Source organism: Cupriavidus sp. 10L45, from assembly GCF_056395225.1.
The window spans coordinates 54,380-112,050 of sequence record NZ_JBFTJC010000014.1 but is presented as its reverse complement, the minus strand read 5'-3'; the positions used below and the strand labels follow the sequence as shown (position 1 = coordinate 112,050).

Here is a 57,671-nt window from a genome sequence, read left to right as displayed (position 1 = left end):
CAACATGTCCGGCAGCCGTTGGGGCCTGCGTGGCGTGGAAGATCTGGGCGGCGGCCTGAAGGGCGTGTTCGTTCTGGAAAGCGGTTTCAACGTTGACACCGGTACGTCGGGCCAAGGTGGCCGTCTGTTCGGTCGTCAAGCGTTCGTTGGTCTGCAAAGCAACTACGGCACGCTGTCGCTGGGCCGTCACCAGACCCCGTTCTATGACTTCGGTCTGGCCTTCGACCCGATGGCCATCTCGACGAACTACTCGATCACGTCGCAAGACGCTGGTTTCAGCAGCCGCGCCGACAACTCGCTGAAGTACATCGGCAAGTTCGGTGGCCTGACCGCCTCGCTGCTGTACAGCACGGGCGCCAACACGGTTGGTACGGCTAACGCCTACACCGGCGTTGCTGGCGAAGTTCCGGGCTCGTACAAGACCGGCCGTGAGTACAGCGCAAGCCTGATCTACGCAGGCGGCCCGTTCTCGATCGGTGCTGTGTTCGACGAAACCAACCTGGGCAACCCGACGGGTGTGGGCATCGACACGACGCGCGCCAAGATCCAACGCGCTTCGCTGGCTGGTACGTACGCTTTCGGTCCGGCTAAGGTGTTCGCTGGCTACCGCTACGCGCACGCCCTGTCGAACGCTCGTCTGCCGGGCGGTACGCTGGCAAACGGTACGGTCGACGCCAACGTGTCGAACCTGTACTGGCTGGGCATGGGTTACCAGCTGACCCCGGCTCTGTCGCTGACGGGCGCCGCTTACTACCAAGACTTCCGTTCGTCGGGTGCTGATCCGTGGAGCTTCGTGGCTTCGGCTGACTACGCCTTCTCGAAGCGCACTGACGCTTACCTGAACGTGGCCTACACGAAGAACAAGGACGGCTCGACCCTCGGTCTGGGTAGCTCGGGCGCTGCTGGTTCGGGCTTCGGCACGACCAACGGCTCGGCTAACCAGTTCGGCGCTGTGGTTGGTGTGCGTCACAAGTTCTAATTTGACGCGGGTGTAAGCCCGCATCAGATTCGGCTTGATTCAAAACGCCGACATCCGAAAGGATGTCGGCGTTTTGTTTTGTGGTGTGGGATGGGGTGGTGGTTGATGGCATGCCAGGTGCCCTGGCTTGATCGGCATGCCCCGTAAGGCCCCCTACCTGGGAGCTGTGCGACGCGCGCTGCACGGCCTGCTCGTGGCTTGCAGCGGTCAGCCGGAGGTGCCCTCGGCGCCCGATCTCGACAATCGACCATCGACCCACACGCCCCAACAAAAAACCCCCGCCGGCTACCCGGCGGGGGTTTTTACATTCAGGCTACCTGGTCCTTCAGCTTCCGATCGACCTTCCAGCCAGTCCTACTCTTCCTCATCCAGCGGCATTGCGCGCCGTGGCGGGGGAGGGCGCTTGCCGATGGTCACCGTGACCTCGGCCGGCTTGCCACGCCGGATCACCTTCATCTTGGCCTCGGCGCCCGGTTTGAGCTGCGCAATCGCATTGAGCAGCGCGGTGGTATCGGAGATCACCTGGTTATCGACCGACACCAGCACATCGCCCGGCTTCACGCCAGCCTTGTCCGCCGGTCCGCCCTGGACTACGGCGGCAATCAGCGCGCCATCCTTGGCATCGAGCCCAAACGACTCGGCGATCTCGGGTGTCAGGTCCTGCGGCTCCACGCCGATCCAGCCGCGCGTGACCGTGCCGGAGGAGATGATCGATTCCATCACTTGCTTGGCCGTCGAGACAGGAATCGCGAAGCCAATCCCCAGCGAGCCACCCGAGCGCGAGTAGATCGCCGTGTTGATCCCGAGCAGGTTGCCCTGTGCGTCAACCAGCGCACCGCCCGAGTTGCCGGGGTTGATCGCCGCGTCGGTCTGGATGAAGTTCTCGAACGTGTTGATGCCCAGGTGGCTGCGGCCCAGCGCCGAGACGATACCCATCGTCACAGTCTGGCCGACCCCGAACGGATTGCCGATGGCCAGCACCACGTCGCCGACCTTCACATTCTCGATCCGGCCCAGCGTGATCGCCGGCAGGTCCTTGAGCGTGACCTTGAGCACGGCCAGGTCGGTTTCCGGGTCGGAACCCACGACCTTGGCGTTGGCCTTGCGCCCATCGGTCAGGGCGATCTCGATTTCGTCGGCGCCGTCCACCACGTGGTGGTTGGTTAGAATATAACCCTCGGCGCTGACGATTACGCCCGAGCCCAGGCTGGACACCGGTTCCTGGCGCTCCGGCAGCCGGTCGCCAAAGAAGAACCGGAACCAAGGATCCTCGGTTTGTGGATTGGGCGACCGCCGCGAGCCGTTCTTGCTCGTGAAGATATTCACCACCGCAGGCATGGCCTGGCGCGCCGCGTCACTATAAGAGCCCTCGGCCGCGGAACCCGTCACACTCGGCACCACTTCCTTCAGTGCCACGATTGGTGAGCCTGATTGCACGGCCACCCGCCCGCGCTGCAGCCACTCGGGTTTCAGCGTGGCCACGACGAACCACACGGCCAGCACCACGGTGACAGCCTGGGCGAAAAACAGCCAGAATCGGCGCAACATATTGGAGTTTTGAGCAGAAAATGAAAACAAAAGAGCTTGAATTGTACTTGAACGATCTACTGGAAGTTTCCCGTTTCAAGGACTATTGCCCGAACGGCCTCCAAGTGCAAGGTAGATCGGAGGTCACCCACGTCGTCACCGGCGTGACGGCCAGCCTGGCCCTCGTCGAAGCGGCGATCGAGGCCGGCGCCGACGCCATCCTGGTCCATCACGGCTATTTCTGGAAAAACGAGGATGCCCGGGTCATCGGCCAGAAGCATGCGCGCCTGAAACGGCTGCTTGGCGCCGACGTCAACCTGATGGCTTTCCACCTGCCGCTCGATAACCATCCCGAGCTGGGCAACAATGCGCAGCTTGGCCTGCAGCTCGGCTTCATGCCGAACGGCCGTTTCAGCGACGATCAACTGGGTTGGACCGGTACACTGCCGCAGCCGATGCCGCTGCACGCGTTGGCCGCGCATGTCGGTGCGGTGCTCCAGCGCGAGCCGCTGGCGATTGGCGACCCCGATCAGATGATTCGCAAGGTGGGCTGGTGCACGGGCGGTGCGCAGGGCTATTTCGACGCAGCCGTAGCGGCTGGCGTCGATGTGTACCTGAGCGGAGAGGTGTCGGAGCAGACCACCCACCTCGCGCGCGAGAGCGGCGTGGCCTACCTGGCCGCCGGTCATCACGCCACGGAACGCTACGGCATCCGCGCGGTGGGCGAGCATCTGGCGCAGCGTTTCGGGCTGCGCCATACCTTCATCGATATTCCGAACCCGGTCTGAGCCGGGCTCCGGGCGTGGCGCGCGGTCAGGCGCGCGGCGTCTTCAGGCTGTCGCGGATCTCGCGCAGCAGCACGATATCCTCGGGCGTGGCGGCCGGCGTGGCCGGCTCCTCGTGCTTCGCGGCCATCCGGTTGAAGGCGCGGACCATCAAGAAGATGATGAAGGCGAGGATGACGAAGTTCACCACGATGGTGAGAAAGTTGCCGTAAGCGAAGACCGGCACGCCGGCCTTCTTCAGTGCATCGAGGGTATGCGGCACGCCGGGAGGCGGGTCCGCAAGCACGACGAACATGTTCGAGAAGTCCAGTTTGCCGATGATGCGGCCGATCACTGGCATGATCAGGTCGTTGACGACGGAATCCACGATCTTGCCGAAAGCTGCGCCGATGATCACGCCGACGGCGAGATCAATCACGTTGCCGCGCATCGCAAAAGTACGGAATTCGCTGATCATGCTCATTGGTTATTCTCCGCTTTGTTGTTTCAGATTAACGTTTGCGTTTGACACAGACTGCATCATCGCACCCCTGAGCGCAAGCCCGCGGGCGGGATTCGCGCTGCCATGACCGATTATCGACCAGTCGGCTATCGGTAGTTCGCCTATCGTCGAGGGATGTGCCTCAGGTATAATTTTTGGTTGACGCAAGATCTAATTGATGACATCCCCTGGGGTTTGGAATGAGTGACCAGCAAAACGTGAAGAACGTGGACAAAGGTCGCCGCAATTGGTTGATCGCGACATCTGTCGCGGGCGGCGTAGGAGGCGTAGCAGTAGCAGTGCCCTTTGTCAGTACCTTTGCACCGTCGGAGAAGGCCAAAGCCGCCGGGGCACCTGTCGAGGCCGATGTCGGTGGCCTCAAGCCCGGCGAGATGATGACCGTGGAATGGCGTGGCAAGCCGGTCTGGATTCTTCGTCGCACCCCTGAAATGCTGGCCTCGCTCCAGAAAACCGATAGCGAGGTGGCTGATCCCAAGTCCGCTGTGCCATTCACGATGGAGACGCCGGAGTACGCCAAAAACGAAACCCGCTCCCGTGCCGAGCACAAGGACCTGCTGGTGGTCGTCGGCATTTGTTCCCACCTTGGCTGCTCGCCGTCCGGTCCGTTCGTGTCTGGCGCCAACCCCCAGCTCGGCGCCGATCCCGGCTTCCTCTGCCCTTGCCACGGCTCGACGTTCGACCTGGCGGGCCGCGTGTTCAAGAACAAGCCGGCCCCGCAGAACCTTGACGTCCCCCCGTACCAGTTCCTGTCCGACACCAAGATCGTGATCGGCAAGGACGAGAAAGGAGAAGCCTGATCATGGCGGCCGAAAAAGAAGTCAAGACCACCGGGCTGCTGGGCTGGATCGACGCCCGTTTCCCTGCCACCCAGCTCTGGGAAGATCATCTCTCCAAGTACTACGCGCCGAAGAACTTCAACTTCTGGTACTTCTTCGGCTCGCTGGCGCTGCTGGTCCTCGTGATCCAGATCGTCACCGGCATCTTCCTGGTGATGAACTACAAGCCGGACGGCACGCTCAACGCGGCTGGCATTCCGGTGGCCTTTGCCAGCGTGGAGTACATCATGCGCGAGGTGCCGTGGGGCTGGCTGGTGCGCTACATGCACTCCACCGGCGCCTCGGCGTTCTTCGTCGTGGTCTACCTGCACATGTTCCGCGGGCTGCTGTACGGTTCGTACCGCAAGCCGCGCGAGCTGGTCTGGATCTTCGGCTGCCTGATCTTCCTGTGCCTGATGGCCGAGGCGTTCATGGGCTACCTGCTGCCCTGGGGCCAGATGTCGTACTGGGGCGCGCAGGTGATCGTGAACCTGTTTTCGGCGATCCCGGTGATCGGCCAGGACCTGTCGCTGTTCATCCGCGGCGACTACGTGGTGAGCGATGCCACGCTGAACCGCTTCTTCTCGTTCCACGTGATCGCGGTGCCGCTGGTGCTGCTCGGCCTGGTCGTGGCGCACATCATCGCGCTGCACGAAGTGGGCTCGAACAACCCGGACGGCGTGGAGATCAAGGCGAAGAAGGACGAGAACGGCATCCCGCTGGATGGCATTCCGTTCCACCCGTACTACTCGGTGCATGACCTGCTGGGCGTGGGCGGCTTCCTGTTCTTCTTCTCGGCGGTGATCTTCTTCTTCCCGGAAGTGGGCGGCTATTTCCTCGAAGCCAACAACTTCTTCCCGGCCGATCCGCTGAAGACGCCGCCGCACATCGCGCCGGTCTGGTACTTCACCCCGTTCTATTCGATGCTGCGCGCTACGACGTCGAACTTCCTGCCGGTGCTGTGGCTGTTCTTCGCCATCGTGCTGGGCCTGGTGGTCCTGCGCAGCAAGGATGTGCGCGTGAAGATCGGCTCGGTGGCGATCCTCGTGATCCTGGCGGCAGGCTTCTACTTCATCGAAGCCAAGTTCTGGGGCGTGCTGGTGATGGGCGGCTCCGTGGTCGTGCTGTTCTTCATGCCCTGGCTCGACTGCTCGCCGGTCAAGTCCATCCGCTATCGTCCCGCCTTCCATAAGACAATTCTGATTGTCTTCGTGGTGGTGTTCCTGGTCCTCGGCTACCTGGGCGTGCAACCGCCGTCGCCGGTGGGTGAGAAGGTGTCGCAGCTCGGTACGCTGCTGTACTTCGCCTTCTTCCTGACCATGCCGCTGTGGAGCCGTTCCGGCGAGTTCAAGCCGGTGCCGGAGCGTGTCACGTTCCATCCGCACTAAGCGCCGCGCGACCCCCAAAAGAGGACAAGGACACAAGATGAAAAAGTTGCTTTCGATCTTCGCACTGGTCGGCGCGTGCTTCGCGGCCATGCCCGCGATGGCTTCCGAGGGGGGCTACCCCCTGGAGCCGGCGCCGCTCGACACCAGCGACGTGTCGTCGCTGCAGCGCGGTGCCAAGCTGTTCGTCAACTACTGCCTGAACTGCCATGGCGCGTCGATGATGCGCTACAACCGGCTCAGGGACTTGGCGCTGACGGATGACCAGATCCGTCAGAACCTGCTCTTCACGGCCGACAAGGTGGGCGAGACCATGACGATCGCGATGCCACCGAAGGACGCCAAGACGTTCTTCGGCGCCACGCCGCCGGACCTGTCGGTCATCGCCCGCGCCCGCGGCAACGACTGGCTGTACACCTACCTGCGTACCTTCTACCGCGACGACACGCGCGCCACGGGCTGGAACAACCTCGTCTTCCCGGCCGTCGGCATGCCGCACGTGCTGTGGGAGCTGCAGGGCCAGCGCACGGCCAAGTTCGCCGAAGTGGAAGAACACGGCCAGAAGGTGCACAAGTTCGCGGGCTTCGAGCAGGTCACGCCGGGCAAGCTGAGCACGCAGGAATATGACCAGGCCGCGGCCGATATCGTGAACTACCTGAACTGGATGGCCGAACCGGCGCAGAGCCACCGCAAGCGTCTGGGCGTCTGGGTGCTGCTGTTCCTCGGCGTGTTCACGGTCTTTGCCTGGCGCCTGAACGCGGCTTTCTGGAAGGACGTGAAGTAAGTTGTAACAGCCGTCAGCGGCTGCCGGCAGGGCCGGCGCGGAAGTTGCACTGTTGCAGCACCGCGCCGGCCCTTTTCCGTTGCGGATCGGCAGTCTAGGTGGCTCAAGCGTCTCTTTCTCTATTTGTAACTTATTTGCTTTTCGATGGGGCGTTCTGACAGAATGTTTGCCCTGTCCGATCTAGCGCTGCCAAGTTCGCCGTCATGCACTGCATCCGGCGACTTTACACCCAAGGAATTCAACCATGATGGTGTTGTATTCGGGTACGACTTGCCCGTTTTCCCAACGTTGCCGCCTTGTCCTGTTCGAAAAGGGCATGGATTTTGAAATTCGCGACGTTGATCTGTTCAACAAGCCGGAAGACATTTCGGTGATGAACCCGTACGGCCAGGTGCCGATTCTCGTCGAACGTGACCTGATCCTGTACGAATCGAACATCATCAACGAGTATATCGACGAGCGCTTCCCGCACCCGCAGCTGATGCCGGCCGACCCGGTGCAGCGTGCACGCGCCCGTCTGTTCCTCTTCAATTTCGAGAAGGAACTGTTCACCCACGTGTACGTGCTCGAGAACGAGAAGGGCAAGGCCGCCGAGAAGAATCACGAGCGCGCCCGCGCCGCGATTCGCGACCGCCTGACCCAGCTCGCACCGATCTTCGTGAAGAACAAGTACATGCTCGGTGAAGAATTTTCGATGCTCGACGTCGCCATCGCGCCGCTGCTGTGGCGCCTGGATCACTACGGGATCGAGCTCTCGAAGAACGCCGCGCCGCTACTCAAGTATGCGGAACGGATCTTCAGCCGCCCGGCGTACATCGAGGCGCTGACCCCGTCTGAAAAGGTCATGCGTCGTTAAGACGGTATCGACGCCACCGGAAGCGTAATGTCTGAAACATCCACCAAGCCTTACCTGATCCGCGCCATTTACGAGTGGTGCACGGATAACGGTTTTACGCCGTATATCGCCGTGTTTGTCGACGGGAATACGAACGTGCCGCGCGAATTCGTGAAGAACAACGAGATCGTGCTGAACGTGAGTTTCGACGCGACGAGCGGGCTGGACATGGGTAACGAGTGGATCGGATTCAGCGCGCGCTTTGGTGGTGTTTCCCGCAAGATCGACGTGCCCGTGGAAAACGTGCTGGCGATCTACGCGCGGGAAAATGGCCAGGGCATGGCGTTCCCGGTGGAGCGCAGCATCCCCGAGACGCAGGCCGCCACCGAGCGTGAAAACAATCCCCCGCCGAAGCTGGCACCGGTGGATGCAGACACGCCGGTCACGGCCGAACAGGGCGGCACGGACGACGATCCGACTCCGCCCCCGGTACCGCGAATCGGAGGCAAGAAGCCGTCGCTGAAGGTGGTGAAGTAGCCATCGTCAAAGTGGGTCGCATGCAGTAGAATCGCGGTCTGCAACAAAATGCCGGCTTAGCTCATCAGGTAGAGCAGTTGATTTGTAATCATCAGGTGGCGGGTTCGAGTCCTGCAGCCGGCACCAATTACCTATCCGAGGTTGTCCTCGGAAATCCAGAAACCCGTGATAGCATAAGGCTTCGCGGGTTTTTTTGTTCCGATGTTGTCCAACGGTGCCCGCCTGAATCCGGGGGCATGTGGGGGCACCTTCGGGGGAATTTCTTCAGTCTGGTAAATGCCCCCGGGAAAAGTGCCCCCTGGCGCTGTAAGGTAGGTGCCTTATGCCGTTGACCGACGTCGCGATCCGCAAAGCCGCTCCCCGTGAAAAACCCTACCGCCTTGCTGATGGAGGCGGTATGTATCTTGAGGTTTCACCATCTGGCGGGAAATACTGGCGGCTCAAATACCGCTTTTTGGGCAAGGAGAAGCGGCTGGCCTTGGGCGTGTATCCAGACGTGCCGTTGGCTGCTGCCCGGGAGAGGCGTGATGACGCCCGAAAGAAGCTCGCGGCTGGGGTCGATCCCGGTGAATCGAAGAAAGCCGAAAAGCGGGCCGTTCGTCTGGCAGCGACCAATTCCTTCGAGGCAGTTGCGCTTGGCTGGATGGATGAGCTCAAGCCGTACGTGACGGCTGGGTCGATGGTGAAGACCAAGGCTCGCTTTGAGAAGGATGTTTTTCCATGGATCGGCAAGCGACCAGTAGCGGAAATCGATGCGCCTGAAGTTCTGACGGTCCTTAAGCGGATCGACAGTCGAGGTGCCCGTTTCACGGCTCACAAGGTTCGTGGTGAGATCAGTCGCGCATTCCGCTACGGAATCAAGGAAGGCTACTGTAAGTTTGATCCGGCTCGTGATTTAGTCAATGCCATCCCACCGGCCCAGACGACGCACTTCGCTTCGATTACTGAGCCGGCGAAGGTCGGCGCCATGCTTCGGGCATTCGACGGGTTTTCCGGTACGTTTCCTGTCCTGTGCGCGCTCAAGCTTGCACCCATGTTGTTTACTCGACCCGGCGAGCTGCGCAAGGCCGAGTGGACTCAGTTCGATCTTGATAAGGGCGAGTGGCGATATCTTGTCACGAAGACCAACACTGACCATCTGGTTCCTCTCGCAACCCAAGCCGTTCAGATTCTGCGAGAGCTTCAGGCACTCACCGGCAACGGGCGTTATGTCTTTCCGGGGGCTCGCTCGGCTCAGCGCCCGATGAGCGATGCCGCGATCAATGCTGCTCTGCGGCGCTTGGGCTACGACACCCGAACCGAAATTACCGGCCATGGATTTCGGGCGATGGCGAGAACGATCCTGCACGAAGAATTGGAGCACAAGCCCGAAGTGATCGAGCATCAGCTTGCACATGCCGTGCCCGACACGCTCGGCAAGGCCTATAACCGTACGAAGTTCATCAAGGAGCGGCGGGCAATGATGCAGAAGTGGGCAGACTATCTCGACAAGCTAAAGGCCGGAGTTGATGTCGTGCAGCTTGTCGGCGAGGCGGCCTGAGGGGCCGTGGAGCAAGGTGGTGTGCAGTTGCTGCGCCGATCGCCATGACTTACGGACGGCCGACCGTTTTCACGAAATGACAAGCAGTATCGAGGAAATATGGACGATTTGGACTGGCAATACAACTTGCCGGATGATTCAAACATCGAACAGGAGCGCGATATCGCTGCGGAGATCGATAACGGATATCGGTTGCTGCGCGAGTATTTTGATTCTGATGTTGTCGGCCTTCAGGCGTATCTGGATCGGGTGGCCCAGGTTGAAGCGCTTCCTTGTCGCGGCGTACAGCAATGGGCGGAGGAAGACCTCGATGCGGAAGGCGGGACGTTTGCGGAACTGGTTGATACCTTCCCTCTTGAGCCTGAACTTCTCAAGGATAAGGACCGCGTGTTTCGACGCAGTATGGTGCTCTTTTGCAGGGAGTTGTTGAAGGCAACGGCAGCACTCAAGTCTGGCTTGACGGAAAAAGCATGGTGGCATTGGTCGCGCGCCAGCTCTTATGAGGGGCGGGCTCAAGGGTATTACCTGGGAGCAAAGCCAGCGGAGGAGAAGGGGCGGAGCGGGAAAAAGGGTGGAATCGCCAAGGAGGCAAACAAACAGCAGGCTGCTCGAGACGCTTGTATTGATCGTCTAAAAAATGATCGCCCCCCGGGTGGTTGGACGTCTACCAAGGCCGCCATTGATGCTGTGGTTCCAAAGGTCAAAGACATGATTAGAATGCGAGGCGAAGAGATCGATGTCCACGCGCTGCTTTACGTCTGGTTGAACGGTGACCCTGAAGTCCAGCAAGCAGGCGGTTTCAAAATGCAGTCCTCAGGGAAATGATTGCAGCATAGTCGAGTTGTACATGACGTGATCCTCCCTGGGCAGCCATGCGGCTTGACATGATCGCGAGCCCAGCACGGTCGTCACAACAAGCGCAGCTGCGCTGCGTCTGCCTTGCAGCCCCCATAGCACTGCGGGCTCTTCCTCCGGCGTTCCGTAAGAACCAGACCTCCCACCACCTCTTACCACCCGTTTTTTTGGGCCAATCATGCGCCCGGATGGTCTTTGGCCGTAGCGCTGGGTGCGTCCGTACTCGTTCAGCGGGCGCCGGCCGAACTCTCACGTTATTCCTACCACTAGCCGCTCCCCAGCATCGCCTCCGTCAATTGCATAACGCCGGACTTGCGTCGTTGCCAGTCACCATCGATCGTCTGCACGACGCCAGCATTTTTTTACAGGCGCTAGGCATCGTGGATTTTTGCTCGCTCCTCAATGATGCGGGGACTGCAAATTCGCAGTGTTCAACGAGGAGTAACCATGCACAACAAAACCCAGATGGACGCCGCTTCTCCGCTAGCGTCGAAGATCGGCCAACCTAGAGTGGGGCCAGCGAGCCAGGCGCAAGATGAGGCAGCTTCCGATGGCAGCAGCATTCTGCGCGGCGCTCGCGTACTGCGCATCAAAGATGTGATCGACCGCACCGGGCTTTCGCGTTCGACCCTGTACGCACTGATGAAGAGCGACCCGACGTTTCCGAAAAAGGTGTCGCTGTCAGTCCGTACTACCGGGGTGATCGAGCAACAACTCGACGCGTGGATTGCCATGCGCGCTAGTTCGCACGCAGTGGCGTAAGTGGGAGGGAAAGATGAACATTTCCCCATCGATGTTGGACCGCACGCCCACATACCCGATTGCGCGAGCAATCGGCGGCGCATTTCCACAGGCCGAGTTGCCCGAGCATGCCCCTCAGCTCTTCCGTCTCAATGCGCGTATGCACGAGATGATCCACTTGCTCTGCGCACTGCGCGTGCTTGCCGTGCTGGGGGCGACGGCCGCGACGGCAGTCTCGCTCGGCATCGCGATCTACGCCGGCTGGCTGCGCGGTGGCCTGCCTGTCGAACGCGCGATGAACATCGCGCTCGGTGCGGTGGCCGTACTCTACGTGCACCTGCTGCCCTTCGGCTGGCGCAGCCTGCGGATACCTGCGCGCGTCTGCGCGTGTGTACTCTGGGGCACCGCACTGGTTGTTGTGCTCTACGCCCAGCTCACGTTCTTCATGGTGTCGCAGCGGCACGCGGGCGAGAAGCGCGCGGAGGTGCTGGTTCCGGTCGTCGTCACGCCAGCAAGTCCGGTGCGCCTGCCTGGCCGCACGCTCACTGACATTGCGCGAGACGTCGCGCAGGTCAGCGCTGACCTGGCGCGTGCCGATGCGCGTCGTTGCATGGGCGACTGTCCGAGCCTCAAGGCCCGTCAGACGATCCTCGCGGCCCAGCTGGTCGCACTCAGGACCGAGGCCGACGAGGCAAAGCGTCGCGAAGCCAAGGAAGACCGACTGGAAGATCAAGCCGATCACAACGACGCATTGCGTGCGAAGCTGCGCGCTGATCCGGTCGCCTCGCAGGTCGCGTCTTGGCTGGGGACGACCGAAGGTAGCCTTGAACTGCTTGTGGCGTTCGCGTGCGCAGTCGTGCTCGAAGGCGCGGCCATCATTGGCTGGCTGATGGCGTCGGTCGCATTGCGTCGTGTCGAGACTCGTGCAACGGTCGTATCCGACCAGGAAACGGTTGCGCGGGAGCCGGAAGCAGTCGCGCCGATCGACGGCATCACTGTTTCCGACAACCAAGAGCGGATCAGCTTATACCCGCCTGTCGCGTTGACGGTTGGCCCCGTGAGTGAAGCGTCTGGCGAGAGCAACCTTGTCGTGTCTGAAGACAATCTCCTGCTCGACAAGATCCGCGACGCGGTCGTGGCCGGACATTTGAAGCCCACACAGGAGGCAATCCGCAAGTTTCTGCGTTGTGGACAGCCGAAAGCGGGCAACCTAAACCGCCTGTATTTCGCCCGCTTCGGTACGGCGCAGGACCAGGTGCAAGCATGAAGACAGTCATTCAACGGGAGGGCGCGGCGTGCCGATAGTCAAACATGAGAATGGTCAGTACGGCTACGAGCGGTCTGCCTCGCAGGGCGTCTACCCGGCGCATGTGCTGCCGTCGCTGATCGGCGACGCGGTGGTGGAGGTGAGCACGAATCTCAACGTTCCGGTGCAACTCGCCGCTCACGCTGCACTGGCGACCGTTTCCCTCGTCGGTCAGCACTTCGTCAATGTACAGTGCCCGAACTTTCCTCCGGCGCCGTGTGCGCTCTTCCTGCTTGCCGTCAGCAATTCAAGCGGCGGTAAATCGCTGGTCGAGCAGCGATTTCTACGCGCCGTCACCGCGCTCGAACTCAAGCTGAAGGAAACGGCGGCGGACAGCGTGCCGGACTTCCAAGCAAGAGCGAAGATCTGGCGTGACGATGAGCGTCGGCTGTCAAAGGCATATCTTGACGCGAGCCCGGGCACGGAGGCCTCACGCGTCATTCAGGAGCAGCGCCTTCTGCATGAAAAGAGCAAGCCGGTGCCGCCTTCGCAGCGTGAGTTGCGCTTTGCTGACTTGTCGCCGCAGGGGCTGCGAGACATGCTGGTCGCTCATAGTGCCGTCGGCATCCTGTCGCCGGAAGCCGGCCCTGTGATGAACGGGCCGACGTTCAGCATGCCTTCCTTGCTGAGTGGCTACTGGAGCGGCGAGGACCGACCAGTGGCGCTGGTCAGTGGCAACCGCCGGCCTACGAGTCCACGGTTGACCGTCTCCGTCGTGCTCCAGGAGGACCGTTTCCTGGCGTATATGAAGAATCGTGGCGACGAAGCGTTCGGCACGGGGCTGCTGGCGCGCTTTCTGCCGGCTTTTCCAGTGAGCTTCGACAGTCCGGGGCGGAAAACCCTTGTTGAAGATGCACCGGAACCGAAGCTCGACCAGTTCAACACACGTGTCGCTGACATCTTGGCTCAAGCCGTTCCAGCACCGCAGGAGCGCCAGAACCTGCAATTATCAGAAGGCGCCCGCTACTACTGGAAGCTGTTCACGGAGGCGGTCAACAACCATCTGATCTGTGGCCCGGATTCCGACAACATCAAGTCGTTTTTCCGGAAGCTCGGCGAGCACGCCGCGCGTCTGGCTGCACTGTTTCACTACTTCAACGGGCAGCCGGGCGATGTGTCGCCGGAAGCGATGGCGCGCGCGATCGTGCTGTGTGAGTGGTATGTGGACGAGTTCATCCGGATGTTTACGCGCTTTGCGCCGTCGCAGCAACAAAAGCAAAGTGAGGCCACGCAAAAGCTGCTGGAGTGGCTTCAGGACGCGTACGCGAATCCATGGAAATACTCGAAGCTCACGCCTGGGCGATATTCGGAACGCGATCTCAATAACTATTCGCCTATTCGGAGCAACCCTCAACTATTGAGTGCCGCTATTAGTCGGCTTTTGTTTCGAGGGGAGATCGCAAGGCGAAACGGGAAAAGAGGAGGGCGTATTATTTTTTATCCGGCGCATATGGCCAATCATTTTCATCAGCCGCATTTCCATTCGCAACCGATCTTGCAGGGCGTAAATCTTGGCTATATTGCTCCGTCGTGCATGCAGCGGGGGTGGTCGGGGGCGCAGTTTAATGGGCAGAATCACATGGCACCCGGGGCGAGTTCAATCTTTGACATGACACGAACGCCCATTGCATCTCAGTTCGATGTTCCCCAGAACTGCACGTCGGAAGCTTTTAATAATAATTTTTCGTCGCCAGTGGCAGAAGAGCCTGCCGAGTTTGTGCCACAGGTGCCGCGCAATGTGATGGAACTTGATACGCCAGAAATTCGCGCAATCAAGCAGCATTTTCAGGAAAGTGCAGAAGAGGCGGGTTTGGGTTCCGTGGATATGTCAATTCAATTAAGACGGGGCTGAATTTCGGCGTTATCAAAATCAACGGCGCGTTCCGAGATGATCGGACGCGCTTTTTTCCGTCATCCCATCCTCAGCTGTACATCACCGCTCGATCGTCCCACCTCACCTTCCTCCAACCCTCAGCGCCCCCCTGGATTGCTTAACAAGGGAAGATAAATCTTGCCTGCTACGTTCGCTACCGTTGCTACGGTAGCAGTTGTAGCCATGTAGTGGGGATAACCATATCCACTTGCTGATGGCGTTCGCACAATCTAGGCGTGCTTCTGCGGGCGTTCCGTGAAGTCATGACGGCCCGACTCTGATTGGCGGTTTTTTATTTTTGCGATGTGGCCGACGGTCCACGGTCGCATCCGGACGTAAAGTCTAACCATCAAGTTCAACCGCAAGAATGGGTAGGTAATCGCGCAGGTTGAGCAATGGAACTCGGGGATATTTCAATGTGTAGTTCGTCAATTACTTTGGCCGGTGCATCACCTCAACTGCGTACGTAAATATGTTCCGGTCATGCGTCATCCGGACAACTCGGTAATCTGGTATTTCCCTCGAACTCAAAAATTCCATGCCTGAACTCTGGGAATTAATAATGATGCATGTGGAAAATGCATTGAGTGCTATGTGTGTCCGTGCGATTACGTGCACCATCTAAAATTCTCTCTATATTAAGATAGTCTTTATTGACAAATATATTTTTCTCGTGTGGTAGTCTTTGTTGATTAAAGGCATTTCTATCTCATGCATGCTGCCATCAAAATACCTCATTGGTCTGATAAATAATCTACTGATACGGGTTGTTTATTACATTGATGATGAATCACCTGAAGACGTAAAGCTACTTCAAAGGTGGATTCATGAGATCGAAAGAGCTGGTTACCGTAGATGGCAAGGTGGCGGGGGCTGCTAGCCCCCGATTTTGGGAGATTGGTGACCATAGAGTGGTTGCCGATGAACTTCTTCAGTTCTTGAGGATAACTCTCTCTACAGAGCAATTGCCATTTCATATTCACCATACAGGTGCGGTCAAATACGCCGTGCCTGCAATGGTCGTTTTTCGTGATTCTTATTCGCTGGATTATTATTTTTATGTAATGCGAGATTTGATGAGCGTTGTGATGCCGGGTTATGCTTACAGTCCGCTCTTGAATCTCTTTCCTGTCTGTTTGCAGCAGCATTCGTGGCTGCGCTATTGCGCATTTACTGATCCAAACGCTTCTCTTCCTGCAGTTCCGATGCTTGAAGCCGAGGTGTTCAACGACTTCGTGCAGATGCTCCGTACCCGGGCACGAGAGCAGAACACGGTGCAGCGAATGCGCAAGTGGAAGGGCGAGACGGAAAGTAGCCATGCTGCGGCGATTGGCGAGTACGTACCGGAACTGCTCGGCGGTGGTGAAGGGGTGGAGCCGATCCGGTTAGATTTTCAATTCTACGAGAGCGTCTTCTCGCTAGGCGATGCCATGCCGTACTATCAATGGATCGTCGACGATAGTGGTCAGTGGGCGCACGTGCCAGCGCAAGCCGCCTATGCGTCCGCACACCCAGAGTCACGCGCGAGGATTGACCCTGGTGTCGCGATGCAGGATCGGAAGCGGTTCCTTGCCAATTTCTACCGAGGTCGAGACAGGCAGGTTCTTCAGTACATACGCGGCTACATTATCAAGATGGAGCGCGGGCCGGATGGCGCGTATCACTTTCATTGCTGCTTCTTCGTCAACGCGAAGCGGCCAGCAAGCCTCACGACGAATGCGGTGATCAATGTTCTCTCCCAGCGTTGGATACGCGTGACCGACGGACGGGGCTTCGTCTTCAACTGTCACGACCCGGTGTACCGTCAAAAGCTGGAGCGTCAGGGGCGATGGGTGCTGGGTCTATTGACCGGCGCTGACGAGCATCGGGTGAAGCGGCTCACGCACTATCTCGTCAACTATTTCGCTCGCGAGAAAGAGCAGTCCATTCACATCAAACCTACGGCGAACTCGCGGGTGCTGACGATGGCCGTCGGCCGGGAGACGGGGCAGGAGAGTTGACAGTTTAGGTACGGAATGCCGCTTCCGTAGATTCTCGGCCAGCAGGTGATATTCACAGGTTCGCGAATCCTGTGGTTTCAATGGCGGCTATTCGCTTTTCCCCGCGTTGGCGAGCTATCGAGACGCAAAAGAAATTTTAGTGGCTGGCACAGTCATCGCAGTGCATAGCTCACCTCGAGAGGTGTAAAGGTTGACTTCGGAACCACAGTTGAAGACGAGCGAACGAAAACAAGGGAGGTCGGCAGTCTCCCTTGTGTCGGTTGGTTCGCTGACGCTCATCGCCATCAGAGCCTCAGTCGCGCCGAGTGTCAGTCGTCGACATCGTCGCCTAAACGCGCAATGACATCAGCTTCTTTCGCCTCGAGTTGCGCCTGCATCGGCGCAAGGTGCGTTCTCATGCTTTTGTTAGCGGCGATCTGCTGATCTGTCCGAGCGTGCGTGTACGCCTTTGCGCCCATGCTATCGAGCACCCCAGGCCGTGCTGCGGCCTCGAGCAGCGGCGGAGGAGCGTCGATGCCTTCCTTGGCGAGAGCCAAAGACGCGACGTCCGGGTGCATACCTTCCCGTACCATGCGCACGCCGACGCGAAGATTGTGCAACAGGTTGTTGTTGTGGAACTGGGACATGGGATCTCCAACATGCCGTAGCAAGAAAAGTGTCCGGGCCGGGAGGTCCGAATCAGAGTGTTGACCTGCGGCTACAGATTTACTGCCGAAACGGGACTTACTTCTGAATGCTCCTCATCTGGTTGATTGTTTGATGTCTAAACTAGGAATGGTGCTGTAAGATGACATCGTGACATCAATTCAACAAATTTTCAAGAATATGAATTCAGAAGCGAGGCCGAAGCCAATCCAGATCCGATTGCCTCAAGACTTGGAGGACTCTCTCAGGTATGTGGCCTATAAGACGCGGAGTACGCTGAATTCCGTTGTGATCGAGTCCCTGCAAGAGCACCTGCCAGCGGTCAGCCCAATGGAGTTCGCCCTCAACGATAGTGTGACTAGCCTTTTCGTGAGATCAGCGGATGACCTTGCGAAGGACGCGCATGAGCGCCTTGGGCGCTATCAAGAAGCTGTCCAGCGGCAACTCGACTTGGTGCTCCAACTCGCGAGCCTGCTGAACGCCCAGGTGAGCCACGCAAGGCGCATGCAGGACGGGCTCCTGAAGGGGGGTGTCAGGCCCAAGGTGCCGGAGGACAAGGACGGGGCGATGCCTGACACCAGCACGGAACGAGGCATCGGTCCCGAGTTCTTCAGCTACCTCGCAGCTTCGAATCTGCTCAAGAGCGAAACGGCTGCCCGCAAGTGCCGCAAAGAAATTGCTCGACAGCAATACGACGCAGTCGGGCAATGGGAGAACGTCAAGGAATTGCTTCGCCAGCTGGACCAACTGGGCTAAGTCCTTTTCCGTCCGTTTGATGCGCGACTGCGCCCAATCTCGTGTCGGGCAGTGATCGGCTGGCAAGCTACGCTCGAAAATTGCCACAGTTCGCCGATTCCTCGTGCTGGCAGCAACTGATCCATTCGCGAGATATCCTAACTGTCGTCGACGCGAAATTGCGCGCGATACGCCTCAATGGACATCATGCGATAGTCATTGCCCGGCTGTCGGGCCGCCATTGTCCTGTATTGGCGTTCGCATGCAAAAAAATACGAGCGGCATTATGAGGAGAGCGGGCGTAACGCCCGCTCTCCTCGACGCGCGATGGCTTACATCGGTGCGATGTTGTACTTCGCCATCACCTTTTCAATCTCGTTGTTACGAGCACTACTCATGTCGTAGTGGCACTCGTTGTCCGAGCACTTGTTCTCGAACTGGTTGACCCACTTCGCGTGAGACTTGCTGATGCTCTCCTTTTCTGATTCGGGGACGCGGCTTGAATCCAGTAGTCGCTGAGTATTGCCTTTCACCCGCATGAGGCTGCCTCTGAGGCCGTACTCGGGGCACTGATCCCGCTCGAACTGGCTGCGTTTCATTTTGCACACATCGCTCGCACGGAACTGAGCGTGCGCAAGGGTTGCGAACGTGGAGATTGCGAGGATGGCTATGGCTGCAAGGATCTTGCGCATGATCGATTCCTGAAGATGGAGGTCTGCCGGACTTCTGTTTAGTCCAGGCGCATGTCAGGCACGCCAAACTTCGACGTTTCCTTGTAGGCGAAATCCTTGAACTTCTCGATCACACCGATGTAGCAGTTGTTTTCCGGGTAACCCAGCTCGTCCTTGCGGCATTGCTTCTCAGCATCTTTCGAGATGGCCTGGCGCTTGAATTGCACGCTGCGCTTCACATCTGCCGGCACTTTCTTTGAATCCTGAACCGCGTTGTTGTACTCGTCGGCCTCCGCCTGGTAGTTGCCGATCAATGTCGACCAGCAGGATTCCCGCTGAGTCTTGGAGGGCATGGTGTCGCAGGTGTTGACTGCGAAAGCGCCGGAGCTCGCGAGAGCAAGAATGGCGGCGAGAAAATAAGCACGCATGAATCGTGTCCTGTGTAGAGATGTTTCAGAAGGAAATTTGAGAGGGACCCGAGAGTCCCGGCGGCCAGCGCCAACTGGTCCGGACCAGCCCGAACCTGAGCGCCGGCCTGCTGCGATCAGGGGTTTTGTCGTTGACCGATCCGGATAGCAGCTTCACGCATCGACGCCGCGACGACATCCGTTGCATCTGCTCGGAATTGCATGTACGTCGTTGGCTGACTTGCCGGTTGCAGATAACCCGTCATGAGCTTGCCATCCATCAGACCGACAACCAGCGAGCCACCGGAAAGCACGGCATTCTTGATGCGATCGTTGATGGGCACGTTTGCGGCGCCGACCGACTTCGGCAGGCTGATCGTCAGTACCTGCGGATTACGCGGGTATGTGCTCCAGCTGCCTGTCACGGGGAAGGAGAGGGGGTTATTGGCGTAGTTGCAACCCGGCTTGTTGCTCTTGTCCAGCTCGACCAGGCCATTGGCTTTGATGTTGAGCAGTACGCAGCCACCGCCAATATCCGTCTGCGTGCCAACCGCTTCCTGGACCGAGGTGTACGTCTGGGCCGGATCGCCCAGGGTGTACAGAGCAGATCCGTTGACGAACACCGGCGAGTTGACGATGTCGCCGTTGATCCATGGCAAGCCGATCCCCTGGCTCGCCAGCATCAGCCGGTCGTTTGCGTATTTCATGCTGGCAAGGTAGGCGGTGGTGCCAGCGGCGAACGTACCGGCCATGGAGCCACGCACCGGATTCCGGTAATCGATGTGCAGGCTGCTCGAGAGCGGATTGCCTCCTACGTCGATCGTGCGGTATGACACGGTTACCGGGTTTTCCGTGTTGGGATCCGTGCCTGCGAGCTTGGCGCCGACCGAGGTCAGGGCGTAGGACGGGTGCATCGAGGCCGCCGGCAGCCATGCCGTCCAGGAGCCATCCGCCTTCATCTCGTACGCACCCGCGCCACCGTTCTGGGAAATCCACGACCCGCTGAAGAAGCTGTCGTAGCTGCCAACGGCCGATACCGGCGACCAGAGCCCATTGCTTTGCGATTCCTGTACGACCGAAAGCAGGGAACCGTTGAGCGCAAACTTCTCCCGCACCGGCGAGAGCGTTCCATCCGGGGTGGTGCCGAGGATGAATTGCATGAGATCGCCATTGACCGTGTAGAGCGGGCTGGAGAGGGCGATCGTCGCATCCACTTCGGTGCTGAGAGCGGAGCTCGCGAGCTGCGCGTTCACATCGGTCTGCTGGACGCCCCCGATATTCCCCTTCGCGGCGTACGCATTCATCGTGGCCTGGACCTGTGCCCAGGAAATCGCGCCCTGGCCGCCGAGAGCCGTCAGCCGGCTGACCATGCTTGCCGCGGTCGCGGCCGTGCCCTTGTCACCCGAGGCGATGAAGTCAGCCGCGGGATCGATGGATGCGGAACCCGTCAGGCTGCGCACCGACTGCAATGCCTCGTCGCTGGTCTTGCCGGCTTTGATCTGCGAGACCATCAGCGTTGTGAGGGGGGTGATGTTCTGCGCGTTGCCCGAGACGATCGCCGAGAGCGTAAAGGTTGAGCTGAATGGCACGCCGGGATTGGACAGATCCTTCGTCTCCGGCGTCACGATGACATTGATCTGCCTGCCCACGACATTGTCTGGTGCGCTGAGACTGTAGCTGCCATCGGCGGCGGTCGTCGTCACCGGTAGCGACGGATCGCATCCACCCTTACCGTCATCAAAGCAGACCTTGGCATTGACGAGATATCCATCAATTGCCTTGCCAGTAATGCTAGCCGCGGTGGGTTGCTGGGGAGGCGAGGGGGGATTGCCATTCGAAGCTGTCGAACCGTCACCACCCCCGCCGCAGCCGCTCAAGACCAGAAGTGCGGCACTGAAGATGCCTGCTTTCAAGGCAGGGCTCTTCGAAGTCGAGTTTCGGGCCACACGGTTTGCGCCGTTGCGCCGCTCCGTTTCTTTGCAAGTATTTGAATCCATTGTGATTTTCTTCGTTTTAAGGAATTGATCAAGGAAGCCGGATGGTTCCCTGCCGGCAAGCCATCAGCAAGATTAACGACCTTTTGGGTTGAAATTCAACCCTAAAAGCACTTCATGTCAGAAAGACGATGCCCAACCATTCAGGTGGATCTGGAGAGGGCATGCGCAAAACGGACATGGACCAGCTTGCAGGCGTGGTAGGACGGGCGATCGCCAGGCAGCGCGACGCCGTCAAGCTCACGCAGGAGCAGGTTGCGGAACAGTTGGGGATTGGCAACGAGGCGGTATCCCGCATGGAGCGGGGCGTTGTGATGCCGACGATCGGCCGACTTGCCGAGCTGGCCGACATCTTTCAGTGCGAAATGGCAGATTTCCTGACGGAAGCAAGCAATCGCGCCAGCGACCAGGCCCACCATCTCACCCGCCTGCTATCCAAAGTCAGCAGTGGCGACCGTGGCATGCTGGTGGAGATGGTCGAGAAGCTGGCGACGCGGCTCGCCCGGCGCTGAAGCTGCCCGTCACCGCCTTCCTTCAATACTCATCCGGCAACAGAATGGTCGTGACCGAACGGTCCGCCTCGGTGATTACCCAGAGTTTCGTACCAGTGTCCAGGGTGTAGCTGGACAGCAGCCGCATCCCCGTGATCAGGGACATTTCGTTCTGCGCGCGGTCCTCGTCGTCCAATTCGCCCCAGTCGCCACGCATGTGGCGCACCAGCAAGGCAATGGGGTGAGATTCCGCGTGTCGGAGCGCAGCCAGCGCGCCAGGAGTCGCCACGAGGCGGCCAAGCCGGAAACGCGGTGCACTCGCCGCGGGCACATGGGAATTCGTCATGATGTTCTCCAGATGAAGGGGACGTGCGCAGACCTCCGGAGAGTCCGGATGCGGGCGCGTCGAATAGAAAGGAAGTGAGAGGCCGCCGGCCGGGATGCGCGGTTTATGCCGTCGGGCGGATGGCGGCGACTTGTCGGCGCAGCGCTGTCGCGCGGGCCTGGGAGCAACTGAGGTGCCGGCGAATGTCGGCAACGGTCGGTCGCACGAGCCCCGCAGCGATGTCCTGGGCGAGCCACGTCACGTCGGCATCGGCGGACGTCATGCCAACCAACGATGACACTGGCGGTGTTTCCGGACGACGACTATTCGTGACGACCTCGTGATCCACCGGCGTTGATGCGCGACTCCGGTTGATACGAGCTGGCCGTGGAACAGGATCGGAAGCCGGCGGACGCGACCGCAGCCCGACCGTCCACAGCAGGCAGGCGACGCCTTCCAGGACTGACGCAAAAGCCAGTCCCGACAGCAGATCGATGCGTTCGCCAGTCGTGCCGAGCAGCGCGGCCAGTCGCGCCGTGACCGGGTCGGTCGCCAGGGCGTCACGCCGAGCGGTAGCACGGTCGTCTATCGCCTGATGACGCCTGACTTCGTCGGCTTCGGCATTCAGCGCGTCAAGCTTGGCGGCAAGCGTCACGCGACGCGCTTCCAGCGACCCACAGTCGTGTTGGCAGCCGCGGGCATTGGCTCTCGCCAACTGCGCCGTGACTGTCGCCCGTTCCGTCATCACCGCCGTGAGATTGCGCTCACGTGGAGGAGCTGGCGCGGCGACTGATGCCACCCTCTGCTCTCCCGCACGCAACTGCGCCAGCAGGAAGAATGTCAGGTGGCCGTAGCAGGCAGTGACCATGCAGGCGAGCCACAAGACGGCCACTACACCGCGAACGGCCGGCCGAGCCTCCCGGAGCAGGGCGGGCAGCAGGTGCGCGCTCAAAACCAGCACGAGACCCGTCGCCACCCACACCACCCGCTCTGCCAGTGCCCCGCCCCGCTGCCAACTGGCCAGCACTGACAGGCAGACCGCCGTGGCCGTCGCCCCGATCGCCAGCGGCACCACCCAGCGGGACGGGCCGATCATGCCGCCGCTCCCCGTAGTTGCGCCGCCTTGCGGTCGAGCTTGTCGTGCAACGTGGGCAACCCTGCGTCAGCCTGTTCCTGCTCGTCCGGCTCAGGCGCACGTTCGGAGGCGTCAGGATAGAACTCATCCGCGATGGCCGTCGCCTCGTCGGGGCTATCCTCGAAGGCGCCATTCGCAAAGCCAAGCCGGGCCGCTGCATCCAGGGCCGTTTGGTCGAAGCCGGAGGCCTTGCGACGCCCGTCGAGTTCTCGCGCCTGGGTCAGGGTCTCCTCCAGCGTACTGCCAGATCGAACGCCCAGGTCGACGTAGTAGATGGCCGACCGGTAACTTTGAGTCGTTGATTTCCCACGCAATTTGAGCTCCAGTGGCAGGCATGCTAGGAGGTTCCCGGACACGGCGCTGAAATAGTGCAGTCGCGCCGCGAGCGCTCGGATGCTGTTGTAGGAGGTGGTCCTGAAGATAAAGCTGCCCAGTTCATCCTCGTCCCCCACAATCGCGTTCACAGTCGGATGTCGCAGCACGGCATTGACCTTGCGAACGCGTCGCCCGGTTTGCTGGGTGTACGCTGCCGCCACGATTGGCTCCAGCAACGTTCCCCAATAGACTGGTTCCTGGGTGTCGTTGGGATCGGGTTTCGGTAGCTCGGCATCCCGACCGGTCTTCTCCAGCCAGAGTTCCAGTTGGCTCTTGTAGGGATTGAGGCCGACCGCCGCAGCGGCATCCGATCCACCGATGCCAGTTCTGCGGACTGCCAGCCAGTCGTCGCGGTTCAGTTCTGTTGTTTTGACGAGCCGCAGTGCGGCTTGGCGCTTATGTGCCGGGTTGGGTAGCGGGACATTCATGGAACCTCCAGAAAAACGAAACCCGGCAGTGCAGGCTGCCGGGTCGTGGAAGATGCATACGGGGGAGCGCACTCAAAGGACAAGCTTCAGCGCGTCGTCCCAAGCCTTCTGCTTGAGTTGTGCGCCTTGGCCGAACCAGGCTGCATCGCGCCGGTGATCGTCGCTGCGGGCGCGGCGGTGGTGGTCGACATACTCGGTGATGCTGTTGACCAGCCCCCATGCCGTCCCCGCTGCGGACGGCAAGTCGGCGCCTTTACCGCGCCCGGAATAAAGCGCGCCCACGGCCTTGATTGCCCGCTCGTTGACGATGGCCCCCTCGCGGTCGCCGTTGTTCGTGGCAGGGTAAGTGAGCACGCGCCGGAAGAAGGCTTCGGCGGCTGCGTTACTGACTTTGCGCTCCGCGAGCGCCTTGGTGCGGACCATGAACGCGTCCCAGGAAGAGACCGCGATGCCCAGTTGGCGCTTGACGGCCTGCGCGTCGAACTGGCTGCGGTGCGGCACCTTGACGGCGCCGGTGCCATTACCAAGTGCGATCTGCAGTGTGTTGTTGCAGACCACGCGGACAGACGTGAACTGCGCCGTGGTCGCCAGGGTGCCGTCGCACGCGGTGGCGAGCAGCAGGTAGCCTTCCACCTTGTCGCGGCCTTTGAGAAGCCCTGACTGGCCGGTCTTGGCGAGGGCCCACAGCTTCTTGCCATCTTTGAGGACGCCAGCGGTTTCCAGCGCGAAGCCGCCCACTTCGGTCAGATCGCGGTAGAACTCCAGCACTTCGGAGGGCTGCACCACCTGGTAGCGGCTGGAGACAACCGACAGTGGCGCTTTGGTGTCAGAACGGTACAGCACGCGTTGGTCGGGAAATGCATGGATTGCGCCCAGGCCAGCGTTGCCGGACACGAAGCGCACTTCGGATGATTCGATGGTCCAGTTCATGCCGGCTTGGCGTGCCCAGACTTCGAGCGGCTGGTTGGAGGCAAGTTGGTTGCCGAGGCCGTGCCACGGGGTTTCGTTGACGTAGGCCATCGATTGGACGAGATGCATGAATTGCTCCTTTGGGAAGACAAGTGCATAAAGCCCGGCAGGTGCCGGGCGGATGAGAGGGTGGGTGGCTGTGCAGAAGCGGCTCTGAGGCTGCGCCTACTACACTGTCAGGCGTGAGGCAGCGAAAACGGCTCGTCGTCTTCGCTCAGATCGAATGGATCAATTCCGTACGCATGCGAAGCTGTGTTGTCCGAGGGCGGTCGCCGGGGGGGGCGAAACCCTGCCGACGCCTGCCCGAACGTGTGTTTGCAGTCCGGGCAGCGGTAGTTGTGCAGGACTTTCTCATCGATCAGCTCGCCCAAGGTTGCGCCAGCCGAGCAGCCGGCAGTTCCGCCTAGAACGCCTCCGAGGATGGCGCCGGCTACCGTCCCCAGGGCGGCGCCAGGAAGACCGCCGATGAGTCCGATTCGGCCGCCGAGTGTGCCGCCGATACGAGCGCCTTTCATGGCAGCGGCAAAGCCGCTGCAGGCGCCCGCGATGGCTCCGAGAGTGCCGCCAACTTTGCGTGCGTGGTTACGGGTCACGACTTGCGACGACTGGCAATGTGGACAAGTTGTCATCATGCTGCCCGCTCCTTGCTGGCAGCGTTACGGTTGTCGTAACGAAAGTGGCCCCAGAGTGCGCCGATCAAGAAGGTCAGCGTGAATGCGAGCAAATATTCGAGGGGAGAGTTGTTGGGTATCACGATGGCTCCATGGGAACAAATGATGGACGGGAGAGGTGGCATTCCACTGCTCCCCATGGCGTGATATGTGTTTGAAAATATCTTGAATCAGCGCTGTAGTACCCTAGGATTGCGGCCATTCGACATACGTGATTGGCTGGGCCAGTCGCTCGCTTCCAAAGTGAGCTGCTTGCGCGGCTGACATGCCTTGTCGGGTAACCGGACGTATCCGCAAAGCTCAACCCGTTCAGTTGGTGTGGCTATCATAATAAGAAGGGCGAGTCAAGACCTCCCCTCATTCTGGCCTGCTATAAGGGTTGCGGGTGATATAAGTCATCGACAGAAACCGATTTTCATTTGCGCGAGTTGCAAGCTGTTTGCTTAATCAGGTCGAAAAATTGCTACTTCCCTTGTGTCGAACACTAGTAAAGATTGGGCTCAGAAAAGCGAAACGAAATGCCTGACCGGCTCGGCATACAATGTCAGCTCTTAGCGCCACACCCAAATAGAATTTGTGAGAAGGGCAAGGTCTGTCGGCATGGAGATTAACGCTCGAGGGGAAAACAACATGAAAAACACGCTGCAGCAAAGCGAAAGCGATAGCGGAACTCTGCCGAGCAGTGCATGGGTTCGTTTTTTGCGAAGTTATGGCCCGACGCCGAACAACCTCACGATGTTCGACGAGTATGTCTCCAGCGCGCTAGGGCGGGCGAAGGTCCACCCGATAAGTCTTTCCACGCCGCTGCTCGAAGCTATGGTTCAGCACATTGAGTCCAAGGTTCCGGGCTCGCTCCTGATCGTTGGCACGGCGGGCGATGGAAAAACCTACCATTGCCGCGCGCTGTGGACCCGCATCGGCGGCGATCCCAAGCATTGGGCGGCAAAGGGCAACTTGAAAGAGCACCCCCTGGCAGATGGCCGCATGGCGGTTTTCATTAAGGATCTCTCGGAATTCAACGGTGAGGAGAGCGACCTGCCACTGCAGCGCCTAGAGAAGTCGGTCCTTGGAGGCGACGACTCGGAGGTCGTGATCCTGGCGGCCAACCACGGCCAGCTCCTCGATCGCCTGCGCGATCTGGGAAAACGTCAGGGGCGCGCTCATCCGCTTCGAAAGCCGCTCCAGGAAAGCTTCCTGCAGGCCGGAGCCGCACCTGATCGCTTGGCTGTATTCGACCTCAGCCGCACGACAAGTCGCAAGACACTCGATGAAATCGCCAAGGCGGTGGCGGGCCACCAGGAATGGGATAACTGTAAGCGCTGCTCACTAAATGCCGGCGGCAAAATTTGTCCGATCGAGGAGAATCGCCGCCGCTTGCTCGGCGATTCCGATGGAGGCCAGCTCGCGCGCCGGTTGGGCGATCTTGTCGAGATCGCCCGCCTCAATAGACTGCATCTCCCCGTCCGCGACCTGTTGGCTTTGTGCTCGAACATGATCCTCGGCTACTCCGACGCCAAGGAGGCCAAGGAGAACCTCATGACTTGTGCCGACGTGCCCAGGATCCAGCAGGCCGGCCACATTGGCAAAGCGAGCATCTACGCCAACGCCTTCGGCGCTAACCTGCCCAAGCGCAGGGCCTCTGTTCGCCCTGTGTTCAAGGCCATGGCGAGTTTCGGCGTGGGCGAGGAGACGACCAACTCTGCCGATGGCCTGTTGGTCTACGGCAAGGACGACTCGCGGCTGCAGCCTGACTTCGAGCGCTTGGTCGCCAGCGATGCGGTCTACGGCGCGACGGCTGACTTCCGGGCAGCTCAGGATGCCTATCTGGAAGGGCATGAGGATGCTCGCTTGGAAGGCGGCTATTCAGAGTTCTTGGAGATGCTCGAGGCGCAGCGTCGTCGTCTCTACTTCACGCTGCCCGAGGCCGAGGCGGGCTACCCCCGCTGGTCGATGACAGCCTTCCGTTTTGCAGGCGACTACTTAGAAGTCATTGAATCGCTCAAAGACAAGCAGCCCGTGAGCGAGACTGTTCGTGGGCGTATCGCCAAAGGGCTCAATCGGGTGCTGACAGGCCTACTATTGGAGAACGTCGACCGCATCTTCATCGCCAGCTCCGGCGGCTTCACCCAAAGCCGCGTGAGCGTGCTTTGCGAACACGATACGCCCTCCCGCCGGCAGGGCGGCGTCGGCATGGCCATCAAGCTTGACGAAGTGACGGGGCGCCCGCAGCTTGACGTGTCGCTCTCTCCCAGCCCTGGCAACTCGGTGTCCTTCGACCTCACGCCGATCCGCCACGAGTTCCTTTCGCGCGTGGCCGATGGGGCTTTGCCCGCGAGCTTCTCCAATGAGTGCCTTGAAGACCTGCTTGCGTTCAAAGCCAAGCTGCTGCGCAAGGCCGAGAGCGTCCGCAAGATGAAGTTTGCTGGCGACGACGATGAGACTGTAGGCGAGGCCGCCGTGGTGACTTTGAACTTCATCGACATCGATCCCATGGGCCGCGGCTCTTCCCATCCCGTGATCGTGAGAGCGTCTGCATGAACGAGATCTACAAGCGCCCCGAGATCAAGAGCGTCGACTTCTGCGTCGACGAAAACATCTGGGGGCACCGCCTCTATGACGAGCAGCTTCCGCATTTGACAGTGCTGGAATTTCTCGGCGCACTGGGTTCCAACCTGGAGAAGCCGCTCCGCCCGCACGAGGGCCTGGGCGGTGCCTTCAAATTCCAGCCGCAGCGGCAAATACGCCTACGCGGGCTTCTATTCAACAATCCCTACGTCGAATCCATTGCCGACAGCGCCCAGGCCGACGAGGAGAAGTGGCGCCAGTGGTTCGAGAAGTTCGACCAAGGTAAGACGGGCAACGGGGATGACGACATGGGCTATCTGCGTCGTTCGTTCTCGAGCTTCGATGACTTCGCCAAGGCCATTGAGTTGCTGCGCTCCTCCTCGTTCGAGTCCCGCAGCAACAAGCGTTGGAGCTCCAAGTTCGTTTTCCCCTTCGGCCCGGACGCCCTCTATGAGGACTTGGAGATCGACTCGCGCGGCAAGATGAGCAACGACCGGCGTTTTTTTGCGCGCAGCGGCGAGCTGCTCTACATGATGCTCACGCGGGCTAAGCGCGGCGCGGAGCTCGGGGACATCTTGGCCGAGCGCCTGTTCGATCGCGAAGCTCCCATGAACCGGCTGGCCCGAGTTCTGCAAGGCGCGCCGCAGCGGGCGGACGATTCGCGTCAATCGGGCTACTTGCCTGAGGTTGCCAACGAGCGCTTCGATCAAATCTGCGAAGACTGGTTATCGATCCTGGCCAAGGACATGCCGATCTACGACGCCTTGGAGCATCTGATCACCATCTCGGGCCTCAACATGCTGCTCTACTTCCTCGAGCGCGCGAAGCGGGTCTCGGGCGACGACGATCCCGTCGAGATAGTTTGCGAGATCGTCTCGAAGGAGCGCACGAAGGTCCGCGCGCTCTCTGGCGATAACTACCAGTTCAACCAGGGGCTTCCCGCCAAGGCGGTGCGCGCCCACGTGGAATCGATTCGGAAGGACGGGGCCTGGGCCGAGGCCGCCTCCAACGACTTCCCCGACGCCGAGCGCGTCAAGCTCATGCGCGAGCGCTTTCAGTGGCCGTCGATAGACGGCGGCGGCGACGAAGACTACACGGGCAAGAGTCCGGATGCCCTGGTCGGCGACCTGGCCGAACTCGCCCTCGCGCGCCACGAGCAGCACGTCGGAAAGATTCATGCATCCTGGTCGCGCGCGATCGGCCTGAGCTCCCGTAGGCTCTCCCGGCGCACCCGCTACGCGCCCAATGACCGGCTGCTGAAATCCCTCGTGGTGGCGATTGTTGACGACCGTATGCAATTCGACGAGTTCCTGGCCGAGGCCAAGAAGCGCTATGGCCTGGTGCTTGGCGACGCCGAAGGCGCGCGCCTGGTCGACGCGAAGCTCGTCGACCAAGAGGAGCTCAGCGAGAACCGGGACAACCTCGAAGCCCGGCTCGTCGGGCTGGGGCTGGTGAGAAGACTCTCCGACTCCTGCTCGTTCGTTGAAAACCCGTTCGCGTTCAAGGGAGAGACTGCATGCTGACCGATCGCATCATCGGGCGCGTCGGCGCGGATCTTCTCGCCAAGCGCATTTCTAATCCCGACCAGCCAGGCGACTCGGCGGCGCTCTTCCGATTGGACAAGCTCTCGGCCAATCAGATCGCGGCCGTCGCGCGGGCGATCCTCGCCAATCCGGATTTGCTTGCTCGGGTGGATCTGATGATCCCTGAGGCGTTGGTCGCTGGCCAAGGCCTGCCGGCGGAGATTCTGAGCACCCACAACGCCGGCTACGTCCGCAACAACGCAGTGACCTCCAAAGCGGCTATCCTGACGGCCAATGGCAACGAGCACAACCTGGCCGACACGCTGGGGCATGTCATGGCCATCGGCGCCAAGGAGATGCGGGCCAATCCCGAGCCGTGGGTAGAGGCCGCGCTGCATGCTGGTGGGCTCTCGCCCGTGGCTGACGACCGAGCGGTGTTCCATGCGGCTCTGGGCGGCCTGCTCGCGTCGTCGGAGCTGTCTCTCGTCCAGCTCGGCGAGTTCTGCTCAGACATCGTCGAAGCCATGTCGGTTCGCGGCCTCCCCATCCGCGACGCGGTGGGCTTCGCTATGCCACGCGCAGGATTGCCTCGCGACAGTTCCTTCTTCTCCAACTCTAAGACCTTCGCGGCGACGCGCACGCCCTGGCTGAAGGCTTTCGCCAAGCTCTTCGCTCAGCGCGCGCCTCTGCTCAAAAAGCTTCGACAGAACGGCCAAACGCTCGACCCGGAGGAGCTCTCCGAGCGCATCGAGGCCAATGCCGCCGACATCGCGGAAGGTGCGCGCCTGGCCCTGGAGGCCTTCGCCGCCGCTCCGGCGGGCGACCAAGAGGCGGCTTCAGAGTTGGCGCAGTTCGAGTGGGAAGGCGAGGGCGTCTACCTCGCATTCGACAAGCCTAAGGAAAAGCAGCTCGGCTTGGCTGACTCGACTATCCGCTTCTTCGACCATGACTGCGACCAGGAGAACTCGCTCGGCGCCGAGGATCGCAAGCTGTTGGAGGATTTGAAGTCACGCGAGCGCCGCTCCGACTTCAATGAGGAGGACGAGGAGTTTTTCGTCCGGCATCGCCGGCTGCTCGAGCAAGACGCCAAGCTCTGCGCCCGCTGGGAGAAGGCCCTGTATGGCAAGCCCATCGAGTGCAACGACTTCTTCGACGGTTTCGCTCGCGTGGTGAATAGCCTACACGCGGGCCTTCGCGATCCCGAGGGGGAACGAATCCTGCGCTTTACGGTTGCCAAGGGACGCAAAGAGTGGCGCGAGCGCTTCAACTACGACGCCGGAAGCTACTTCTCCGCAATGTATCGCGGCTTGAAGGAGCTGATGGGCTCCAAGGCGGACTGGAAAGTGGAGCGCCTCGGTAATGCGAACCTGCCCGATCCGCTTTTCGACTACGAGGCCTTCTTCGCTAAGGAGAAGGAGCTGCGCAACGACAAGAAGAACAAGATCCGGCCCAACTCCTCGCTCTCGCGCGTGGCCCTGCAGATTAAGTTCGATGTGGCCTTGGTGCAGGTTGGCGCGGGCAAGGAGACGGTCCTAGCCAAGACCCAGCTTCTGTGGAGCTACAAGCCCACGTCGATTGGGCTGTCGATGGTGGCGGACATGCGCCGGCTCTTGGAGAAGGGCGCGGTCGGCTGCACGGAGGTCCCCCGTCGCCTGGTGAGCAAGAAGGGCGGTGTGCAGAACGTCTCGCTGCTCGACACTGGCACTTTGGAGGCCACCTACTCGACTGACGCGGGATCTCTTGTGCCCGCGGCCAACAGGCTCCGCAGCCTGCGCCACGACATCAAGACTCGCATCAAGGATCTTGCCGACGAGGGCCGGCTGACAGCACATCAGCGCGACGAGGTCAAAGTCGCCTGGGACAAGTTCGAGCAGGACTACATCAAGGCGATGGAGGACTTCGTTTCGACGGGCCTTCACGGCGAGGCGGTCATGCGCCAGGCCGAGTCCTTTGGCGCGCTGATGAACGTCCTGATGGCCCACGCCCGCGGCGACGTGTGCCGCTCGCGCCTGCTCTCCGAGATCCTCACAGTGGGCACGGCCCGCGTGGCCGGCGACAACCCAGCCCTGATCATCCCGCCTTGGCACCCTGAGCGGATGAAGGCGCTAGCGGTGAAGTCACGGCGCGTGGCGGGATTTGCCACCCACTTGCTCTCGAGTGGAAGCATCCTCTACGGGGATCGCGAAATCTTCATGCGCGAGCTCTCCGACGAGATCGCGCACCCGTTCTATCCGGAGATCGCCGTCCTCAACCGGGCCGGCGCGCCGACGCTGGTCTCAGAGAGCAGCACCGTCAACGGCTACAGCCTCTTGGAGTCGCCCACGCGTGACGCCCGGGACACTATGACCGATGTCGATCCGGCCGCCGCCGCTAAGCAAGCGCGCGAGCTCTTGGAGCGCTACGTAGGGTTGCAGCCGCACGAGGCCTCGAACCTCAGCGTCGTGCTCTACAATGCCGACGCGGCCGAGCTACCGCTGGCGGCGGTGCGAGAGCTCTCGTCGATCCAGGAAGATGGCAAGCTCCAATGCAGCGTGTCGGTGCGCCACTCGGACCCGGCGAAGCTTCGTAGCGTCTATGGCGAACTGGTCAACAAGGCTGGTGACGATCCGGATCTGCCTGTAGTCAGCGAGACCAGCGACAACTTTATCTCGAAGCTTCGCATCTCGGTGACGCCTATTTCAGCCACGCCCAGGGAGAGCGCGCAGGGCTTCAAAGCCTTCGATGTGGCCTTTCTGCACGATGTGGTCGCGCGCGCGGCTCAGTTGGAGTGGCTGCCGGTTCCCTGGACTAACGATCGGCCTAACCTGGAGCACGCCCCCTCGCGTTGGTCCTATCGCAGTGTCTCGGGCGAGAACGAGCTCAAATCGACCACGTTCCTGGCCTGTCCATGGCAGACGGCGTCCGGCTGGGCCTATGTGTCCGCAGTGGCCGCCGTTTGCCGGCAGACCGACGCGTTGCCCGACGCACGATTCCTGCCGGCGCGGCGTATCTCGCTGCAAAGCGCGGCCCTGGCCGGGATGATCAAGGACGCTCACGAGCTTGCCGAATGGGTCGCCACCTACGACGAGCTGCTGGATAAGCGGCAGCTGCAGCACAACGACATCACCGTTGTTCGCTATCGCCGCGGGTCTACCAACGGCCGCAACATGATCGTGAGCTCGACATCCGAGCTGCGGCTGCTGGGCGTGCTTGTGCGTCGGCGATTGCAGGAACTGAACCTTCAGCTTGGCCCCGAAGAGATCCAGACCGCTGCGGACACGGCCAAACGGGATGCGCTCTCCATCTCTGGCGACATCGTGCTGCGGGCGGCTAAACGCGGCGTCTCTGCAGGAGAAATGATCGGTCTGGTGCTCAGCCGCCACTTGCTCGCTGAGGAATTCAAGGCCTCCGCGGGCGGGGGCCAGGTCTTGACTGCCTATTTCCTTCTCGACGACTACGCGAGCTGGCTTTCTCAGCCGGAGAGTCGAATCGCCGACATCCTCGCGCTCAATGTGGAGGAGCGGGAGGAGGGCGTTCGCGTCGTCATTTCGATCGTAGAATCGAAATACGTCGGCGCTGATGGTCTGGCCAAAGCCCGCCGCGACTCCAAGGACCAGCTCCTGGCGACGTTGGGCATGTTTCGCGAGGCACTCTTTGGCGATCCGGGCCGGCTCGATCGCGATGTGTGGCTCGCTCGCCTGGCGGACATGCTGATCGACGCGGACATTCCTCCCGGCATGACCGGCCTCATGGAGCGGGCTCGAGCGAAGCTTCGCGAGGGAGACGTGGAGATCTCCCTCCGTGGCTATTCGCAGGTCTATGTTCACACCGCCGACGCAGGGTCGATCTCGGCGTCCGATCAAGAGCTGCTCGAGGACACCGACGGCGTCCAAGCCTGGCAGGAAGTCTTCGACCGGCCCGACCTTCGAAAGCTCGCCGAGGCCTACGCCAAGGGCATGGGCAGCAACGAGGCGCGCGCTGGCCTAGGCGCTCAGCAGCCGTGGGCAGGCCATGGTTTCAAGAAGCCCGCGCCGCGTGTGCCATGGCTCTCTGCCATGGGGCAGCTCGCCAGCGGAGCCGTCGAGGCTTTCGTTGAGGAAACCGCCGCGCTGGTCGATGCTCCGATGTCGGTTCAATCCAGCGTGCCGGCGCCCGAGCCTGCGGCGCAAAGTCCGGCCCAAGCGGACGCACCAGCGACAGCTTCGGTCATGCGCCCGGCTTCTTCTGCGCCGGCCAATCTCGGCGCGTCGCTCTCTGAGCTCGTCGCATCGAAATTCGCGGGCGGCTCCCAGGCTGATGCCGAGCGTGAGGAGTGGGCTCAGGACGTGACCAAGAAGCTCAAAGCTGCACTCAACAGCTACGGTCTCCAGGCCGCGATCCTGGGCACGCGCCTGACCCCCAACGGCTGCCTCGTGCGTCTGGCCGGCTCCGACCGGCTGCGCGTGGAGGACATCGAGAACAAGCGCACCCAGCTGCTGACCACGCATGCGATCAACCTTGTCACGGTTCAGCCAAAGCCAGGCGAGATCGTGGTGACGGTCGCCGGGGCCAAGCGGCAGGCGGTCTCGCTGTGGGAGCTCTGGTCTCGTCGCGAGCTCAATCGCAACGTCGCCGGCATCAACACGTCATTCCTCTTGGGGCTCCAAGAGATCAACGGCGCGTTGCTGTATCTGAACCTCGGCACGGAGTTCGGTGGGCTCTCCTCGCATGAGCCGCATTCGCTCGTGGCCGGCGCGACCGGCAGCGGCAAGTCTGTGCTCATTCAAGCCCTGCTATTGGACATCGCCGCTACTAATCCGAAGTATCTGGCTCAGATCATCTTGATCGATCCCAAGATGGGCGTGGACTACGCGCCCTTGGCGGACTTGCCGCACATGCGCGATGAGATCGTCACGACCAAGGAAAAAGCCGCCGAAGTTCTCGAGGCGCTGGTCCAGGAGATGGAGGACCGCTACCGAGCTTTCGCCAAAGCCAGAGCACGCGATCTGCCGACCTACAACGCAAAAGTCTCGATGGAAGAGCGCCTACCCATGGTCTTCTTGGTCCACGACGAGTTCGCCGACTGGATGCTTGACGACGCGTACAGAGCTGCGGTGGGTGCGGCCGTCCAACGTCTTGGTGTAAAAGCCCGCGCAGCTGGCATCCATCTGATCTTCGCGGCGCAGCGCCCCGACAAGGATGTAATGCCCATGCAGCTTCGCGAGAACTTGGGTAACCGGCTCATTTTGAAGGTCTCGAGCGAGGCCACTTCCAAGATTGCGCTCGACAGGCCCGGAGCCGAGCTGCTGCTGGGCCGCGGCCACCTGGCCGCCAAGCTCAACGGTGAGCAAGGCCTGGTTTTTGCGCAAGCGCCATTCCTATCGGACCAGGACATCGAGGCCGCTGTGGCGGCGATCGGACGAGACAACGAGCTTTGATAAACCGACTTGGTTAAGTTAAGGGTAAAGGTTAGGGAGAGACATGAAAATCAAGCAGCACAACTGGCCGATCTCAAAATTGGTATCGGCTCGCCCAAGCGTCAATCTGAATCCGACCTGGCAGCGGGGCGCTGCATGGAAAGATCCAAGGAAAATCCTTCTGATTGACTCCATCCTTCGCGGGATGGATATACCAAAGGTTTACTTGCGTAAGTTGCCTGTCAACGGGGTTCACAAGCACGACGCAGTTGATGGGCAGCAGCGGATTCGCGCCATCTGGGAGTTCAGAGCCGGAGACTTCTCCCTCCACCATCCGGATCCGCTGCCAGTGATTGGTGGCCATCCAATTCATGGGCTCAAGTTTTCCCAGCTCCACAAGAGCTTGCGCGATAAATTCGATGCTTTTCAGGTTAGCGTTGCTGAGATTACGTCAGCCGATAACGATGAGATAACAAATCTCTTCGCTCGATTGCAGCTTGGCGTCGCATTGAACCCTGCAGAGCTTCGTAATGCGATGTTGGCTCCGGCTCGCCACATCATTGACTCGATTGCAACTGGCCATGCTTTCTTTGAGTCGACCAAGATTCCGAACATACGATACAAGCGCCAGGACTACGTAGCCCACGTATTCGCGATGGCTGCATACAAAGGTCAGAGGAACATCAAGGCGCCAGACCTCAGAAAAATGATCCTTGAATTTGGCCCAGACCAAGGGCCAGAGTTATTAGCCATTTCATCGGCGGTGAATGAAGCGTTAACCGTTCTTGCTGAGGTGGATGCACAATTGACGCGTCGTGTCACTCAGAAGTGGCTATTTGTGGATTTGATCTGGTTAATAATCCAACAGCAAACCGCTGGGCTTGAGGTCAACGCTGACGACTTGGCCGAAAGCTTCGCTGAGTTCGATAAATTGCGCAGAAATTACACAGGCAAGCCCGAGGACTTGTTGCAGGCGAGCGGCAGCACCAAACAGGTCCGCCTCAACAAGGCCTTGTATGACTACATCATGGCTTTCCGCGCCCAAGGGGCGACCCACATCAACTTGAAGACTCGGAACACTTCGCTTCGAGCTTATTGCCTCTAATGGAGTTTCGATATGGCTTTTGATCCAACGAAAATCCCTGAGGCGCTTCGGCAAGCTTATGGTTCTGGACGTTGCGCTGTGCTGGTGGGTGCCGGTGCTTCGAAGGGAGCAGGGTTGCCTCTTTGGGGAGAATTGCTCACCAAGATGATTGACTCTGCTGTTTCACATAGGGTGATCACTGCAGAACAGGAGGCGGAATATCGCGCGCTGGCGACTCGGACTGAAAAATTTTTGATGGTGGCGTCGGGACTCAAGGATGACCTCCGAGGCCATTTCGACCAGTTTATTGAAGAGACGTTTATAACGCCCAAGCCAGCGCCCACGCCCCTGCATGAGGCCTTGGTCGCTCTTGACAAGCTCCAGTTTGTTCTGACGACAAACTACGACACCTTGCTCGAGCGCGCTTTCCGGAAACGCAATGACGACGTTTCCGTATGTTCATTTACTGATGCGGGTGAGGTTCAGCGCAGATTGTCGAGGCGCGAATTTTTTATTCTCAAAGCGCATGGGGATGCGACAAAGCTAGGCAACCAAATCGTCTTGACGGACGTGGACTATCGGAATTTACTGTTCGGACAGCGAGCGTATCAGAGCTTGCTCTCCGCCATGTTCACGATGTTCACGTTTATCTTTGTTGGTGCTTCAATGACCGATCCAGAGATTTCCTTGTTGCTGAGCTACATCGCGGACTCTTTCTCGCCTAATGCAGGGCCTACCCACTACGCCTTGATGGCAGCGGAGGATGTGACTCGGGTTGAACAGAATCGTTGGTTCAAGGATTTCAAAATCCAATTGATAACCGTCAGTAAACAAGACAACTATGCCGAGCTTACTGAATTCCTCCGGGAGCTTGGCACCCCTCCTGCTGCTGCGGGTTAGGGAAGCAATTTGAGCTACCCTTCGATTGGCCTCGCGCCTCGCGCCAACGTTCGGTGCAGCTATTTGTGGCAGACGTTGCAGGAGCCGTTTCCTTCATCCACGCCGTAGACATCGTCGATGTCCTCGGGGCAGGCCTTCACAGGCCGCAGGGGATTGATGGGGATACTCTTGCGGATGCGAGCGCGGCGGATCTCGTATTCCGCCTGTATCGCAGCCACCCGCTCAGGTTGCTCAATGTCGGTGAGCGACTCGCCCTTAGACCAGGTAAAAGGCGAACCGTGTTCCAATGCGTCCTTTTCCAGGGTCTTGGCGGTTTCATAGGCTTCGGGATGGCGCTCTCGAAGACGAACCCATTCAATTTTCTGTTGGAAGAAGCAAAACGTGCAGCCGCTGCGCGAACGCCATTCGTAATACTTCGGAAAGCCGACGCCCGAATTTTCCAAGATGTCGAGCACGCCCACCTTGTCGATGCCAACCTCGCGGAAGGGAAGCTTAACGAATAGGTTGTCGGCCTTGGCCGAGTAGCCCTCGCGATAGTCCTCGTCAGCGCGGATGGCCACATAGGATGTGACCTTGTCACCCGCCGCAAGCATCGGCTTTACCCATTTCTCGAAGGGCGCAAGCTTCAACATCTTGGTGCACCAACGCGTGTTGGGGCTTGGCAAAAAGTGGTTGTATTCGCGCAGCCAGAAGTTGAAATCACGGCCGGGATTCAGCCGAAGGATGGGCTTCCCCAACTTCCCCTCGAGCTTACCGAGGAACTCATAGACCTCCGGCAGCTCTTCGCCGGTGTCGGTGAAGAAGTATTCGATGTCGAGCTCGGGGTGTCGGTCGCGCATGTAGACGGCCAACGCGGCACTGTCTTTGCCGCCCGAGATTCCCAGAACGTGACGCTCAGCCATTGGCTGCCTCCTTGTCAATGGACGCTAGCTTCATCCCGGCCTTTGCCAGGATTGCTAGTAAGATTTCGGTTCCCAAACCTTGGCCTTCTAGCATTGAAGTGACCTCGTTTGCTTTGGCCTCCACCGTCTTGCGATGGCGATCTGATATCGCAAAGGAGCGCGAGATCATCTTGGTATCAGAGCCAGTACCGATGACCACCGCGATGGCCTCGCTGTGTGCTTTGCGACCCTGCACGGCCACGAAAGCTTCGGCTTCGCGGAAGCGCCGGGCGAACTTAGCCAACTCCAAGATTGCCGCGTCAATGTGTCGATCCACCCAGTCGCGCGGCGGCTTCTCGGCCGCCAGGCTTAGGATGCCTTCGAGCGATGCTCGGCTTCCATCGAAGTTAGCCAGGCGCGTTGCGAACGCGTCCAGACGCAGATCGCCTGAGACGCCGGAGACCGAACCGGCTCGCTCGCGCAGTGCGTCGAGATCTTCGCGGCTCGCGTCGAGCGCATCGAACATTTTGGACTCGACTTCGGCGAGCATCTTTCCGTAGGCGCCCGTGAGCTCCTGCAGCGGCGCGCGCAGGGCTTTCATATAAGCCTTGCCGTCGGCGGCATTGAGCAGCGAGGCCATGTCGACGAACAAGACCTTGTGTGGGTCACTAGCCTTTAAGAGCATGTCGCGAACGGCCTTGGCCGTCTCTCCCATTCGCTGCGTGCGGCGCGTCCACTCTGGCAGATTGAATACCATGGCCACCAGGCCACGCGCCGCTTCGAGCGGGTCGGCCGCGCCGGCGTTCTCGCCGATCTCCGCCAAGAGCTTCGCGATGCCATTGAGGATGCGGTTCTTATCCTCGTCGATGGCCACCCAGCGCAGAGAGAAACGATGGGAGTCTTGTAGGCACTCGTCGATGTCGAAGTCCGTGAGTCGGGGGACGAACATCCCGTCTTTGTAGACGGCAATGTTAGCTTTGTGCGCCAGCAGGAAGGCCGTAAGGATCACAGGTTGGATACCCTGCTTCATGCCGAAGGGGGGCGCGCTCCACAGGGCATAGATCTCGTGGGCGCCGACGCGAGCGTTGGTGTCTGCGAAGAGGGCGCGCGTCGCTTCCCACAACGGCTGAAAGCCCTCGGCGAATCCGTCGCCCGGTGGCATGCATCGCCAAGCTCCGGAGCCATCTTGACGATGCAGTTCCGTGCTTTTGAGCAGCGTCTCGTAGAGACCGCGCTCGGCCGGGAAGCCTTCGAAGCCGAGGGCTACTCGGCCCTCGGCGTTGATCAACGCGTGCAGCAGTTCGCGGCGAGCCTTCACGCTGTTGCTCGAGATGCTGTCGCGGTTGACCAGCTCGCTCCACACAGGAGGGGAATCGCTGAACACACTTTCGGCAAGGCCAGAGGCCACGGGCGAGAGCTTCGAGCCAGGTTCGATGACTTCATCTGTTCCGTCGTGCCACTTCGCCAGTGATACCGCCGCCTGGAGTTGATCCTCCAGGTCGGCGCGGGTGGCGGCCAATCGAGCGTAGACTTCGCGGCGGGCGACAGCGTCGCCCGAAAGCTCGTGGCGATCCTTGACTTGCTCTAACGCCACTAGCTCAGCGGAGAGCTCAGCGATACGGGCGTGATTGGCGGGAATGCCCACCATCACAGGCCATGGGCGAAGCTTTGAGCAGGCTTGCGCACGCAGTCGTGCGGCCCGCGGACTCATGCCCTTGTTCGGTAGCGCTAGGATGAACGTTCCGAACTCGCCATTCTTGGGCCGGAAGTCGACAGCGATTTTCTCAGCCTGCTCGATGCTGCACAGCGACAACTCCATCCAGCGCATAGAGCCGGTCTCGTGGTAGTGCCGTTTGGCCACCACCGGATGCAACCCCATAAGCTGCGCAAGGCGCGCATAGTCGACGCCAGGCGAAGAGGCTAGCGTCTGCGCGATGGCGGCGTCGATGTCGAAGTCGCTGCCTTCGAAGATCGACCACGCGCCGGTATAGCTCTTGTACAGGGCGACTTTGAGGTCGGAGAGCTTCTTGAGGGCCTCTGCGAGCTCTTCGCGTTCTTTGTCGTAGAACAGCGCCCCTATGACGGCTGCGTCGGCTGCCAGGCCGGAGCCGTTGCGGAAGAGGTCGATGACCGCGATGTTCTTGATAAGCGACACCAGCAGGGCGTCTCCCGTCTTGGCCTCAGCCCGCTCCACGGCTTCGACGGCCTGCGACCAGCGGTGCCCGTCAGGGGAGGCGAGGATCGCGGGCTCAAGATTCGAGCGTAGGTAGTCCCAGTAGTCGCTCGGGCGATACCAGCTCGCCTCGCTTCTCAGGGTTGAATTCAAGTAAGAGCGGAAGCCATTGGGCTCCACTGACGACAAAAAGCCGAAGGTGCTGCGCTCGTTTTGCCCGAACTGCCGCTTGGAGATTGGGCCCAGTAGCGCCGCCATGGCGGGGTGCAGCGGCCAGCAGGCCTCCAAGGCCGCGGCGAAGTTCTGCCCCACGGCGGGACGGCGCGAGCGGATCGCCTCGGCGATAGCTTTGGAGGCGTCGCCCATCCAGGGCGGACGTTCCTTGGCTTCGATCGCGCGGCCGATGAGCTCGACCACCTCGTCGCTCGCAGCCACGAAGGGCAAGTCGACGTAGCGGCCTTGCACCTTGGCCCAGTCGTCGCGAGTGTCGATGCCCAAGCGGGCAGCGTATTGCGCGAAGGATTGATGCAGCACGCCCACGACCACCAGGCGACCTTCGGATCGCGCGGCGGCTTCAGCGAGCTCTTGGAAGAAGTAGACATCGTCCCCGGAGCCTAGGGCAGAGGCTTCCAAGAACTTGCCCATCTCGTCAATGATGACCAGCACGCCGTCCCGCGGGCGGCTCTTGGCCTCTTCGAGCAGATCCGCGATGAGCGATTGTGCGTTGGGCTTTTTGCGCCCGTCGACCGTCTCGCCTTGCGCGCGGCGTAGCGCTGCGTAAAGCTCGGCCACGACGCTGCCACGCCGTCCCACGGCTGGAACAATCAGCCATCCCTTTTGGACAGGGAAGGCCGTGTCGAAGGGGGGCTTGGAGTCCAACTGTAGAGCTTGGCGGGCTCTTGCGCGAAGACCCTTGTTGGGGTGCAGCGCGCTTGCCAAGGCGACACCCAATGAGCTCTTGCCGCCGCCAAAGGGGCCGGTCCAAGTAAAGCAGCGTTGGTTGGTGCCGGCGAGCTGTTTACACATGCCGTCGATTACGGCCGTCGCAGTGGCGTGGCAGATGTAGCCCGAGAGGGCATCCGCGCGGCCGATGTCGGTATCGACGCGGATGGAGCGCTGGTATTGGAGCGAAATCTGGATGATGTCAGAGAGAGCCTGTTGCTTCTTCTCAGTCATAGGCGCGCCTGATCATGTTCTTGATGTCTTCACTGGAAAGATTCTTGCGGTGGACTTGGCGAAGGCCTGCGGAGTCGGTCCATTCGAGCTTGCGCCCTGTGAAGTCGGAGAGGACAATCAACCGTTGGGCGATCGATTCCTCATCGAGCTTAAAGACCCGGCCCGGCGATCCTTCTGCGTAGGCGACCGTTTCGAAAGCCAGCGAGCTTTGACCCTCAGCCTCGCGGTTCCAGAAGTCGACTAGAGCGTAGGCGAAGACGCCGTCATGAAGGGATGCTTTAGGGCCGCGGCGGAACGCGTATTGGCCCTTGTGGACTTCTTGCAGCAGGCCCAACTCGCCCAATAGCGGCTCGGCGAAGTCTTCGGGGGAGCCGCCAGCAGCGCGCGGCGCGTAGCTGCGCAGGCACGTCTCCAAGTCGCGCGAAATCGTCGCTGTCGAGAGCCGATGCTTTGGATCCAGATCTCGGGCGTAGCGGGCCAAGGGGTCTTCGAGCTCTTGGCGTGTGAATGTGGGCGCCGTTACATGGTTGAATAGCCAATGCCACGTCGTCGATCGAAAGCAACGGCCCGCGAGCTGCCAATGCGCGAGCCATGCAGTCGAGGGACTCTCGGCGTAGGGGTCGAGCCCTCCGTCACTGAGTATTTCCTTGGCAAGGCTGCGCATGCGAAAACTGTCGCCGTCCTCAAACATTACGCCGCAAGCCAAGGCCCAATGGCGGATAGAGGCGACCATGTTCTTGCCTACACCGAATTCTGCGATGGCCTTCTCATCGGCGAAGGCCGATTTTGGAATCAGTGTCCCGTCAGTAGCTTGGTCGAAAGCTTTCTTGAGCCACATTTGACGCAGGGGAAACGTCTCGTGGCCCGAGAAATGGGCCGGCATCCCCCGATAGAGTTTTTGCATGGCGGTCATGTTGGGATCTTAACCCGAACTGGTGGCTTTCACCAGTTCGGCTGCCTGCTGATTACTGTATATAACCACAGTATCTTGCGGTGCGTTATAAACGGGGCAGATCCGCATTTTCACCGTGCGACCAGGCAGGGCAACAGCTGCGTCGCTGCAAGTTTCATGAAGCCGGCACACGACATCGTGTTGGCCGGTGCGTCTGGCGCGGAAAAGTCCGATCTGAGAACGGCCATCGGGTGTGCCGCCGTTCGAGCGCAATCATCGCCGGATGCTTGAGCGCTGCCGACGCTGCTGGATCCGCGCACTGAGTAAGGTGCGCGATTTACTTGCGGCAGGAAGCAAAGCCGCCGGTAGCGAAAGGCTGGCTGCTGCGCTTGTCATCGACAGCGAAACCGACGCAATGGCCGGTCTTCTCGCCGAGGACGAGCCTCTTTTGCAGACGGTCGAAATGTTTGGCTCAGGGATAGCAGGTGAGTTCGTCCGCCCAGCGTTGTCTGGTACGCTACTATTGCGTCCAATAGTCGAGTGTTGCCGCGAGCGGTGCTTGGTTCCGCGAAAGTGTTGTAGCCGGGCGGGCAATCGAACCGAAGTGTTCGCGGAAATTTGGGGGCACATTTGGGGGCATTGAGGAGTCGATGAACTTTAAAAGTCCTTGTATATCAAGGGTGTGAGAGATGAGTTCCGTTCCTGCAGCCGCACCAGATAAAACAAGGGGTTACAGCAAGCGCTGTAACCCCTTGTCCGTTGTAAACTGCTTGGTTTTTCGATCGGAAACCGGCGGTATGTCCCATCTGCCACGGCGCACTGCCCATAGCGGCCCGACGCTCGTTCGGCTCCTGTCTCGCCTGATCCACGTCGATGCTGCGGAACCTGCCAGTTCCCTCTCCCACCAGCTAAGCCAATGGCTCGGGTGGACGGATGCCATCGCGCTGTCCGCCGCACTTACCAGCCATCCAGTGCCGGGATCGTCGCTGCCGCCGCGCCCGGGGAATGCCGAGGCGCGTGATGCCGTGCGCGTGCGCGCGGCGCTGGCCAATGCGATTGTCGATGACGGCACATCAAGCGCGCGGCGTCGTGGGCCGGGGCGCCCAGCCGTGCCGGCGGAGTCGCCTGACGCCACGGTCGATTTTGCTGTCTATCGCCACCGCTATCTGACCACGCAACAAACCATGGCGACGGAAATCGGCATATTGCGAGGCCGGCTACGCAAGGCGCTGACCGCCCGGCAGCCCGCGATGGCGAAGCTGGCGATGGTGGATACCGTCATGGAGCGCGTGGTGGGTGCGCGCGAGCAGAGCCTGCTGGCGAGCGTGCCGGCGCTGTTGGAAACCCATTTCGAGCACTTGCGCCAAGCCCATGAGCATGCGCCCCGCGCCTGGCTCACGCAGTTCCGCAAAGACATGCAGGCTGTCCTGCTTGCCGAACTGGACATCCGTTTTGAACCGGTCGAAGGGCTGCTCGCCGCCCTGCGCGCTGGCTAACTGCATAGACATGAACAGAATTCTTCCCCATATCGTCGCTTTTGTTGCCGGTCTCGCCGTGGTTTGCTGGATCGGTGCCGGCTACGCGGGCGCGAACGCGCTCGCCCTCGCCGTGACGTTGGTGATCGGTGCCTTCTACGTGACTGGCGCGTTCGAACTCCAGTGCTATCGGCAGGCGACGGCCTCGCTGGCGCATGCGGTCTCGAATTTGTCCGAGAAACCGGCGGGTCTCGGCCAGTGGCTGGACACGCTTCCAGCCGGTCTGCGCGATGCCGTCCGGCTGCGCGTCGAGGGCGAGCGCGTGACGCTCCCCGCGCCGACGCTGACGCCGTATCTCGTCGGATTGCTAGTCCTGCTCGGCATGTTCGGCACTTTCCTCGGCATGGTGGCCACGCTGCGCGGCACGGGCATGGCACTGGAAGGGGCGACGGACCTGCAAGCCATGCGTGCTTCGCTGGCGGCACCGGTGAAGGGGCTGGGTTTCGCGTTCGGTACCTCGGTCGCGGGCGTTGCCACGTCGGCGATGCTGGGCCTGATCGCGGCGCTGTGTCGGCGCGAGCGCATCGAAGCCGTGCGGCAACTCGACACCCGCATCGCCACCACGCTGCGCCCGTTCTCGCGCAGCCATCAGCGCGATGAGATGTTCCGGCTCGTGCAGCGTCAGGCCGAGGTCATGCCGACGCTGGTCGACCGTCTGCAAGACATGATGGCCACGATGGAGCGCCAGAGCCGGACCCTGGCCGAGCGCCTTGCCGCGAGCCAGGAGGCGTTTCACGGTTCGACCGAAGCGACTTACACGCGGCTGGCGTCCTCCGTCGAAGAAAGCTTGAAATCCAGTATTGCCGAGAGCGCGCGCGTAGTCAGCGCGGTGGTCGAGCCCGCCGTCAGGGAGACGATGGCCGGTCTCGCGCAGGAGATGTCGGCATTGCGCGAGACCGTCTCTGGGACGGTGCAGCAACAACTCGAAGGCATCTCGACCCAGTTCGCGACAACCACTGCCAATGTCGCCGATGTCTGGCAGCAGGCCTTGGGCGACCATCGACACGCAAGCGAAGCCCTGACGCGCGACCTCCGCCAATCACTCGATACCTTCGGTGAAGCCCTGGTACGCGAGAACCAGCAAGCACTGGCTGGCACTTCGGCCAGTTTCGCATCGCAATCAGCATCGCTGGCGGCGGCGGTGAGCCAGTCGCACGCTGATCTTCAGGCCCAGTTGCTGGCTCGCGACGAACAGCGCCTGGCCGCGTGGACCGATGCGCTCGGCGCCATGGCCGCCGCCATCGCCACGCAGACGCAAGCCCAGGCCAGTGAGACGATTGCGGAAGTGTCTCGCCTCGTCGAGGCCACGACGGCGGCCCCCAAGGCAGCGGCCGCCATCATCGAGGAACTGCGGGAGAAGCTCTCCGACGGCCTCGCGCGCGACAACGCGATGCTCGCCGAACGTGGGCGCCTGCTGGCATCGCTGGAAACGCTGCTCGATGCCGTGAACCATGCCTCCACCGGCCAGCGCGCCGCGGTTGACGGCCTCGTGACGACCACGGCGGAGCTGCTCGAGCGCGTCGGTGCCCGGTTTGCCGAGACGGTCGAGTCCGAATCCGGACGCATGGCGACGATTGCCGCGCAGGTGTCGTGCAGCGCCGTCGAGACCGCCAGCCTTGGCGAGTCGTTCGGCGCGGCCGTGCAGGTGTTCAGCGATGCCAACGGGCAGTTGGTCGCGCATTTGGAACGCATCGAGGCTGCGCTCGACAAGTCGATGACGCGCAGCGACGAGCAGCTCGCCTACTACGTGGCGCAGGCGCGGGAAGTGGTCGATCTCAGCATGCTGTCGCAGAAGCAAATCCTGGAAGACCTGCAACGGCTGGCAGCGCCGGGCGCGGCCAACGGACCGGGCGCGGAGGCCGCATGAGTGAGGACCTCGACGCCGGCGTGGAGTCAACGGCGCCCGTCTGGGCCGTCTTCGGTGACCTGATGTCGGTGCTACTGGGCGGCTTCGTGCTGATTTTGCTTGGGGTGATCGGCTTCCAGATGGAGCTGTCGGCCCGGCTCGAAGCCGAGGTCAAGCAACGGCAGGAGGAGATGCAGCGGCGCGAGACGCTCGAGAAGGCGCTGGCGGGGCCGCTTTCGGCGGGCCGTGTGACGCTCGTGAACGGGCGCATCGGCATCAGCGGGAACGTGTTGTTCGCGGTGAATTCGGACCAGTTGCAGCCAGAAGGGCGCGAGTTGCTGAAGGGGCTCGCTGCGCCGCTGGGGGCCTATCTGCATGCGCGCGACGAGATCCTGATGGTGAGCGGCTATACCGATGACACCCAGGTGCGCGACAGCAATCGCCGCTTTGCCGACAATTGGGAATTGTCTGCCCAGCGCGCACTGACTGTGACGCGCGCGTTAATCGATGCGGGCATTCCCGCCGCGATGGTGTTCTCTGCCGCGTTCGGCGCCGAGCAGCCGGTGGTGCCGAATGCCGACGTCGCGAGCCGCGCCAAAAACCGCCGCGTGGAGATCGCGCCGATTCCGAGAGTGTCCACGGGTGCGGCAAAGTCTCATGGCTGAATTGGACCCGCACCAGGACCCGCACCAGGACCCGCGCCAGGATCCGCGCGCCCGCCTCGCCGCCTGGCGCGAGCGCGGCGCCGAACGGATCGACCCGGTGCGCTTCCGATTCCTGGAAGCGCTGGCGCGGCGCTCGGCGACCCAGCATGGCGAAGCGCGCGAACTGCTCGATGCACGGCTTGCGCACCTCGTGGCGTCCTTTGGCGATGCCCTCACGCAAGCCGCCCCACGCGCTGACCGGCCGGCCAAGCCAGACGCCAGCCCGCTCGGCGGACTCGTGGAATACATCGCTGCGCGGTCCTCGGCCAGTGCGCTGCCACCTGTCGCTGGCGCGCAACGCGGTCCCGAGCCGGCGCCGGCCCTGATCGACTATTTCCGCGACAGTTGGGCGCGCGTCAGCGCCGACCGCCAGTTGCGCGCGGCACTGGACAGCGTGCCGGCGAACGCCGGGCCGCTCAATACGAATCATCTTGTGCATGGCGCACTTGCGCTGATGCAGGACGTATCGCCGGGCTATTTCCAGCGTTTCTTGTCCTATGTCGATGGCCTGGCGTGGCTCGAGCAGATGAGCCCCGGCGGCGCGCCCGCCGAGCCGACAGCACGCCGTGCCGCAAGCGCCCCAAAACGGCCGCGCGTCAAGCGCCGTGCCGCCGATGCCGACCCCCTTGCCTGATCGCCCATGGTTGCACGCATAATGTGCCGCATACAGTTGGGATAACAACAGGAAGGGTCAATGATGGATAACAATCAGGGCATGGGCGACCTCGCGCGCCTCGCCGCGGCGGTGGCCGTGGCAACGCTTGCCGCCTGCGGCGGTGGGGGCGATGACGACGGCGGTTCCGTCGTCCGCGTCTCGGAGGTGACCGCCACGACGAGCAAGGCTACCGCCAGCGCCAGCGTACTCCCCACAACGCGCTGGATGCCGGCCGTGACGGACACGTGGCAACTCCAGCTTCAGGGCAAGCTCAACACGTCGTACAACGCCGTCGTGTTCGATTTCGACCTGTTCGACACGCCGCAGGCCACCATCGACACGCTGAAGTCTCAGGGCAAGCGCGTGGTCTGCTACTTCTCCGCCGGCAGCAGCGAGAACTGGCGTTCGGATTATTCTCAATTCACGGCCGCTGACCAGGGCAACCCGCTCGATGGCTGGGCGGGCGAGCGCTGGCTCGACACGCGTTCCGCCAACGTCCGCAAGATCATGACGGCGCGGATGGATCTGGCGAAGGCGAAGGGGTGCGATGGCATCGATACGGACAATGTCGACGGCTACACCAACAACCCCGGCGTGCCGTTGACGGCCGCGACGCAGCTCGACTACAACCGCTTTCTGGCCACCGAGGCCCACGCGCGCGGGCTGGCCATCGGGCTCAAGAACGATATCGATCAGGTCGCCCAGCTTGCCGGCGATTTCGATTTCGCGGTCAATGAGCAGTGCTTCCAGTACAACGAATGCGGGGTCTACGCGGCGTTCACCACGCAGGGCAAGGCCGTTTTCAATGTGGAATATGCGGCGAAATGGAAGGACCCCGCGCGGCGCCCGACGCTCTGCGCGAAGGCTCAGGCGCTGAACCTGCGCACGGTGGTCTTGCCGCTGAAGCTGAACGATAACTTCCGCTACACCTGCGACTAGGCTGTTGCAATTCAGGCCGGGGGAGGCCGGCGAGCCGCCTCAGTCTGGCGTCTTGCCGGTTTTCTCCAGCTCGCGCCACGCCAGGAATAGCCGCGTGTCGAATTCGAGCTGGTGATAGCGTGGCTCCATGTGCTCGCAGAGCCGATAGAACGCCTTGTTGTGGTCGCTCTCTTTCAGGTGGGCCAGTTCGTGGACGACGATCATGCGGAGAAAGTCCGCCGGCGCCTCCTTGAACAGCGACGCCACGCGGATTTCCTTCTTGGCCTTGAGCTTGCCGCCCTGCACGCGCGAGATGGCGGTGTGCAGGCCGAGCGCGTGCTGCGCGGTGTCGAGGCGCGCGTCGTAGCCCACCTTGTGCAGCGGCGGCGCGCTGCGCAGGTATTCCTGCTTGATGTCCGACGTGTAGTCGTACAGCGCGCGATCCGTCTGGACCGTGTGCGGCGCCGGATAGCGCCGCGCGAGGTGATCCCCCAACCCGCCCGCCGCGATCAGCGCGCGCACCTGGTCGAGCACCCCGGGCGGATAACCACCCAGGAAGCGCATCGGATCCTTCACGCCGGGGCGCCAGCCTTCGCTCACAGACCCTTCCTATTTAGTGGTGATGATGGTGATGGTGCATCCAGCTGTTATCCACCGAGTTGACGAACGACTCGACGGCGTCCTTGTCCCCGGTGGCATGGCGCATCATCTCGCCGCACTTGCAGAAACCCTGGTACGGCAGGATGTGCGAGCAGGCCGACGTCTTTTGCAGATACAGTGTGACGGGTTTGGTGCACTTCTTGCACTTGAACTTGAGGGTAAGAGCAGCTTTCATGGCAATTCGGACCGAGTGTCGGAGGCCTCGCGGGATTCGCGGGACAAAGGCGACATTGTAACGATGCCCACGAATCAGCGTGGATCGCTGGTTTTCGACGGGGCAATCCGGAACGGCTCGATTTCGTACTGCTCGCCATGCTTGCGACAGTCATCGGCGATGGAGATCCACCAGTCCACCGTGACGATATACGTGCTGCCGTTGATGTCGTTCTCGGTGGCAACAGTGTCGCGGCCGAGTTTGAGATTTCGGCGGGCCATCGTCAGGGCTTTCAAGCGGGTGTCGGCGTAAAGGCTGGGGTCCCAGAGCATCATCAGCCGTTTTTCTTCCCAGACCACCCAGGCCAGTTCGTTGCCGCTGGGGAATTTATAGCCCACGACACAAAAGCGATTCCGCTCTCGGTTTGCTCTCTCTATCGCGAGGAGGTACTTGATTGTCGCCCTTGGGTCTAGGTAGCCCGGATCAGCGGAGACTCTGAATCGCCCGGAGGCATTGCCGGCAACAGCATCAGGTAGATCATGATTCGCTTGTGTACTGCTCCACCCTAGAAGTGCGAATAGCAGGAAGCCCCAAGGCGCTATTTTCATTGACGCGGCTCCCTGATCGCGAACGGCTCGATTTCGTACTGCTCGCCGTGCTTGCGGCAGTCATCGGCGATGGAGATCCACCAGTCGACTGTGACGAGATAGGTGCTGCCCTTGATGTCGTTCTCGGTGGCTACGGTGTCGCGGCCGAGCATTAGGCTGTGGCGCGCCATTGCCAAGCCGGCCAGCCGCATGTCCGCGTCAGAGCTTCCTCGCCAGAGCAGGAGGGTTCGCTCCTCCTCCCACAAGGTCCAGACCACCAAATATCCTTGCGGCATCCTGTAGCCAACAGTGCAAAATCGATTGCGCTGTTGGTTCTTGCCGCTACTGGCGACCAGATAGCGAATGGCTTTAGCGGGATCCCTGTAATAGGGGTTCGTCGAAGCTCTTGTGCGTCCCGTTGCGGTTTCCGAAACGGCGTCCGGTAGCTTGTCTTTGGCCATGGCATTTATCGAGCAGAAGGCCAAGAGAGCCAGGATTGTCTTTCTCATGGAAGTCGCCCTATTTTTTGGCATTCAACTGCGCAAGAAACGACTTGGTCAATGTGTAGAACTGCTGGCCTCCAAGTTGTTGAAATGGCTCGAAATTGGGCCCCGGTGGCTTTGACGGAAGCGTTCGCCATGCGTACATCTCGCCGGCAGATGGGTCGTTTCCAAAATGCTTTCCACTGGCGACCGCTATCGCATTTTCCACGTAGGTTCGGAAGGCCGCGTTTTTTGCGTGCGTACCGTCGTTCGCAATGTTCATGGTTTTGTTCAGCAGAAGCGCCGGACGGTCCGCAATGATCGGGTAGCTTTCGAAACCCTCTACCTGATTGGGTGCCTTGATAAGATCGGTCAAGCTGGTGGCACCGCGCGCTGCAAAATGTGTTGCCCCGAGGCGTAGCCGATTACGCATGACATGCACCATCCATTGCATGCACTTGAGCGCCTCATCCAGACTGCTGAACTTGTCGCTATCGGGGTTCGCGTTCTCCACCACCAACATCCGCGTCAAAATCCCCGCCTCGGTCCCCGCGTCTGGCAACTCATGCCTTGGCAACACCTCCACCGTCAGCCTCGGCGTATTCGCATCCCGCTGGGTGGTGCCATATATATAGGCATCGACATGCACCACCCGCCGGCTCACGATGCCGGTTTCGCTGACTTCGATCTTCAGTTGTTGCTCGATATTCCGGTCATTGACCTTGAGCGGGAGGATTCTCAAGGTGGAGTCGCTGCTCCGGAAGGCGAGATGCCTGCGGTTCGGGCCCAGGCCCGAGACCCTGAAAGGGAGTTGGTTTCCAGCGATGAGCGTGATTTGCGCGCCCATTGCCGCGCCGCTGCGGCGCAATAGTTTTGCCATGTCGGGTCCGATCCAGTGGTGAACCCGCCTGATTCTCCGAACCGCTCCTTGCCTCTGCAATGAGACGAGTCTGAAATTGGGCGCCATTTTTGCCGTGCCCGCGGCACGCCGGCCCCGCCCATCCGCCTGCTACACTCCCGCCATTCCTAGTCACACACCGCACACCTCCATGGCACAGTACGTTTTCACCATGAATCGCGTGGGCAAGATCGTTCCGCCCAAGCGTCACATTCTCAAGGACATTTCGCTGTCCTTCTTCCCCGGCGCCAAGATTGGCGTGCTGGGCCTGAACGGCTCGGGCAAGTCCACGGTGCTGAAGATCATGGCTGGCCTGGACAAGGAGATCGAGGGCGAAGCCACGCCGATGCCGAACCTGAACATCGGCTACCTGCCGCAGGAACCGCAGCTCGACCCCGAGCAGACCGTGCGCGAGTCGGTGGAAGAGGCGCTCGGCGGCGTGTTCGAGGCGCGCAAGAAGCTCGACGAGATCTACGCGGCCTATGCCGAGCCGGACGCCGATTTCGACGCCCTGGCCGCCGATCAGGCGAAATACGAGGCCATCCTGGCCGCCAGCGACGGCAACAACGTCGACCTCCAGCTCGATATCGCCGCCGATGCGCTGCGCCTGCCGCCGTGGGAAGCCAAGGTCGGCCATCTGTCCGGTGGCGAGAAGCGCCGCGTGGCGCTGTGCCGCCTGCTGCTGTCGCGCCCGGACATGCTGCTGCTCGACGAACCGACCAACCACCTGGACGCCGAGTCCGTAGACTGGCTCGAACAGTTCCTCACGCGCTTCCCGGGCACCGTGGTGGCCGTGACCCACGATCGCTACTTCCTCGACAACGCCGCCGAATGGATCCTGGAGCTGGACCGCGGACACGGCATTCCGTGGAAGGGCAACTACAGCTCGTGGCTGGACCAGAAGGAGCAGCGCCTGAAGCAGGAAGAGTCGACCGAGTCGGCGCGCCAGAAGGCACTGAACAAGGAACTGGAGTGGGTGCGCCAGAACCCGAAGGGCCGGCAGGCCAAGTCGAAGGCGCGTCTGGCGCGGTTCGACGAACTGAACAGCCAGGAATACCAGAAGCGCAACGAAACCCAGGAGATTTTCATCCCCGTGGGCGAGCGCCTCGGCAACGAGGTCATCGAGTTCGACGGCGTGAGCAAGGGCTATGGCGACCGCCTGCTGATCGACAACCTGAGCTTCAAGGTGCCGCCGGGCGCGATCGTCGGCATCATCGGGCCGAACGGCGCCGGCAAGTCCACCTTCTTCCGCATGCTGACCGGCAAGGAGCAGCCGGATAGCGGCGAGATCAAGATCGGGCCGACCGTGAAGATGGCGTTCGTCGACCAGAGCCGCGACGCGCTGGATCCGAACAAGACCGTGTTCGAGGAAATCTCGGGCGGTTCGGACGTGCTGACCGTGGGCCGCTACGAAACGCCGTCGCGCGCCTACATCGGCCGCTTCAACTTCAAGGGCGGCGACCAGCAGAAGCATGTGGGCACGCTCTCCGGCGGCGAGCGCGGCCGGCTGCACATGGCCAAGACGCTGATCGCGGGTGGCAACGTGCTGCTGCTCGATGAACCGTCGAACGATCTCGACGTGGAAACGCTGCGCGCGCTGGAAGATGCGCTGCTGGAATTCGCGGGCTGCGTGATGGTGATCTCGCATGATCGCTGGTTCCTGGACCGCATCGCCACGCACATCCTGGCGTTCGAGGGCGATTCCCACGTGGAATTCTTCCCCGGCAACTACCAGGAATACGAGGCGGACAAGAAGCGCCGTCTCGGCGAGGAAGGCGCCAAGCCGAAGCGCATCCGCTACAAGCCGATCGTACGTTGATCGTGGGATTCCCCTCTCCCGCGCGGGGGAGGGGAATCCGCAGGCATCACCCCCGCATCACCCCCGCACCAGCCTCACCTTCGTGATCTCCGAAGGCGCCCCGAAGCGTTTCGGTGGCCCCCAGTAGCCCGTACCGCGGCTCACATACACCCACAGGTTTTCATGCCGGTTCAGCCCATGCACGTAGGGCTGCTGCATCGGCACGAACAGGTTCCACGGCCAGAACTGCCCGCCATGGGTATGTCCGGACAATTGCAGATGGAAGCCGGCCGCCGCTGCCGCCGGTGCGGTACGTGGCTGGTGGGCCAGCAGCACCCGCACCGCCGCGTGCGCCGGCGCGCCGGCCAGCGCCTGCACCGGGTCGCTGCGATGGCTATCGATGAAGTGGCCTGCCGAATAGTCGGTCACGCCGCCCAGCACCAGCGCTGCGCCGTCCCGCTCCACCACCACATGCTCGTTCATCAGCACGCGCAGGCCCAATCGGCGTAGTTCAACGATCCACGCTTCGGCGCCCGAGTAGTACTCATGGTTGCCGGTCACGACGAAGGCCCCGTGTTTGGCCGATAGCCGGCCCAGCGGTGCGGTGTGGTCGGCCAGCTCGCGCACGGTGCCGTCCACGAGGTCGCCGGTCACGGCCACCGCATCGGCCTGCAGCTGGTTCACGCGGTCCACGATGCGGTCCAGGTAGGGCTTCTTGATCGTCGGGCCGACGTGGATGTCGCTGATCTGGGCGATCGTGAAGCCGTGCAGCGCCTCGGGCAGGTTGGGAATCGGCACATCCACCTCGACCACCCGGGCCAGCCCGCGCGCATTGAAATAGCCGATCACGCTGACCAGCAGCGCCAGCCCCACCACGGCGGCCGCGCTGTCGGGCAGCAGGGCGGGCGGATGCCAGCCCACGGCCAGCGTCCCGAGCAGGAACAGGTCGCGCGCCGCGGTCAGGATCAGCAGCGTTGAGAAAAATCCCATCGCCAGCATGCCGAGCCAGGAAACCCGGTCCGCCCAGGGCGGCGTCAGGCGCCGTGCCAGCAGCGCGGTGGGCAGCAGCAGGGCCGAGATGACGAGCCAGAGCGCGCCCAGGCAGGCCACGGCCATCGGCACGGGCAGGTCCGGCAACAGCCGCACGCCGATATAGCCATGCAGCAGCGCCGTGATGGAGGCGGCAAAGAGAATCGAACGGCGGGGCGGCAGGGCGCTCATCGGATGGCCTTAGGCATCGTAGTTATCCGAGGAAGGTGAGGCTGGCATAACGCGGCTTCAAGGGCAGGGTGCCAGATTCAGAGGATTCTCAAGCGAAGCAAGATGCACACCTGGCCTCAGGCCGGGCGGTCCAAACCGTACCCAGTGCTGCGGTGATCTGCGCGGATTCAACGTACGAAATGAATGTTTTCGACAGGGATTGTCCCGTCTGAGCGCCTCCATTAGATTCCTCTCAGCAGCCCGCTTGTGCCGGATGCTGCGCAATTCGACGGAGTCGCCATGTCGTTCCGCTTCATGCGTGGGTTGTCCTGCCGGGCGATGGTCGCCCTGGCCTTGCTGGGCGCCACCGCGCCAATCCTGGCTGCACAGCCGCCGGCGCGCTCGCCGCTCACGCCACTCACGTGGCCGCGCAACTTTGATACCGCCGGCGACCACATCGAGCTCTATCAGCCAGAAATCGAGAAATGGGATGGCACCCGCATGTCGGGCCGCGCCGCCGTGGCGGTGGGCCCGCGCGACGGCACGCCGACCTACGGCGTGGTGCATTTCTCCGCGACGGCCGACATCGACAAGCCCTCGGCACTGGTCCAGCTCTCCCAGATCGAGATCGAAAGCGTGGAAGTCCCCACCCGCCCCGACGCGGCCGACACGGTGCGCCAGGCGGTCATCGCGCGGCTGCCGGCCAAGGGGCTGACGGTGCCGCTGGATCAACTGCAGGCCAGCTACGCGGTGTCCCAGCAACTGGGCCGCGCGGTGCGCGTGCCGGTGAAGAACGACGTGCCGCAGATCCTGTTCGCCACCACGCCGACCTTGCTGGTGCATGTCGATGGTGAACCCGCGTGGCGCGCCGTGGGCGGCACGTCGCTGGAGCGGGCGATCAACAGCCGCGCCCTGCTGTTGCGCGAAGCGGGCGGGGAGCTTTGGCTCAACGCCGCCGGTTACTGGTACAAGTCCGAGTCGGCGGGCGGCGCGTGGGCCGTGGTGCCGTCGCCGCCGGCGGCCCTGCTCGGCGCGGCCAGCAAGATCCAGGCAAACAAGGCCGAGCCGAAGCCCGATCCGATGTTGCCGGCCAGCGGCAAGCCGCCCGCGCAGGCGCCGGCCGTGCTGCTGGCCACGCAGCCGGCCGAACTGATCGTCACCAGCGGCGAGCCGAAGATGACCCCGGTGGGCGGCACCAGCCTGCTCACGGTGTCCAACGCCGATCACGCGGTCTTCGTCGATCCATCCACCAACCAGTCTTACGTGCTGCTCTCGGGCCGCTGGTTCCGCGCGCCAATGCTGACCGGGCCGTGGACGCACGTGGCTGGCAATCAGCTACCGGCCGACTTCGCCAAGATCTCCCCGCAGGATCCCAAGGCCAACGTGCTGGTCTCGGTGCCGGGCACGCCGCAGGCGCGCGAGGCCGAGATCGCCGCCACGATTCCGCAGACGGCATCGGTGGCGCGGGCCAAGGCCACGGTGGCCGTGGTCTATGACGGCACGCCGAAGTTCGTGCCGATCACCGGCACCTCGCTGCAATACGCGGTGAACACGGGCACGCCGGTGATCGAGGTGGATAGCAACCATTACTACGCCGTGGCCAACGGCGTCTGGTTCACGGCGAGCGTGCCGGGCGGACCGTGGCATGTGGCCACCGAGGTGCCGTCCGCCATCTACACCATCCCGCCGAGTTCGCCGATCTACTACGTCACCTACGTGCGGGTCTACTCGGTCACGCCTGAGGCGGTGGTGGTCGGCTACACCCCGGGCTACATGGGCGTGGTGGTCAACCCGGACGGCACCGTGGTCTACGGCACCGGCTATGTCTATCCGCCCTATGTGGGCGCCTACTACTACGGTTACCCCGCCACCTACGGCTATGGCGCCGGGTTTGCCGTGGGCGTGACCGAGGGCTTCGCGTTCGGCTTCGCGGCCGGCGCCATCTGGGGCGCGGCGTCGCCGTACTGGGGCCCGTACTGGTGGGGCGGCGGCTACGGCTGGAACTACGTCAACGTGAATCAGGCGAATTTCTATGGCCGATGGGGCCAGGGCACGGTCACGCACGCCCAGGGCTGGAACGCGTGGACCGGCACCCAGTGGCGCGGCACGGCGGGGTCCGGCTACAACCCGGCCACCGGCGCGCGCTACCAGGGCAGCCGGGGCGCCGCATTCAATCCGTATTCGGGCGACTACGCCGCCGGGCGGCAGGGCTCGTTCTCGAATCCATCCACCGGGCGCGAAGGCGCCGGGCGCGGCGGCGTGGTCGGCAACGAGTACACGGGCAACTACGCGGGCGGCCGGCAGGTGGCGGGCTACAACGCGCAAACCGGCCGGGCTGGCGCCGCCGAGTTCGGCGTGGCCGGCAACACCCAGACCGGCGACCACACCGCCGGCAGCCGCGGTGTGGTGGTCAATCCGAACAAGAACAACGCCGTGGCGTGGAACAACGGCAACGTCTACGCCGGCCACGACGGCAACGTCTACCAGCGCACCGACGATGGCTGGCAGCAGCACACCCCCAACGGCTGGCAGCCGGTGCAGCCAAACAGCGACGTGCAGAACCGGCTCGACCAGCAGCGCCAGGCGCGCGATGTCGGCCAGCAACGCTTCGGCAATTCCGCGCAGCAGTGGCAGGGCCGCGGGGGCGGCTTCCAGGGCGGGGGCGGGCGCTTCGGTGGCGGCGGATTCGGCGGCGGAGGCGGTCGCTTCCACGGCTTCCGGCGCTGATCGCGCGCAGTCTCGAACCCGCCTGTCCGCAGAGACTGCATCGAACGATTTTGTTGAAGGCGGCGACGAAAAGTTTGAATGGTGGCGCCGCCGACACCGCTTTAACCTGCCCACACGCACGTTGTGCGGCACGCCGCCGCGCAGCGAGACCCAACCGCAGCGGAGCGGCACATGAAACTGGTTTTCCCCATCGTCCTGGCCGTTGCCGCGCTCGGCCTGGGTGCCTGCAAGAAATCCGAACCCCCGCCGGCAGCCCAGCAGGCCGTGCCGGTGCAGGTGGTCAAGACGGCGGCGCAGGACCTGCCCGTGACCTTCGATTTCGTCGGCCAGACCGAGAGCGACCAGGCCGTCGATATCCGCGCCCGCGTGGCCGGCTTCCTGATCAAGCGCAACTACACCGAAGGCGCGGTGGTCAAGGAAAACCAGCTGCTGTTCGAGATCGACCACAAGCCGTTCCAGGTCCAGCTGGACGCCGCCCGGGCGCAGCTGGCCCAGCAGAAGGCCCGGTTCGAGGTGGCCCGCGCCAACCTCGCCCGTGTGAAGCCGCTGGCGGCGCGCAACGCGCTCTCGCAGAAGGATCTCGACGACGCCAACGGCAACTTCCACGAGGCCGCCGCCGGCGTGGAGCAGGCCCAGGCCGAGGTGAAGACCCAGGAACTGAACCTGTCCTACACCTACGTGCGCTCGCCCGTGGATGGCGTGTCCAGCTTCGCCGTGCTGCCGGTGGGTGCCTATGTCAGCACGTCCAACAGCCTGCTGACCACGGTCTCCACGCTCCAGCCGATGCGGATCAACTTCAGCATCTCCGAGCCCCAGACGCTCGAGTTCCGCGCCCAGCGCGAGGCGAAGTCGCTGGTGGTGCCGCACGACGATCAATACACGGTGACCGTGATCATGGCCGATGGCAGCGAGTACCCACAGAAGGGCCGCATCACCTTCGCCGATGCCACGTACAACCAGAACACCGGCACCTACCTCGTGCGCGCGCTGATGCCGAACCCGGGCGGCCAGTTGCGGCCCGGCCAGTTCGTGCGCGTGCTGGTCAGCGGCGCGAGCCGCCCCGGCGCCATCGTCGTGCCGCAGCGCGCGGTCATGCATGGCCCCAAGGGCGATCTGGTCTACGTGGTGGACAAGGACAACAAGGCCCAGCCGCGGCCGGTGATGGTGGGCGAGCTGTCCGGCTCGATGTGGCGCATCGCCAAGGGGCTCGAGCCGAACGAGACCGTGGTGGTGGACGGCGCCGGCAAGCTGGCGGCCGGCGCACCGGTGCGCGTGACCGGCGAGGCCCCGCCGGCGGCGGTCGGCGAGGGCAGCCGCCCCGTCAGTGCCCCGGCCAGTGCCCCCCCGGCCCCGGCCAAGACCTGAACCGGAGCGCCCCATGATTTCCGCCTTCTGCGTCAAGCGGCCGATCTTCGCGGTGGTGATGTCGATGATCATCGTCATCGGCGGCGGCGTGGCGATGTTCGCGCTGCCGATCGCCCAGTACCCGGACATCACCCCGCCCCAGGTCACGGTCAGCGCCACCTATGCGGGCGCCGACTCGGACACCGTCGCCCAGACCGTGGCCGCGCCCATCGAGACCCAGGTGAACGGTGCGGACAACATGATCTACATGCAGTCCACGTCAT

48 protein-coding genes and 1 tRNA gene (2 of these 49 running past the window's edge) are annotated in these 57,671 nt (G+C 61.8%); 30 read left to right on the top strand and 19 right to left on the bottom strand.

The window, feature by feature from the left end; genetic code table 11:
* A protein-coding gene (locus AC1DFU_RS23060; RefSeq protein ID WP_255370939.1) for a porin crosses the window boundary here: on the top strand, positions 1-979 show its 3' portion. The gene continues 164 nt to the left of window position 1, outside the view; only the last 979 of its 1,143 coding nucleotides appear in the window; its start codon lies off the left edge, out of view; its stop codon occupies positions 977-979.
* Positions 980-1,333: 354 nt separating this feature from the next.
* Here the strand turns inward: AC1DFU_RS23060 and AC1DFU_RS23055 are convergent, their stop codons facing one another.
* Positions 1,334-2,527 carry a Do family serine endopeptidase gene (locus tag AC1DFU_RS23055; RefSeq protein ID WP_092299249.1) on the bottom strand — a complete coding sequence of 398 codons (1,194 nt, stop codon included), beginning with the start codon at positions 2,525-2,527 and terminating at the stop codon, positions 1,334-1,336.
* Between the two features lie 20 nt (positions 2,528-2,547).
* Between AC1DFU_RS23055 and AC1DFU_RS23050 the strand changes: the two genes are divergently transcribed.
* Entirely contained in the window at positions 2,548-3,294 is a 747-nt protein-coding gene (locus tag AC1DFU_RS23050; protein WP_092299246.1) for a Nif3-like dinuclear metal center hexameric protein, read from the top strand.
* A 25-nt stretch (positions 3,295-3,319) separates the two neighbouring features.
* Here the strand turns inward: AC1DFU_RS23050 and mscL are convergent, their stop codons facing one another.
* Positions 3,320-3,754, bottom strand: a complete 435-nt coding sequence (gene mscL, locus AC1DFU_RS23045; RefSeq protein WP_092299243.1) for a large conductance mechanosensitive channel protein MscL — start codon at positions 3,752-3,754, stop codon at positions 3,320-3,322.
* A gap of 218 nt (positions 3,755-3,972) precedes the next feature.
* Here mscL and petA point away from each other — a divergent pair, with 218 nt between their 5' ends.
* The 12 genes from petA to AC1DFU_RS22985 all read left to right on the top strand — a co-directional run bounded on the left by petA (position 3,973) and on the right by AC1DFU_RS22985 (position 16,464).
* Entirely contained in the window at positions 3,973-4,590 is a 618-nt protein-coding gene (gene petA / locus AC1DFU_RS23040) for a ubiquinol-cytochrome c reductase iron-sulfur subunit (protein WP_441593414.1), read from the top strand.
* A 2-nt stretch (positions 4,591-4,592) separates the two neighbouring features.
* Positions 4,593-5,996, top strand: coding sequence for a cytochrome b (locus AC1DFU_RS23035; protein ID WP_441593413.1), 1,404 nt, complete (start codon positions 4,593-4,595; stop codon positions 5,994-5,996).
* A gap of 37 nt (positions 5,997-6,033) precedes the next feature.
* Positions 6,034-6,777 (top strand): cytochrome c1, encoded by a 744-nt coding sequence (locus AC1DFU_RS23030; protein ID WP_441593412.1) that lies wholly within the window; start codon positions 6,034-6,036, stop codon positions 6,775-6,777.
* A 244-nt stretch (positions 6,778-7,021) separates the two neighbouring features.
* Positions 7,022-7,633: a glutathione S-transferase N-terminal domain-containing protein gene (locus AC1DFU_RS23025; protein ID WP_008643086.1), complete on the top strand. Its 612-nt coding sequence runs from the start codon at positions 7,022-7,024 to the stop codon at positions 7,631-7,633.
* Positions 7,634-7,660: 27 nt separating this feature from the next.
* Entirely contained in the window at positions 7,661-8,149 is a 489-nt protein-coding gene (locus tag AC1DFU_RS23020; RefSeq protein ID WP_092299231.1) for a ClpXP protease specificity-enhancing factor, read from the top strand.
* Between the two features lie 50 nt (positions 8,150-8,199).
* Positions 8,200-8,275, top strand: a tRNA-Thr gene (locus AC1DFU_RS23015).
* Positions 8,276-8,471: 196 nt separating this feature from the next.
* Complete coding sequence (locus tag AC1DFU_RS23010) at positions 8,472-9,689, top strand: tyrosine-type recombinase/integrase (protein ID WP_477159790.1); 1,218 nt, start codon at positions 8,472-8,474, stop codon at positions 9,687-9,689.
* 99 nt (positions 9,690-9,788) lie between these two features.
* Positions 9,789-10,514, top strand: a complete 726-nt coding sequence (locus tag AC1DFU_RS23005) for a hypothetical protein (protein ID WP_477159791.1) — start codon at positions 9,789-9,791, stop codon at positions 10,512-10,514.
* A gap of 477 nt (positions 10,515-10,991) precedes the next feature.
* Positions 10,992-11,306, top strand: coding sequence for a helix-turn-helix transcriptional regulator (locus AC1DFU_RS23000; RefSeq protein WP_477159792.1), 315 nt, complete (start codon positions 10,992-10,994; stop codon positions 11,304-11,306).
* Positions 11,307-11,319: 13 nt separating this feature from the next.
* Positions 11,320-12,552: a hypothetical protein gene (locus AC1DFU_RS22995; protein WP_477159793.1), complete on the top strand. Its 1,233-nt coding sequence runs from the start codon at positions 11,320-11,322 to the stop codon at positions 12,550-12,552.
* A gap of 28 nt (positions 12,553-12,580) precedes the next feature.
* Complete coding sequence (locus AC1DFU_RS22990; RefSeq protein ID WP_477159794.1) at positions 12,581-14,443, top strand: DUF3987 domain-containing protein; 1,863 nt, start codon at positions 12,581-12,583, stop codon at positions 14,441-14,443.
* 848 nt (positions 14,444-15,291) lie between these two features.
* On the top strand, positions 15,292-16,464 hold the full coding sequence (locus tag AC1DFU_RS22985) for a hypothetical protein (protein ID WP_477159795.1): 1,173 nt from the start codon (positions 15,292-15,294) through the stop codon (positions 16,462-16,464).
* A 308-nt stretch (positions 16,465-16,772) separates the two neighbouring features.
* Here the strand turns inward: AC1DFU_RS22985 and AC1DFU_RS22980 are convergent, their stop codons facing one another.
* The gene (locus AC1DFU_RS22980; RefSeq protein ID WP_477159796.1) at positions 16,773-17,090 is read right to left on the bottom strand and encodes a hypothetical protein; all 318 of its coding nucleotides are present in this window, start codon (positions 17,088-17,090) and stop codon (positions 16,773-16,775) included.
* 169 nt (positions 17,091-17,259) lie between these two features.
* Here AC1DFU_RS22980 and AC1DFU_RS22975 point away from each other — a divergent pair, with 169 nt between their 5' ends.
* Positions 17,260-17,865, top strand: coding sequence for a hypothetical protein (locus AC1DFU_RS22975; protein ID WP_477159797.1), 606 nt, complete (start codon positions 17,260-17,262; stop codon positions 17,863-17,865).
* 311 nt (positions 17,866-18,176) lie between these two features.
* On the opposite strand, the gene AC1DFU_RS22970 is transcribed toward AC1DFU_RS22975, so the two are convergent.
* From AC1DFU_RS22970 to AC1DFU_RS22960, 3 genes are all read right to left on the bottom strand, one after another.
* Positions 18,177-18,536, bottom strand: coding sequence for a hypothetical protein (locus AC1DFU_RS22970; RefSeq protein WP_477159798.1), 360 nt, complete (start codon positions 18,534-18,536; stop codon positions 18,177-18,179).
* A gap of 38 nt (positions 18,537-18,574) precedes the next feature.
* Positions 18,575-18,943 (bottom strand): hypothetical protein, encoded by a 369-nt coding sequence (locus tag AC1DFU_RS22965; RefSeq protein WP_477159799.1) that lies wholly within the window; start codon positions 18,941-18,943, stop codon positions 18,575-18,577.
* A 116-nt stretch (positions 18,944-19,059) separates the two neighbouring features.
* Positions 19,060-20,919, bottom strand: coding sequence for a hypothetical protein (locus AC1DFU_RS22960; RefSeq protein WP_477159800.1), 1,860 nt, complete (start codon positions 20,917-20,919; stop codon positions 19,060-19,062).
* Positions 20,920-21,080: 161 nt separating this feature from the next.
* On the opposite strand from AC1DFU_RS22960, the gene AC1DFU_RS22955 reads away from it, so the two are divergent.
* Positions 21,081-21,428 (top strand): helix-turn-helix domain-containing protein, encoded by a 348-nt coding sequence (locus AC1DFU_RS22955; RefSeq protein ID WP_477159801.1) that lies wholly within the window; start codon positions 21,081-21,083, stop codon positions 21,426-21,428.
* Between the two features lie 22 nt (positions 21,429-21,450).
* On the opposite strand, the gene AC1DFU_RS22950 is transcribed toward AC1DFU_RS22955, so the two are convergent.
* The 4 genes from AC1DFU_RS22950 to AC1DFU_RS22935 all read right to left on the bottom strand — a co-directional run bounded on the left by AC1DFU_RS22950 (position 21,451) and on the right by AC1DFU_RS22935 (position 24,708).
* Positions 21,451-21,753 (bottom strand): hypothetical protein, encoded by a 303-nt coding sequence (locus tag AC1DFU_RS22950; protein ID WP_477159802.1) that lies wholly within the window; start codon positions 21,751-21,753, stop codon positions 21,451-21,453.
* Positions 21,754-21,856: 103 nt separating this feature from the next.
* Positions 21,857-22,825, bottom strand: coding sequence for a hypothetical protein (locus tag AC1DFU_RS22945; RefSeq protein WP_477159816.1), 969 nt, complete (start codon positions 22,823-22,825; stop codon positions 21,857-21,859).
* Positions 22,825-23,670, bottom strand: coding sequence for a lambda-exonuclease family protein (locus AC1DFU_RS22940; protein ID WP_477159803.1), 846 nt, complete (start codon positions 23,668-23,670; stop codon positions 22,825-22,827). The genes AC1DFU_RS22945 and AC1DFU_RS22940 overlap by 1 nt, the downstream gene beginning before the upstream one ends.
* 72 nt (positions 23,671-23,742) lie before the next feature.
* Positions 23,743-24,708 carry a DUF932 domain-containing protein gene (locus AC1DFU_RS22935; RefSeq protein ID WP_477159804.1) on the bottom strand — a complete coding sequence of 322 codons (966 nt, stop codon included), beginning with the start codon at positions 24,706-24,708 and terminating at the stop codon, positions 23,743-23,745.
* Positions 24,709-25,940: 1,232 nt separating this feature from the next.
* On the opposite strand from AC1DFU_RS22935, the gene AC1DFU_RS22930 reads away from it, so the two are divergent.
* The 5 genes from AC1DFU_RS22930 to AC1DFU_RS22910 are packed head-to-tail and all read left to right on the top strand — an operon-like array spanning position 25,941 to position 36,757.
* Positions 25,941-27,848 carry a hypothetical protein gene (locus AC1DFU_RS22930; protein WP_477159805.1) on the top strand — a complete coding sequence of 636 codons (1,908 nt, stop codon included), beginning with the start codon at positions 25,941-25,943 and terminating at the stop codon, positions 27,846-27,848.
* The gene (locus tag AC1DFU_RS22925; protein WP_477159806.1) at positions 27,845-29,398 is read left to right on the top strand and encodes a hypothetical protein; all 1,554 of its coding nucleotides are present in this window, start codon (positions 27,845-27,847) and stop codon (positions 29,396-29,398) included. Before AC1DFU_RS22930 ends, AC1DFU_RS22925 begins: the two co-directional genes overlap by 4 nt.
* A complete protein-coding gene (locus tag AC1DFU_RS22920; protein WP_477159807.1) occupies positions 29,392-34,794 on the top strand; it encodes an FtsK/SpoIIIE domain-containing protein in 5,403 nt (1,800 codons plus the stop codon). The genes AC1DFU_RS22925 and AC1DFU_RS22920 overlap by 7 nt, the downstream gene beginning before the upstream one ends.
* A gap of 43 nt (positions 34,795-34,837) precedes the next feature.
* On the top strand, positions 34,838-35,878 hold the full coding sequence (locus tag AC1DFU_RS22915; protein WP_477159808.1) for a GmrSD restriction endonuclease domain-containing protein: 1,041 nt from the start codon (positions 34,838-34,840) through the stop codon (positions 35,876-35,878).
* Positions 35,879-35,890: 12 nt separating this feature from the next.
* Positions 35,891-36,757 carry an SIR2 family protein gene (locus AC1DFU_RS22910; RefSeq protein WP_477159809.1) on the top strand — a complete coding sequence of 289 codons (867 nt, stop codon included), beginning with the start codon at positions 35,891-35,893 and terminating at the stop codon, positions 36,755-36,757.
* A gap of 59 nt (positions 36,758-36,816) precedes the next feature.
* Here AC1DFU_RS22910 and AC1DFU_RS22905 read toward each other — a convergent pair whose 3' ends face one another.
* From AC1DFU_RS22905 to AC1DFU_RS22895, 3 genes are read right to left on the bottom strand one after another with little or no spacing between them, the layout of a single operon-like run.
* Positions 36,817-37,659, bottom strand: coding sequence for a phosphoadenosine phosphosulfate reductase domain-containing protein (locus tag AC1DFU_RS22905; protein WP_477159810.1), 843 nt, complete (start codon positions 37,657-37,659; stop codon positions 36,817-36,819).
* Positions 37,652-40,987 (bottom strand): ATP-binding protein, encoded by a 3,336-nt coding sequence (locus AC1DFU_RS22900; protein WP_477159811.1) that lies wholly within the window; start codon positions 40,985-40,987, stop codon positions 37,652-37,654. Before AC1DFU_RS22900 ends, AC1DFU_RS22905 begins: the two co-directional genes overlap by 8 nt.
* Positions 40,980-41,900, bottom strand: a complete 921-nt coding sequence (locus AC1DFU_RS22895; protein ID WP_477159812.1) for a DUF4007 family protein — start codon at positions 41,898-41,900, stop codon at positions 40,980-40,982. Before AC1DFU_RS22895 ends, AC1DFU_RS22900 begins: the two co-directional genes overlap by 8 nt.
* A 776-nt stretch (positions 41,901-42,676) precedes the next feature.
* Here AC1DFU_RS22895 and AC1DFU_RS22890 point away from each other — a divergent pair.
* The 5 genes from AC1DFU_RS22890 (at position 42,677) to AC1DFU_RS22870 (ending at position 47,558) form a co-directional block, all read left to right on the top strand.
* Entirely contained in the window at positions 42,677-43,375 is a 699-nt protein-coding gene (locus AC1DFU_RS22890; protein ID WP_441593383.1) for a DUF3348 domain-containing protein, read from the top strand.
* A 10-nt stretch (positions 43,376-43,385) separates the two neighbouring features.
* Entirely contained in the window at positions 43,386-45,281 is a 1,896-nt protein-coding gene (locus AC1DFU_RS22885; protein WP_441593382.1) for a DUF802 domain-containing protein, read from the top strand.
* On the top strand, positions 45,278-45,925 hold the full coding sequence (locus AC1DFU_RS22880; RefSeq protein ID WP_092299162.1) for an OmpA family protein: 648 nt from the start codon (positions 45,278-45,280) through the stop codon (positions 45,923-45,925). The genes AC1DFU_RS22885 and AC1DFU_RS22880 overlap by 4 nt, the downstream gene beginning before the upstream one ends.
* Positions 45,918-46,598, top strand: coding sequence for a DUF2894 domain-containing protein (locus AC1DFU_RS22875; protein ID WP_092299159.1), 681 nt, complete (start codon positions 45,918-45,920; stop codon positions 46,596-46,598). The genes AC1DFU_RS22880 and AC1DFU_RS22875 overlap by 8 nt, the downstream gene beginning before the upstream one ends.
* 63 nt (positions 46,599-46,661) lie before the next feature.
* Positions 46,662-47,558, top strand: coding sequence for an endo alpha-1,4 polygalactosaminidase (locus tag AC1DFU_RS22870; RefSeq protein WP_441593429.1), 897 nt, complete (start codon positions 46,662-46,664; stop codon positions 47,556-47,558).
* A gap of 39 nt (positions 47,559-47,597) precedes the next feature.
* Here AC1DFU_RS22870 and AC1DFU_RS22865 read toward each other — a convergent pair whose 3' ends face one another.
* The 5 genes from AC1DFU_RS22865 to AC1DFU_RS22845 form a co-directional block, all read right to left on the bottom strand.
* A complete protein-coding gene (locus AC1DFU_RS22865; protein ID WP_211942914.1) occupies positions 47,598-48,101 on the bottom strand; it encodes a M48 family metallopeptidase in 504 nt (167 codons plus the stop codon).
* 49 nt (positions 48,102-48,150) lie between these two features.
* A complete protein-coding gene (locus AC1DFU_RS22860) occupies positions 48,151-48,372 on the bottom strand; it encodes a hypothetical protein (RefSeq protein WP_092299156.1) in 222 nt (73 codons plus the stop codon).
* 74 nt (positions 48,373-48,446) lie between these two features.
* Positions 48,447-48,749 carry a hypothetical protein gene (locus AC1DFU_RS22855; protein WP_255370936.1) on the bottom strand — a complete coding sequence of 101 codons (303 nt, stop codon included), beginning with the start codon at positions 48,747-48,749 and terminating at the stop codon, positions 48,447-48,449.
* A gap of 206 nt (positions 48,750-48,955) precedes the next feature.
* Positions 48,956-49,399 carry a hypothetical protein gene (locus AC1DFU_RS22850; protein WP_255370935.1) on the bottom strand — a complete coding sequence of 148 codons (444 nt, stop codon included), beginning with the start codon at positions 49,397-49,399 and terminating at the stop codon, positions 48,956-48,958.
* 58 nt (positions 49,400-49,457) lie between these two features.
* On the bottom strand, positions 49,458-50,300 hold the full coding sequence (locus tag AC1DFU_RS22845; protein WP_441593381.1) for a hypothetical protein: 843 nt from the start codon (positions 50,298-50,300) through the stop codon (positions 49,458-49,460).
* Between the two features lie 169 nt (positions 50,301-50,469).
* Between AC1DFU_RS22845 and ettA the strand changes: the two genes are divergently transcribed.
* Positions 50,470-52,137: an energy-dependent translational throttle protein EttA gene (gene ettA, locus AC1DFU_RS22840; RefSeq protein ID WP_441593380.1), complete on the top strand. Its 1,668-nt coding sequence runs from the start codon at positions 50,470-50,472 to the stop codon at positions 52,135-52,137.
* A gap of 57 nt (positions 52,138-52,194) precedes the next feature.
* On the opposite strand, the gene AC1DFU_RS22835 is transcribed toward ettA, so the two are convergent.
* Positions 52,195-53,328 (bottom strand): metallophosphoesterase, encoded by a 1,134-nt coding sequence (locus AC1DFU_RS22835; RefSeq protein WP_441593428.1) that lies wholly within the window; start codon positions 53,326-53,328, stop codon positions 52,195-52,197.
* A 288-nt stretch (positions 53,329-53,616) separates the two neighbouring features.
* Here AC1DFU_RS22835 and AC1DFU_RS22830 point away from each other — a divergent pair, with 288 nt between their 5' ends.
* The 3 genes from AC1DFU_RS22830 to AC1DFU_RS22820 form a co-directional block, all read left to right on the top strand.
* Positions 53,617-56,043: a carbohydrate-binding family V/XII gene (locus AC1DFU_RS22830; RefSeq protein ID WP_092299146.1), complete on the top strand. Its 2,427-nt coding sequence runs from the start codon at positions 53,617-53,619 to the stop codon at positions 56,041-56,043.
* Between the two features lie 171 nt (positions 56,044-56,214).
* Positions 56,215-57,408: an efflux RND transporter periplasmic adaptor subunit gene (locus tag AC1DFU_RS22825; RefSeq protein ID WP_092299143.1), complete on the top strand. Its 1,194-nt coding sequence runs from the start codon at positions 56,215-56,217 to the stop codon at positions 57,406-57,408.
* A gap of 13 nt (positions 57,409-57,421) precedes the next feature.
* Positions 57,422-57,671 carry the 5' end (the start) of an efflux RND transporter permease subunit gene (locus AC1DFU_RS22820; RefSeq protein WP_441593379.1) on the top strand. It continues 2,924 nt past the right edge of the window, so only the first 250 of its 3,174 coding nucleotides appear in the window; the start codon lies at positions 57,422-57,424; the stop codon falls past the right edge of the window.

Excerpts from the sequence above, each read along its gene's own strand:
- AC1DFU_RS23055 (WP_092299249.1), bottom strand. The coding sequence starts at position 2,527 with ATGTTGCGCCGATTCTGGCTGTTTTTCGCCCAGGCTGTCACCGTGGTG.
- AC1DFU_RS23050 (WP_092299246.1), top strand. The coding sequence starts at position 2,548 with ATGAAAACAAAAGAGCTTGAATTGTACTTGAACGATCTACTGGAAGTT.
- mscL (WP_092299243.1), bottom strand. The coding sequence starts at position 3,754 with ATGAGCATGATCAGCGAATTCCGTACTTTTGCGATGCGCGGCAACGTG.
- petA (WP_441593414.1), top strand. The coding sequence starts at position 3,973 with ATGAGTGACCAGCAAAACGTGAAGAACGTGGACAAAGGTCGCCGCAAT.
- AC1DFU_RS23035 (WP_441593413.1), top strand. The coding sequence starts at position 4,593 with ATGGCGGCCGAAAAAGAAGTCAAGACCACCGGGCTGCTGGGCTGGATC.
- AC1DFU_RS23030 (WP_441593412.1), top strand. The coding sequence starts at position 6,034 with ATGAAAAAGTTGCTTTCGATCTTCGCACTGGTCGGCGCGTGCTTCGCG.
- AC1DFU_RS23025 (WP_008643086.1), top strand. The coding sequence starts at position 7,022 with ATGATGGTGTTGTATTCGGGTACGACTTGCCCGTTTTCCCAACGTTGC.
- AC1DFU_RS23020 (WP_092299231.1), top strand. The coding sequence starts at position 7,661 with ATGTCTGAAACATCCACCAAGCCTTACCTGATCCGCGCCATTTACGAG.
- AC1DFU_RS23010 (WP_477159790.1), top strand. The coding sequence starts at position 8,472 with ATGCCGTTGACCGACGTCGCGATCCGCAAAGCCGCTCCCCGTGAAAAA.
- AC1DFU_RS23005 (WP_477159791.1), top strand. The coding sequence starts at position 9,789 with ATGGACGATTTGGACTGGCAATACAACTTGCCGGATGATTCAAACATC.
- AC1DFU_RS23000 (WP_477159792.1), top strand. The coding sequence starts at position 10,992 with ATGCACAACAAAACCCAGATGGACGCCGCTTCTCCGCTAGCGTCGAAG.
- AC1DFU_RS22995 (WP_477159793.1), top strand. The coding sequence starts at position 11,320 with ATGAACATTTCCCCATCGATGTTGGACCGCACGCCCACATACCCGATT.
- AC1DFU_RS22985 (WP_477159795.1), top strand. The coding sequence starts at position 15,292 with ATGAGATCGAAAGAGCTGGTTACCGTAGATGGCAAGGTGGCGGGGGCT.
- AC1DFU_RS22980 (WP_477159796.1), bottom strand. The coding sequence starts at position 17,090 with ATGTCCCAGTTCCACAACAACAACCTGTTGCACAATCTTCGCGTCGGC.
- AC1DFU_RS22970 (WP_477159798.1), bottom strand. The coding sequence starts at position 18,536 with ATGCGCAAGATCCTTGCAGCCATAGCCATCCTCGCAATCTCCACGTTC.
- AC1DFU_RS22965 (WP_477159799.1), bottom strand. The coding sequence starts at position 18,943 with ATGCGTGCTTATTTTCTCGCCGCCATTCTTGCTCTCGCGAGCTCCGGC.
- AC1DFU_RS22960 (WP_477159800.1), bottom strand. The coding sequence starts at position 20,919 with ATGGATTCAAATACTTGCAAAGAAACGGAGCGGCGCAACGGCGCAAAC.
- AC1DFU_RS22955 (WP_477159801.1), top strand. The coding sequence starts at position 21,081 with ATGCGCAAAACGGACATGGACCAGCTTGCAGGCGTGGTAGGACGGGCG.
- AC1DFU_RS22950 (WP_477159802.1), bottom strand. The coding sequence starts at position 21,753 with ATGACGAATTCCCATGTGCCCGCGGCGAGTGCACCGCGTTTCCGGCTT.
- AC1DFU_RS22940 (WP_477159803.1), bottom strand. The coding sequence starts at position 23,670 with ATGAATGTCCCGCTACCCAACCCGGCACATAAGCGCCAAGCCGCACTG.
- AC1DFU_RS22935 (WP_477159804.1), bottom strand. The coding sequence starts at position 24,708 with ATGCATCTCGTCCAATCGATGGCCTACGTCAACGAAACCCCGTGGCAC.
- AC1DFU_RS22930 (WP_477159805.1), top strand. The coding sequence starts at position 25,941 with ATGAAAAACACGCTGCAGCAAAGCGAAAGCGATAGCGGAACTCTGCCG.
- AC1DFU_RS22925 (WP_477159806.1), top strand. The coding sequence starts at position 27,845 with ATGAACGAGATCTACAAGCGCCCCGAGATCAAGAGCGTCGACTTCTGC.
- AC1DFU_RS22920 (WP_477159807.1), top strand. The coding sequence starts at position 29,392 with ATGCTGACCGATCGCATCATCGGGCGCGTCGGCGCGGATCTTCTCGCC.
- AC1DFU_RS22915 (WP_477159808.1), top strand. The coding sequence starts at position 34,838 with ATGAAAATCAAGCAGCACAACTGGCCGATCTCAAAATTGGTATCGGCT.
- AC1DFU_RS22910 (WP_477159809.1), top strand. The coding sequence starts at position 35,891 with ATGGCTTTTGATCCAACGAAAATCCCTGAGGCGCTTCGGCAAGCTTAT.
- AC1DFU_RS22905 (WP_477159810.1), bottom strand. The coding sequence starts at position 37,659 with ATGGCTGAGCGTCACGTTCTGGGAATCTCGGGCGGCAAAGACAGTGCC.
- AC1DFU_RS22900 (WP_477159811.1), bottom strand. The coding sequence starts at position 40,987 with ATGACTGAGAAGAAGCAACAGGCTCTCTCTGACATCATCCAGATTTCG.
- AC1DFU_RS22895 (WP_477159812.1), bottom strand. The coding sequence starts at position 41,900 with ATGACCGCCATGCAAAAACTCTATCGGGGGATGCCGGCCCATTTCTCG.
- AC1DFU_RS22890 (WP_441593383.1), top strand. The coding sequence starts at position 42,677 with ATGTCCCATCTGCCACGGCGCACTGCCCATAGCGGCCCGACGCTCGTT.
- AC1DFU_RS22885 (WP_441593382.1), top strand. The coding sequence starts at position 43,386 with ATGAACAGAATTCTTCCCCATATCGTCGCTTTTGTTGCCGGTCTCGCC.
- AC1DFU_RS22880 (WP_092299162.1), top strand. The coding sequence starts at position 45,278 with ATGAGTGAGGACCTCGACGCCGGCGTGGAGTCAACGGCGCCCGTCTGG.
- AC1DFU_RS22875 (WP_092299159.1), top strand. The coding sequence starts at position 45,918 with ATGGCTGAATTGGACCCGCACCAGGACCCGCACCAGGACCCGCGCCAG.
- AC1DFU_RS22870 (WP_441593429.1), top strand. The coding sequence starts at position 46,662 with ATGGATAACAATCAGGGCATGGGCGACCTCGCGCGCCTCGCCGCGGCG.
- AC1DFU_RS22865 (WP_211942914.1), bottom strand. The coding sequence starts at position 48,101 with ATGCGCTTCCTGGGTGGTTATCCGCCCGGGGTGCTCGACCAGGTGCGC.
- AC1DFU_RS22860 (WP_092299156.1), bottom strand. The coding sequence starts at position 48,372 with ATGAAAGCTGCTCTTACCCTCAAGTTCAAGTGCAAGAAGTGCACCAAA.
- AC1DFU_RS22850 (WP_255370935.1), bottom strand. The coding sequence starts at position 49,399 with ATGGCCAAAGACAAGCTACCGGACGCCGTTTCGGAAACCGCAACGGGA.
- AC1DFU_RS22845 (WP_441593381.1), bottom strand. The coding sequence starts at position 50,300 with ATGGCAAAACTATTGCGCCGCAGCGGCGCGGCAATGGGCGCGCAAATC.
- ettA (WP_441593380.1), top strand. The coding sequence starts at position 50,470 with ATGGCACAGTACGTTTTCACCATGAATCGCGTGGGCAAGATCGTTCCG.
- AC1DFU_RS22830 (WP_092299146.1), top strand. The coding sequence starts at position 53,617 with ATGTCGTTCCGCTTCATGCGTGGGTTGTCCTGCCGGGCGATGGTCGCC.
- AC1DFU_RS22825 (WP_092299143.1), top strand. The coding sequence starts at position 56,215 with ATGAAACTGGTTTTCCCCATCGTCCTGGCCGTTGCCGCGCTCGGCCTG.